Annotated in this window: 47 protein-coding genes (2 of these 47 cut by a window edge); 15 read left to right on the forward strand and 32 right to left on the reverse strand. The window is 63.5% G+C overall.

Translation table 11 applies throughout. The features are described 5' to 3' along the window. Positions 1-656 carry the 5' portion of a helix-turn-helix transcriptional regulator gene (locus AC07OP_RS12245; RefSeq protein WP_141155498.1) on the reverse strand. Its footprint begins 139 nt before the window's first position, so 656 of the gene's 795 nt are visible here — the first part of the coding sequence; its start codon is at positions 654-656; the stop codon falls past the left edge of the window. 489 nt (positions 657-1,145) lie between these two features. Between AC07OP_RS12245 and AC07OP_RS12250 the strand changes: the two genes are divergently transcribed. Next, positions 1,146-7,409, forward strand: coding sequence for an amino acid adenylation domain-containing protein (locus tag AC07OP_RS12250; protein ID WP_495101774.1), 6,264 nt, complete (start codon positions 1,146-1,148; stop codon positions 7,407-7,409). A 25-nt stretch (positions 7,410-7,434) separates the two neighbouring features. Here the strand turns inward: AC07OP_RS12250 and AC07OP_RS12255 are convergent, their stop codons facing one another. The 3 genes from AC07OP_RS12255 to pmrG all read right to left on the reverse strand — a co-directional run bounded on the left by AC07OP_RS12255 (position 7,435) and on the right by pmrG (position 11,472). Then, positions 7,435-8,955 (reverse strand): ArnT family glycosyltransferase, encoded by a 1,521-nt coding sequence (locus AC07OP_RS12255; protein ID WP_495101805.1) that lies wholly within the window; start codon positions 8,953-8,955, stop codon positions 7,435-7,437. After that, entirely contained in the window at positions 8,955-10,610 is a 1,656-nt protein-coding gene (gene arnT / locus AC07OP_RS12260) for a lipid IV(A) 4-amino-4-deoxy-L-arabinosyltransferase (protein WP_495101773.1), read from the reverse strand. The genes AC07OP_RS12255 and arnT overlap by 1 nt, the downstream gene beginning before the upstream one ends. A gap of 187 nt (positions 10,611-10,797) precedes the next feature. Continuing rightward, on the reverse strand, positions 10,798-11,472 hold the full coding sequence (gene pmrG, locus AC07OP_RS12265) for a lipopolysaccharide core heptose(II)-phosphate phosphatase PmrG (protein ID WP_065940225.1): 675 nt from the start codon (positions 11,470-11,472) through the stop codon (positions 10,798-10,800). 274 nt (positions 11,473-11,746) lie between these two features. Between pmrG and AC07OP_RS12270 the strand changes: the two genes are divergently transcribed. From AC07OP_RS12270 to AC07OP_RS12285, 4 genes are all read left to right on the forward strand, one after another. Then, positions 11,747-12,406 carry an ABC transporter ATP-binding protein gene (locus AC07OP_RS12270; protein WP_115487032.1) on the forward strand — a complete coding sequence of 220 codons (660 nt, stop codon included), beginning with the start codon at positions 11,747-11,749 and terminating at the stop codon, positions 12,404-12,406. Next, positions 12,403-14,865, forward strand: coding sequence for an ABC transporter permease (locus tag AC07OP_RS12275; RefSeq protein WP_495101772.1), 2,463 nt, complete (start codon positions 12,403-12,405; stop codon positions 14,863-14,865). Before AC07OP_RS12270 ends, AC07OP_RS12275 begins: the two co-directional genes overlap by 4 nt. Positions 14,866-14,941: 76 nt before the next feature. After that, a complete protein-coding gene (locus AC07OP_RS12280) occupies positions 14,942-16,033 on the forward strand; it encodes a lipocalin-like domain-containing protein (RefSeq protein ID WP_495101771.1) in 1,092 nt (363 codons plus the stop codon). A 113-nt stretch (positions 16,034-16,146) separates the two neighbouring features. After that, the gene (locus AC07OP_RS12285) at positions 16,147-17,658 is read left to right on the forward strand and encodes a hypothetical protein (RefSeq protein ID WP_495101770.1); all 1,512 of its coding nucleotides are present in this window, start codon (positions 16,147-16,149) and stop codon (positions 17,656-17,658) included. Between the two features lie 60 nt (positions 17,659-17,718). Here the strand turns inward: AC07OP_RS12285 and AC07OP_RS12290 are convergent, their stop codons facing one another. The 15 genes from AC07OP_RS12290 to AC07OP_RS12360 all read right to left on the reverse strand — a co-directional run bounded on the left by AC07OP_RS12290 (position 17,719) and on the right by AC07OP_RS12360 (position 34,214). Further along, complete coding sequence (locus tag AC07OP_RS12290) at positions 17,719-18,816, reverse strand: SMP-30/gluconolactonase/LRE family protein (protein WP_065948440.1); 1,098 nt, start codon at positions 18,814-18,816, stop codon at positions 17,719-17,721. After that, positions 18,813-19,490: a sterol desaturase family protein gene (locus tag AC07OP_RS12295; protein WP_495101769.1), complete on the reverse strand. Its 678-nt coding sequence runs from the start codon at positions 19,488-19,490 to the stop codon at positions 18,813-18,815. Before AC07OP_RS12295 ends, AC07OP_RS12290 begins: the two co-directional genes overlap by 4 nt. An 89-nt stretch (positions 19,491-19,579) precedes the next feature. Beyond that, a complete protein-coding gene (locus tag AC07OP_RS12300) occupies positions 19,580-20,443 on the reverse strand; it encodes a LysR family transcriptional regulator (RefSeq protein WP_027606159.1) in 864 nt (287 codons plus the stop codon). Positions 20,444-20,540: 97 nt separating this feature from the next. Continuing rightward, on the reverse strand, positions 20,541-21,947 hold the full coding sequence (locus AC07OP_RS12305) for an amidase (protein ID WP_115487038.1): 1,407 nt from the start codon (positions 21,945-21,947) through the stop codon (positions 20,541-20,543). Then, on the reverse strand, positions 21,944-23,212 hold the full coding sequence (locus AC07OP_RS12310) for a Zn-dependent hydrolase (RefSeq protein WP_495101768.1): 1,269 nt from the start codon (positions 23,210-23,212) through the stop codon (positions 21,944-21,946). The genes AC07OP_RS12305 and AC07OP_RS12310 overlap by 4 nt, the downstream gene beginning before the upstream one ends. A 13-nt stretch (positions 23,213-23,225) precedes the next feature. Beyond that, on the reverse strand, positions 23,226-23,921 hold the full coding sequence (locus tag AC07OP_RS12315; RefSeq protein WP_115487040.1) for an ABC transporter ATP-binding protein: 696 nt from the start codon (positions 23,919-23,921) through the stop codon (positions 23,226-23,228). Next, complete coding sequence (locus AC07OP_RS12320) at positions 23,921-24,670, reverse strand: ABC transporter ATP-binding protein (RefSeq protein ID WP_027606164.1); 750 nt, start codon at positions 24,668-24,670, stop codon at positions 23,921-23,923. Before AC07OP_RS12320 ends, AC07OP_RS12315 begins: the two co-directional genes overlap by 1 nt. Next, a complete protein-coding gene (locus tag AC07OP_RS12325; RefSeq protein WP_495101767.1) occupies positions 24,667-25,677 on the reverse strand; it encodes a branched-chain amino acid ABC transporter permease in 1,011 nt (336 codons plus the stop codon). The genes AC07OP_RS12320 and AC07OP_RS12325 overlap by 4 nt, the downstream gene beginning before the upstream one ends. A 1-nt stretch (position 25,678) precedes the next feature. Beyond that, on the reverse strand, positions 25,679-26,539 hold the full coding sequence (locus tag AC07OP_RS12330) for a branched-chain amino acid ABC transporter permease (protein ID WP_065923782.1): 861 nt from the start codon (positions 26,537-26,539) through the stop codon (positions 25,679-25,681). A gap of 67 nt (positions 26,540-26,606) precedes the next feature. Beyond that, positions 26,607-27,809 (reverse strand): ABC transporter substrate-binding protein, encoded by a 1,203-nt coding sequence (locus AC07OP_RS12335; RefSeq protein WP_115487042.1) that lies wholly within the window; start codon positions 27,807-27,809, stop codon positions 26,607-26,609. A gap of 123 nt (positions 27,810-27,932) precedes the next feature. Next, positions 27,933-28,703 carry a FadR/GntR family transcriptional regulator gene (locus tag AC07OP_RS12340; protein WP_115487043.1) on the reverse strand — a complete coding sequence of 257 codons (771 nt, stop codon included), beginning with the start codon at positions 28,701-28,703 and terminating at the stop codon, positions 27,933-27,935. Positions 28,704-28,810: 107 nt separating this feature from the next. Next, positions 28,811-29,560, reverse strand: a complete 750-nt coding sequence (locus AC07OP_RS12345; protein ID WP_495101766.1) for an alpha/beta fold hydrolase — start codon at positions 29,558-29,560, stop codon at positions 28,811-28,813. Positions 29,561-29,667: 107 nt separating this feature from the next. Beyond that, positions 29,668-31,080, reverse strand: coding sequence for an efflux transporter outer membrane subunit (locus tag AC07OP_RS12350; RefSeq protein ID WP_495101765.1), 1,413 nt, complete (start codon positions 31,078-31,080; stop codon positions 29,668-29,670). Next, complete coding sequence (locus tag AC07OP_RS12355) at positions 31,073-33,043, reverse strand: MacB family efflux pump subunit (protein WP_495101764.1); 1,971 nt, start codon at positions 33,041-33,043, stop codon at positions 31,073-31,075. The genes AC07OP_RS12350 and AC07OP_RS12355 overlap by 8 nt, the downstream gene beginning before the upstream one ends. A 1-nt stretch (position 33,044) precedes the next feature. Next, entirely contained in the window at positions 33,045-34,214 is a 1,170-nt protein-coding gene (locus AC07OP_RS12360; protein WP_495101763.1) for an efflux RND transporter periplasmic adaptor subunit, read from the reverse strand. Between the two features lie 346 nt (positions 34,215-34,560). On the opposite strand from AC07OP_RS12360, the gene AC07OP_RS12365 reads away from it, so the two are divergent. The 4 genes from AC07OP_RS12365 to AC07OP_RS12380 all read left to right on the forward strand — a co-directional run bounded on the left by AC07OP_RS12365 (position 34,561) and on the right by AC07OP_RS12380 (position 38,617). After that, positions 34,561-35,043, forward strand: a complete 483-nt coding sequence (locus AC07OP_RS12365) for a sigma-70 family RNA polymerase sigma factor (protein WP_065923789.1) — start codon at positions 34,561-34,563, stop codon at positions 35,041-35,043. Between the two features lie 119 nt (positions 35,044-35,162). Continuing rightward, positions 35,163-36,500, forward strand: a complete 1,338-nt coding sequence (locus AC07OP_RS12370; protein WP_065940206.1) for a lysine N(6)-hydroxylase/L-ornithine N(5)-oxygenase family protein — start codon at positions 35,163-35,165, stop codon at positions 36,498-36,500. A gap of 66 nt (positions 36,501-36,566) precedes the next feature. Further along, positions 36,567-37,787, forward strand: coding sequence for a putative DNA modification/repair radical SAM protein (locus AC07OP_RS12375; protein WP_065940205.1), 1,221 nt, complete (start codon positions 36,567-36,569; stop codon positions 37,785-37,787). Further along, complete coding sequence (locus AC07OP_RS12380) at positions 37,784-38,617, forward strand: TIGR03915 family putative DNA repair protein (RefSeq protein ID WP_495101762.1); 834 nt, start codon at positions 37,784-37,786, stop codon at positions 38,615-38,617. The genes AC07OP_RS12375 and AC07OP_RS12380 overlap by 4 nt, the downstream gene beginning before the upstream one ends. Before the next feature lie 52 nt (positions 38,618-38,669). Here AC07OP_RS12380 and AC07OP_RS12385 read toward each other — a convergent pair whose 3' ends face one another. The 7 genes from AC07OP_RS12385 to ctlX all read right to left on the reverse strand — a co-directional run bounded on the left by AC07OP_RS12385 (position 38,670) and on the right by ctlX (position 44,577). Beyond that, positions 38,670-39,167 carry an Lrp/AsnC family transcriptional regulator gene (locus tag AC07OP_RS12385; RefSeq protein ID WP_053138651.1) on the reverse strand — a complete coding sequence of 166 codons (498 nt, stop codon included), beginning with the start codon at positions 39,165-39,167 and terminating at the stop codon, positions 38,670-38,672. Between the two features lie 5 nt (positions 39,168-39,172). Further along, positions 39,173-40,003, reverse strand: coding sequence for an ABC transporter ATP-binding protein (locus AC07OP_RS12390; RefSeq protein WP_065940203.1), 831 nt, complete (start codon positions 40,001-40,003; stop codon positions 39,173-39,175). A 3-nt stretch (positions 40,004-40,006) separates the two neighbouring features. Continuing rightward, positions 40,007-40,720, reverse strand: a complete 714-nt coding sequence (locus AC07OP_RS12395; protein ID WP_065923793.1) for an ABC transporter permease — start codon at positions 40,718-40,720, stop codon at positions 40,007-40,009. After that, a complete protein-coding gene (locus AC07OP_RS12400; RefSeq protein WP_495101761.1) occupies positions 40,717-41,418 on the reverse strand; it encodes an ABC transporter permease in 702 nt (233 codons plus the stop codon). The genes AC07OP_RS12395 and AC07OP_RS12400 overlap by 4 nt, the downstream gene beginning before the upstream one ends. A 137-nt stretch (positions 41,419-41,555) precedes the next feature. Further along, positions 41,556-42,335, reverse strand: coding sequence for an ABC transporter substrate-binding protein (locus AC07OP_RS12405; RefSeq protein ID WP_281112570.1), 780 nt, complete (start codon positions 42,333-42,335; stop codon positions 41,556-41,558). Positions 42,336-42,592: 257 nt separating this feature from the next. Next, positions 42,593-43,639 (reverse strand): ornithine cyclodeaminase, encoded by a 1,047-nt coding sequence (gene ocd / locus AC07OP_RS12410; protein WP_495101760.1) that lies wholly within the window; start codon positions 43,637-43,639, stop codon positions 42,593-42,595. 11 nt (positions 43,640-43,650) lie between these two features. Continuing rightward, the gene (gene ctlX / locus AC07OP_RS12415; RefSeq protein WP_027606183.1) at positions 43,651-44,577 is read right to left on the reverse strand and encodes a citrulline utilization hydrolase CtlX; all 927 of its coding nucleotides are present in this window, start codon (positions 44,575-44,577) and stop codon (positions 43,651-43,653) included. Between the two features lie 287 nt (positions 44,578-44,864). On the opposite strand from ctlX, the gene AC07OP_RS12420 reads away from it, so the two are divergent. Beyond that, positions 44,865-45,758 carry a GNAT family acetyltransferase gene (locus AC07OP_RS12420; protein WP_495101759.1) on the forward strand — a complete coding sequence of 298 codons (894 nt, stop codon included), beginning with the start codon at positions 44,865-44,867 and terminating at the stop codon, positions 45,756-45,758. Between the two features lie 65 nt (positions 45,759-45,823). On the opposite strand, the gene AC07OP_RS12425 is transcribed toward AC07OP_RS12420, so the two are convergent. The 5 genes from AC07OP_RS12425 to AC07OP_RS12445 all read right to left on the reverse strand — a co-directional run bounded on the left by AC07OP_RS12425 (position 45,824) and on the right by AC07OP_RS12445 (position 51,883). Then, the gene (locus AC07OP_RS12425) at positions 45,824-46,843 is read right to left on the reverse strand and encodes a branched-chain amino acid aminotransferase (RefSeq protein WP_065940198.1); all 1,020 of its coding nucleotides are present in this window, start codon (positions 46,841-46,843) and stop codon (positions 45,824-45,826) included. Positions 46,844-46,946: 103 nt separating this feature from the next. Next, positions 46,947-48,326, reverse strand: a complete 1,380-nt coding sequence (gene lpdA / locus AC07OP_RS12430) for a dihydrolipoyl dehydrogenase (RefSeq protein WP_495101758.1) — start codon at positions 48,324-48,326, stop codon at positions 46,947-46,949. Between the two features lie 4 nt (positions 48,327-48,330). Continuing rightward, positions 48,331-49,587 carry a dihydrolipoamide acetyltransferase family protein gene (locus tag AC07OP_RS12435; protein ID WP_495101757.1) on the reverse strand — a complete coding sequence of 419 codons (1,257 nt, stop codon included), beginning with the start codon at positions 49,585-49,587 and terminating at the stop codon, positions 48,331-48,333. Continuing rightward, a complete protein-coding gene (locus AC07OP_RS12440; protein ID WP_065884833.1) occupies positions 49,588-50,646 on the reverse strand; it encodes an alpha-ketoacid dehydrogenase subunit beta in 1,059 nt (352 codons plus the stop codon). A gap of 1 nt (position 50,647) precedes the next feature. Continuing rightward, positions 50,648-51,883 (reverse strand): 3-methyl-2-oxobutanoate dehydrogenase (2-methylpropanoyl-transferring) subunit alpha, encoded by a 1,236-nt coding sequence (locus AC07OP_RS12445; protein ID WP_169898991.1) that lies wholly within the window; start codon positions 51,881-51,883, stop codon positions 50,648-50,650. Positions 51,884-52,078: 195 nt separating this feature from the next. On the opposite strand from AC07OP_RS12445, the gene AC07OP_RS12450 reads away from it, so the two are divergent. Continuing rightward, positions 52,079-52,561 (forward strand): Lrp/AsnC family transcriptional regulator, encoded by a 483-nt coding sequence (locus AC07OP_RS12450; RefSeq protein WP_027606189.1) that lies wholly within the window; start codon positions 52,079-52,081, stop codon positions 52,559-52,561. Between the two features lie 183 nt (positions 52,562-52,744). Beyond that, positions 52,745-54,364, forward strand: a complete 1,620-nt coding sequence (locus tag AC07OP_RS12455; RefSeq protein ID WP_495109910.1) for a methyl-accepting chemotaxis protein — start codon at positions 52,745-52,747, stop codon at positions 54,362-54,364. Positions 54,365-54,422: 58 nt separating this feature from the next. Here the strand turns inward: AC07OP_RS12455 and AC07OP_RS12460 are convergent, their stop codons facing one another. Beyond that, positions 54,423-55,286: an MBL fold metallo-hydrolase gene (locus AC07OP_RS12460; protein WP_495101755.1), complete on the reverse strand. Its 864-nt coding sequence runs from the start codon at positions 55,284-55,286 to the stop codon at positions 54,423-54,425. Between the two features lie 94 nt (positions 55,287-55,380). Here AC07OP_RS12460 and AC07OP_RS12465 point away from each other — a divergent pair, with 94 nt between their 5' ends. The 3 genes in view from AC07OP_RS12465 to AC07OP_RS12475 are tightly spaced (at most 51 nt apart) and all read left to right on the forward strand, a layout consistent with a single transcriptional unit that may run on beyond the window. After that, the gene (locus AC07OP_RS12465; RefSeq protein ID WP_017527038.1) at positions 55,381-55,716 is read left to right on the forward strand and encodes an ArsR/SmtB family transcription factor; all 336 of its coding nucleotides are present in this window, start codon (positions 55,381-55,383) and stop codon (positions 55,714-55,716) included. A 51-nt stretch (positions 55,717-55,767) separates the two neighbouring features. Beyond that, positions 55,768-57,012, forward strand: coding sequence for an NAD(P)/FAD-dependent oxidoreductase (locus AC07OP_RS12470; protein WP_495101754.1), 1,245 nt, complete (start codon positions 55,768-55,770; stop codon positions 57,010-57,012). Further along, positions 57,013-57,671, forward strand: the 5' portion of a protein-coding gene (locus AC07OP_RS12475; protein ID WP_495101753.1) for a sulfite exporter TauE/SafE family protein. It continues 148 nt past the right edge of the window; the window shows 659 of its 807 coding nt (coding positions 1-659); it begins with the start codon at positions 57,013-57,015; its stop codon lies beyond the right edge, outside the window.

Below are 57,671 nucleotides of genomic sequence, written 5' to 3' on the forward strand. Positions count from 1 at the left end.
AACAGGCCGAGGCACACTTCCTGTTCGCGGGCCGAAAGGCTGATCTCGCCGAGGGACAGGCGCTTGTGGAACTCGCGCTGCAAGCGTGATTGCTCAAGCAGCGTATGGGCCGGCTCCGCCTGGGCATGTGGCGCATGGCGCAGGACGTGCGCGTGGCGCTCGATCAGCGGCAACAGGGTGTCCGACAGGCACTTGAGAAACGATAACTCGGCCAGGGAAAAACCGCGCTGGGTCGGCGGTCGGTAGCATGAAATCACGCAGCGCCGGTTGCCCTGGCGTGACACCAGATTGCACTGGTGCGAGGTACCCCGAGGATGGGCGCTGTCGGGTTTGGCATTCATCTGGATCAGCAGCGGGTCTTGCATGCCGAGCATTTCCCGCAGCAGCGGGTGGTCATCCGGCGGGCGCAGGGCCAGGGGCGGCGGCAGGTCCTGTTTTTGGCCAGCACTGCCCAGAAGCTTGATATCGAGTACGCGGTCGCGCGGCTCGTCGAGGGTCCATTCACTGAGGTCCACCAGGTGGATCGGCACCCATTTGCAGACCAGATGCAACATGTGGGCGGCGAATTCCTCATGGCCGCTGTGTGCAATCAGCTCGCCCATTTCGGCGTAGAAATTCGGGCTCTGCGTGTTACCCGTGCTGCGTTTCAAACTCATAGCCATCTCATCCTTGATGTCGAAAACCGTCAACGAACTCCCTGGGCCTGTGGGGGGCGATTCGTTCCTCATGAACGAGAGTCGGCACTCTAGATTTCATTTGGCCAGGGGATCTGTCCTACGTATGTAGCGGAAACGAGGGACACAACCTGCCATAAAAACAACGTCATTAATTCGACGTTTCTGAGAGGTGATTCCGCCTACGAAAAGCGATGTAAAATATTTATTAGTTAGTAAGTTATTGATATTTAAAATAAATATTTATTAATGAAGCGGCGTCTGAAAAGCTGGTAGCGAGTAGATGTAGCCAATTTCCTACAGGGCTTTAATCGTTTCAGCAATGAACCTTCAGTCAACCCGGATCCATCCGTTTGGATGTCCGGGTTTAGGGTGACAGACAGCTCGCAACCTCCAATGCTCAAATCCGGCAATTTCGCCGTTGACGGGCTCCCCGCGCGGCCAGTGCCTGATACCCATGAGAAGGATCTTATGCAGCATTTTCCCAGCCTGCCGGCCAGCTTTCCCCTCACCGCGGCCCAACAGGACATCTGGCTCGACCAACTGCGGGCGGGCGATTCGCCGCTGTATAACATCGGCGGTTACGTCGACTTCGAAGGCTCGGTGGACCGTGAATTGATTCAGCGTGCTGTCGAGCAACTGGTGGCCAGGCACGATGCGCTGCGCACCCAGTTGCACAGTGACGCCGACGGCTTGCCTCGACAAACCTTTGCCCCTGGGTTGTCGACGCAAGTGGCACTGCACGATTTCAGCGCGCTGCCCGACCCCGAGGCCGCGAGCCAGGCCTTGATGCACGCGCAGATGGCCCGGCCTTATCAGATGGAAGGTGCGCCGCTGTTCCGTTTCTTCCTGGTCAAACTCGACGACAACCACTACCGCCTCGGCACCCAGGCCCATCATGTGATCCTCGACGGCTGGGGCTTTGGCCAGATGCTGCAATCCCTGGCGCACCTGTACACCGCGCTGGAGCAAGGCCGGCCACCGGAGCCGCCGGCGCCGTCCTATGTCGAATTCATCGACGCCGACCAGCGCTATCACGCCTCGGCACGCTTCGCCCGCGACCGCGCCTATTGGTTGGACAGATACCCGGTATTACCGGAGCCGCTGCTCACGCCCCGGCACAACGCCAAGGCCGGCAGCAACACCCTGGTGCAAGGCTTTCCCATGGCCTTGCTCACCCGCATGGAACAGGTGGGCAGCCGTTACCAGGCCTCGGCGTTTCATGTGCTGCTGGCGGCGCTGTATGTGTATTTCACCCGCACCGCCCAGCGTCAGGATTGGGTGGTGGGCCTGCCGATACTCAACCGCTCCAACGCGCGGTTTCGGGCGACTGTGGGGCTGTTTGCCCAGGTCAGTGCCGTGCAGTTGCAGTTCGATGAACAGTTGCCGTTCGGTGCCTTGGTGCGCGGGGTGCGCGACCGGCTCAAGGAGGATATGCGCCACCAGCGTTTCCCCTTGAGCGAGATGAACCGTGAACTGGGCTTGCATCGTTCGCAGCGCGGCCAACTCTTTGACGTGTCGGTGTCCTTCGAGCAGGACGACCATGAGCTGCGCTATGGCGCCACCCAGGCCCGTGCGATCAAAGTTTCCAACCACCACGAACCGCTGCCGTTGGCCATCCACCTGCGCAGTAACCGTCACCAGGGCACCGCGTGCCTGCATTGCGTGTACAACGAGGCATACTTCCAGCACGACGACGTGCGCGCATTGGTGCAGCGGCTGAGCGGATTGCTGGAGCAGGGGCTGGAGAATAGCGCGTTGCAGATTGGCGCGTTCTCCCTGCTCACGCCTGCCGAACAGGCCCAGTTGCAACAGTGGAACGCCACCGTCCGGCCCAACGCACAGCCACACACCCTGCACGGGCGGATCGAAGCCCAGGCACTACGCACGCCGGATGCGGTCGCTGCGATTTACCAGAATCGCCAGCTGACTTACGCCCAGCTCAACCAGCAGGCCAATGCCCTGGCCCATCAACTGATCGCGCACGGTGTTCGCCCGGATGATCGCGTGGCTGTGCTGGCCCGGCGCGGGTTGGAGACCCTGGCAGGGTTGCTGGGGATTCTCAAGTCCGGCGCCTGCTACGTGCCGATTGACCCGGCCCATCCCGCCGAACGCTTGAACTACCTGCTGCAGGACAGCGCGCCGGTGGCGGTGTTGACCCAGCAGGCGCTGTTGCCACGCCTGCCGGCGTTGGCGATACCGGTGATCGCGCTGGATCGGCCGGTTGTTCGCCCTGGCAACAACCCTGGCGTGAGGGTCGAACCGTCGAACCTCGCCTACGTGATTTACACCTCCGGCTCCACCGGCTTGCCTAAAGGTGTGATGGTCGAGCACCACAGCGTCGTCAACCTGGTGGATTGGCACTGCCAGGCCTTTAACCTGCACGCGGGCAGCCATACCGCCAGCGTTGCCGGATTTGGCTTTGACGCGATGGCCTGGGAGGTCTGGCCGGCGTTATGCGTGGGCGCGACCTTGCACCTGCCACCGGCTCACGACGGCGCGGAAGACATTGATGCGCTGCTCGGTTGGTGGCGCGCGCAGCCGTTGGACGTGTGCTTCCTGCCGACGCCCGTGGCCGAATACGCCTTCAGCCAGGACCTGGTCCACCCCACCCTGCATACCTTGTTGATCGGCGGCGACCGCCTGCGCAGCTTCACCCGTGCGCAACCCTTTGCGGTGATCAACAACTACGGCCCCACCGAAGCCACAGTAGTCGCCACCTCCGGCCGCGTCGACGTGGGCCGGCCGTTGCACATCGGCGCGCCCGTCGCAAATACCACGGTGTACCTGTTGGATGCGCAGCAACGGCCGGTGCCCATCGGCGTTGTGGGGGAGGTGTACGTCGGCGGCAAAGGCGTGGCACGGGGTTACCTGAACCGTCCGGACCTGAGCGCCGAACGCTTTCTCGACAACCCCTTCGCGCCGGGGCGCATGTACCGCACCGGCGACCTGGCGCGCTGGTTGCCCGAGGGCCAGCTTGAGTACCTGGGCCGCAATGATGACCAGGTCAAAATCCGTGGCGTGCGCATCGAACTGGGTGAAATCGAAGCCGCCCTGGCCACCCACCCGGATGTTCAGGAGGCCGTGGTGCTGTCTCGCCAGGGGCAATTGTTCGCCTGGTTCATTCCACGCCAGGCCGTGGCCATCGACACCCTGCGCACCCATCTGCAAGCCTCGTTGCCCGACTACATGCTGCCAGCGGCGTACATGCCACTGCAGGCGTGGCCCCTGACTGCCAACGGCAAGCTCGACCGCAAGGCCCTGCCGGCGCCGACCCAGGCGGCGTTCGTGACGCGCGTGTTCGAAGCGCCGCGAGAGGGGGCGGAAACGCTGCTGGCGCAGATCTGGGCCGAGCTGTTGCAGGTGGAGCAGGTGGGGCGCCACGATCATTTCTTCGAACTGGGCGGGCATTCCTTATTGGCGGTGCACCTGGTGCAGCGCATGCGCCAGGCCGGCTTGCACGCAGATGTGCAGGTGCTGTTCGGCCAGCCGACACTGGCGGCCCTGGCCGCGGTGAGTACCGGCAGCGACATAGACGTGCCGGCCAATCGCATACCGGCGCAGTGCAGCCATATCACCCCGGACCTGCTGGCCCTGGCCGAGCTGGATCAGGCCGGTATTGATCGCATCGTTGCCGACATTCCCGGCGGTGCGGCCAATGTGCAGGAGATCTACCCCCTGGCGCCGTTGCAGGAAGGCTTGCTCTACCACCATCTCACCGACGACCACGACCCGTACCAGCAACAGGCGCTGTTCAGCTTCGAACAGCGCGCTCAACTGGACGCCTTTGCCCATGCCCTGCAACAGGTGATCGACCGCCACGACATCCTGCGCACCAGCCTGGCCTGGGAGGCACTGGAGCAGCCGATGCAGGTGGTGTGGCGCGAGGCGCGCCTGCCCGTGCTTCCCTGGAACGAAGGCGCTGCGCCGCTGGATCTGCGCCAGGCACCGTTGATGGCGCTGGAGTATGCCGAAGAACCCGCGCGATGGGTCGCCCGGCTGCGCTTTCATCACCTGGTGAACGACGCGACGTCGACCACGATTCTGATGCAGGAAATCCGCGCTCATCTGCTCGGCCAACAGGGGCAATTACCGGTGCCGGTGCCTTACCGCAATGCGCTGGCGCAGTCTCGTTCAACGACACGTCAGGCCGCCCACGAGGCGTTCTTTCGCGAGCAGTTGGGGGATCTCGACGAGCCGACCCTGGCCTTCGGCGTGCAGGCGCGCCAGGCCAACCGGGCGGACACCGAAGAAGCGGTCCGCACCCTGAACGCCGCCCTCACGCTGCGCCTGCGTGCCCAGGCGCGTGGTGTGGGCGTCAGCGCCGCCAGCCTGTTTCACCTGGCCTGGGCCCAGGTCCTCAGCCGCGTGGCGGGCCGCGATGACGGGGTGTTCGGCACCGTCCTGCTCGGCCGTTTGCAGGCCGGCGAGGGCGCCGACCGCGCCTTGGGCATGTTCATCAACACGCTGCCCCTGCGCCTGCACCTGGCCGGACGCAACGTGACCGATGCGCTGCGCGACACCCATGCCCGTCTCAGCGAGTTGCTCGCCCATGAGCAGGCGTCGCTGGCTTTGGCGCAGCGCTGCTGCAGCGTGGCGCCGCTGTTCAACAGCCTGTTGAATTACCGGCACACCGACGCCGAGCGTGACTTCAACCTGGTGCCGGGCATTGCTCTGGTCAGCGCCGAAGACGTCCTCAGTTATCCGTTGATGCTCACCGTGGACGACAGCCCCGGCGCTTTTCAGCTCAAGGCCAAGGCCCCGCGCAAGGTAGGCGCCGAGCGCGTGCTGGACTACCTGGAAACCACCCTGGTCAACCTGGCGGATGGGTTGGAAAACGCCCCGCACATGCCGTTGCGTGAGGTGCAGGTGCTGCCCGCCAGCGAACTGCACACCCTGCTGCAGGCTTTCAACGCCACCGCAATTGATTACCCCGCAAGCCTCACCGTCCAGGCGCTCTTTGAGGCCCAGGCGCGGCGCGTTCCCCATGACGTGGCCGTGCAGGCCGGGGCGTTGCAGCTGACTTACCGGGAACTGAACGAGCGCGCCAACCGGCTGGCTTACCACCTGCGCGAACGCGGTGTGCAGCCGGACGCTCGCGTGGCGCTGTGCGTCGAACGCGGCCTGGACCTGGTGGTGGGATTGTTGGCCATCCTCAAGGCGGGCGGCGCCTATGTGCCGTTGGACCCCGGCTACCCCCGCGAACGCCTCGCGTACATGCTTCAGGACAGCCAACCTGTCGCGCTGCTGGTTCACGCGGCCACCCGCGACTTGCCGGGGGAGGTGGCAATTCCGGTGATCGACTTCGACCACTGCGCCTGGCATCACGCGCCGGATGGCAACCCGGCGGTGCCGGGGCTGTCCGTCGCCAACCTGGCTTACGTGATGTACACCTCCGGCTCCACCGGTAGGCCCAAAGGCGTGATGATCGAGCATCGTGGCCTGGGCAACCTCATGCACTGGGGCTCTCGGCTGTGCCCCAACGCCGAGGGCGGTGCGCTGTTGCAACGGGCGCCGTTCAGCTTCGACGGCTCGGTCTGGGAGCTGTTCTGGCCGCTCGCCAGCGGCATGCGCCTGGTCCTTGCGCGGCCTGATGGGCATCGCGAGCCGGCTTACCTGGCGCAAGTGATTCGCGAGCAGCAGATCAGCGTGATCAAATTCGTACCGGCGATGTTGCAGCAGTTCCTCGAACTGCCAGAGTCCGCCCTGTGCACCAGCCTCACCGACGTGCTGTGCGGCGGCGGCGAACTCACCGAGGCCCTGGCCCGTGGCGTACAGGCGCGCTTGCCCAAGGTGCGCCTGCATAACGTCTACGGCCCCACTGAAGCCACGGTGGACAGCAGCGCCTGGACCCTGGAACCGGGCGCACCGGTGCCCGCGTTGCAACTGCCGATCGGCCGGGCGATCAACAACACGCGCCTGTATGTGTTGGACGAATATGATGCGCCGGTGCCCATGGGCGTCAGCGGCCAGCTGCATATCGGCGGTGTCGGCGTGGCCCGGGGTTATCTGGGATTGCCGCAGATGACGGCCGAGCGCTTTATCGACAGCCCGTTCGTGGCCGGCGATCGGCTGTATCGCACGGGGGATCTGGTGCGCTACCTGCCGGACGGCAACCTGGAGTTCCTCGGGCGCAACGACTTCCAGGTCAAATTGCGCGGCGTGCGCCTGGAACTGGGAGAAATTGAATCACGCCTGCTCGCGCATCCGGCCTTGCGTGAGGTGGCGGTGCTGATCCGCGATGAGCGTCTGCTCGCGTACTTCACCCTTCGCGGCCCGGCGCCGAGCCTCGAAGACCTGCGTGTGCACGTGCTGGAGCAGTTGCCGGAATACATGGTGCCGGCAGCCTTCGTGCAGTTGGAGGTGTTGCCCCTCAATCCTGCCGGCAAACTCGACCGCAAGGCATTGCCGGAGCCGGGGCTGGCGGCGGTGCTTAGCCGTGGCTACGAAGCGCCGGTCGGCGAAGTGGAAACATTGATGGCCGGTATTTGGGCGGAGGTCTTGAGGCTGGAACGGGTAGGACGCCACGACCACTTCTTCGAATTGGGTGGGCATTCCCTGCTGGCGGTGAACCTGGTGGCGCGAATGCGCAAGGCCGGGCTGGAGGTGGACGCGCGCAGCGTGTTCAGCCACCCGACGTTGGCCCAGCTTGCGGTGCGTACAGTGACGCAGGTGAAGCGGGTGGACGTGCCGCAGACGGCCATTCCGCAGCTTGGTCGTCGGCGTCGGATCTGAAAAAAACGCGTGCCCATGCTGATCCTTAGTCAGGCCCAGGGATAAACGCCACACTGCCCTCTTCACGCGGGTGAAACAGCCGCTCGCCATTGTCCGGCTGGGTGGTGATCCACTGATGGTCGGCACCCAGATACGCCAGCGGCGTCGGGTCATCCTTGGAAAACTGCGCGACGATGATCGTACGTTGCGGGTCGAAGGCCTGGCCGCTGGTTTTTTCCAGCCAGGCCATGAAGGCGGCGGTGTCACCCTGGCGGGGAAAGTCCTGGGTCTCGGCGATGTAGTAGAACGGCTTGCCGCCATTTTGCAGGTACATCGGGACCTTGTTGTCGACTTCCACCAGCACCATTTGCCATTGGTTCCAGGGTGCGCTTTTCACGGCCTCGGCTTTCACATCCTCGGCGAAGCGGGTCACGCCGCCATTGCTGTTGGACCAGGGATAGGCCACGCCCAGGATCAACAGCATGAGTGCGGCCGCGATACCCAAACCCTTCTGCCAGCGCGGCCAACTGGCGGGCTTTTTCAACACGCGTTCACTCAGCCACCACGCCGCCAGCAACTGGGCAAACGGCACCAGCGGCAGTACGTAGTAGCTGCGCCGGCTGCCGCTGGCGGTAAAGAACACAAACAGCAGGCCCAGGCCCCACACCAGCCAGCGCACGTTCGGCGGGGTGTGACGCCAGTGCCGCACGGCCAGCCACAGGCCGAGCAGCCAGCACGGGGTCCAGGGCAGGGTGTAGGCGGGCAGGTAGATCAGGTAGGTGTAGATCGGCCCCATATGGTCGAAGGGGTCGAAGAAACGCACCACGTTTTCCCGGAATACCAAGGCCAGGCCGCTCGCGCCATAGGCCGGTGCGCCGTAGACGTGCGACAGCACGAACGGCACGGCGTACACCGCGGCGGCGATCAGTACGGCCAAAAGCAGGCGCAGGTTGAGGTGGCGCTTGTAGCGCTGTTCGCCGAGCAGGTGCGGCAACAGCACCAGACCGGGCAGCACGAAGCCGATCAGGCCCTTGAACAACGACGTCAGGGCCAGCAACAGGAAAAACACCGTGTAGCGCCACAGCCGTGTGTCGTCGGGGCCGCGCCAATACCAGGCGACGGCTGCCAGCACGCCGCACACGGTGAGCACATCCGCCGTGGCCACGCGGGCCCAGAACAGGAAGTAGAACGTGGTGGCGAGCATCCAGCCGGCGATCAGTCCGGTGCCCTTGCGGAACAGGCGTTCGCCGATCAGGTACACCAGCCACACACTCAACCACGCGCCGATCACCGATGGCAGGCGCAACGACCAGGGGCCGAGGCCCCCCACCAGGTGGGCCGCGCCGGTGATCAGCCAGTAGGAGGGCAGGGGTTTGTCGTAATAGGGCATGCCCTTGAGGTACGGGTCGAAATAATCGCCGCTTTGCAGCATCTGCAAGGCGATATTCGCCCAGCGGGTTTCCGGGCCCCACAGGTCACGCGCGCCCAGGCCGGTGAGCAGCAGCAGGGCCGAGACGCCGAGCAACAGCAGCAGGGCGCCGCGTTCGGTCTTGAAATAACCCGGCATCATGGCGCCTGCGGGTAGAGGATAAGTTCCAGGTAGCCCTTGTAGTAGCGCTTGCCTCCGGGCGGCAATTGCCCGGCCTCGCGCATTTCACTGGTGCTGTTGACCCGCAGCAGCACGCCGACCGAGCCGTGCTGGCGCGCCTCTTTGAGCCAGCCCTGAACCTGTTCCAACTCCACTTTGCGTGTGACCGCACCGGCGTACTGCAAGCCGTAGCGCAACTCGCCTTCGGTGTCATACAGCGCCACGTCGGGTCGTTGCAGGCGCCAGGCCAAGGCGCTGGCGCTCTCCAGTTCATTGCTCAGCAGCGCGTGGGTGTGCTGCAACTCATCCAGATGCTCCAGCACAAATTGGTCGGGCATTTCGTTATCGGCGATGTAGGCCGGCATGCTTGACGGCAGCAGCACTACCAGCAGGCCGATGCCCAAGGCCGGCATCGCCCATAGCGTCAGCGGCCGCACGCTTTGCAGCAGGTTGGCAAGGATCCAGCCCAGCAGCACGATAAACGCCAGGGACAGGCTGAACATCTCGGCGTGGCTGTTGCTGTACAGCGGCCGGGCGATTTGCAGGTAGATCAGCCCGACCATGGCGGCCATGCCGATCACGAAGTTGAGCAGGCCATTGAGGCGCAGGGTGCGGGTTTTGCCCTGGCTGACCAGCTCGCTCAGGGTATGCCCCATCAGCAATGCGAGGGGCAGCAGGCACGGCATGATGTAGGTCGGCAGCTTGCCGTTGCTCAGGCTGAACAAGCCCAGGGGCAGCAGCAGCCACAGGGCCAGGAAGGCGATCGCCGGTTGGCGCTTTTCTTTCCAGGCCTGGTACAGGGTGTCGGGCAGCAGCCCGGCCCACGGCAGGCAAGCCACCGCCATGATCGGCAGGAAGAACCACCAGGGCCGCACGTGCTGCGCGTTATCGGCGCTGAAGCGGCGGATGTGTTCATTCCAGAAAAAGAAGCGCCAGAAATCCGGTTCCTGAGTGTGGATCGCCAGCACCCAGGGCAAACACACCAGCACAGCCACACCGACGGCCAGCGGGCCATACCGCAGCAACTCGCCCAGGCGGCGCTGCCAGAGCATATAGGGCACGGCAATCAGCACCGGCAGCGCCCACGCCAGGAAACCCTTGGTCATGAACCCCATGGCACAGGCAAAACCCAACACGGCCCAAGCGCCCAGGCGGTTGCGCAGGGTGCTGCTGTCGAGGGCAAACCACAGCGCCACCAGGCTCAGGTTGACCCACAAGGTGAATTGCGGATCGAGGTTGGAATACCCCGCTTGCCCGGCCACCAGGCCAAAGCTCAGGTAGAGCAGGGCGCAGGCGAAACTTTTGCGCGGGTCGTTCCACAGGCGACGGGCGATCAGGTAAGCGAGCAGCACACTCAAGCCGGTGGTCAAGGCCGAGGCGATGCGCACGCCGAACAGGTTCTGGCCAAACACGGCCTGGCCCAGGGCGATCAGCCAGTAACCGGCGGCCGGTTTTTCGAAATAGCGGATGCCCATGAAATGCGGTGCCACCCAGTTGCCGCTCAGGAGCATCTCCTGGCTGATCTGGGCGTAGCGGGTTTCATCCGGTATCCACAAACCGTGCAGGCCCAGTGGCAACAGATAAAACGCGACGAAGGCCAGCAAGAGTACCGGCAGGGGTTTCAGGCGAGTCATGAAAACGTCGCTCCTTGACGTCTGATGGTGGTTTTTTCAACTAATGAAGTAATGGCGAAAGTCGTCACAGCGGTCACTAAATAACAGGGAATAGTCATAACGACCTTAATTAAGGACGCAACTAAACATGCCAGAACAGGGCTGTCTTTTTGCTGAACATAAGCCGTAGCGGCGGGAAGGGAATGACTTAGATTTGTTTAAGCGCGGCAGGCCAGTCCTGGTTTTTCATGATACCCAGGGCCTTGAACTTGCCGTTGGCCAGCACCTGCACGAACAGCGCGCTGCCGTACTCGGAAAACGTGGCGTGGGGGAAGCCCAGGGCGGTTTCAAAGTCGGCGATGCAACCGCTGTGGGTGACGAATACGAGGTTGCGTCCAGCTTGTTTGTGGCTGAGCAGTTCTTCGCCCATGGCCTTGCCGCAGACGGCTTGTTCGCTGGAGGTCATGTCGGTTTTGCCGAACATGAAACGCGAGGTCTGGGCCGTGCGAATGGCGGGGCTTGAGAGTACGTCGGTGCCGTCCATGCCCAGGGATTTAAAGGCTTTTCCCAGGTTTTCGGCGTGTTGGCTGCCGTTGATCGTCACGCCTTCCACCGGGCCCAGGCACGGGTTGCTCGAACGGTCGCAGCGCTCTTCATGACGCACCAGTACGATCAGGTCGCCGTCGCGCCACAGCGGCAGCACCTGGGAGGTCAGCAGGCGGTTGCCGACGCCAAGGTCCCGCGGGGAAGTCGGCCAGAACAGCGCGCAAGTGAGCAGCACGGCGAGCACGGCAAGTCCGAGCCAAAGCGGTTTGAGGCGCTTGAAAAAGGCTCGGCGCGAGCGTGGTTTAATCAGGGTAAGGTCAACCACTACATTCACCATGGTCACTATCGGCTGTGTTGTATTAATTAGGCGCAACTTGTCGGCAAGTGCCCGAAGTGAAGCGCGAGGCTGTCACAGGGTGGCTGTCTTTTCGCTGAACATGCTGCGGTTAGAAGTTGCCAGGCGTGACAACTAAAAAGTTGCCGACGAGTGACGCATGCCCGGCAATTTAAAGTGCGGTGGGTGGGCGGCCGGTGAAAAGCATGTGAAAAATTTGCGTGGCCTTGATCCTCAGCCGTTATTCTCGATTGCCAGCCATCCGATGAGTGTTCCCATGTTGCAGGTGCAAGGTGTCTTCAAAAGCTACGCCACCCCCCAAGGCCCGTTGGCGGTGTTGGCGGGGGTCGACTTGCACCTGGGCGCGCGCAGCAGCCTGGCGTTGATGGGTGAGTCCGGCAGCGGCAAGAGCACGCTGCTGCACTTGGTTGCCGGGCTTGATCGGGTGGACGGCGGCAGCATCCTGGTAGGTGAGCAGCGCCTTGACCGCATGAGCGAGGCGCGACTGGCCCACTGGCGGCGTACCGAAATCGGCCTGGTGTTCCAGCAGTTCAACCTGATCGGCAGCTTGCGCGTCGACGACAACCTGGCGTTCCAGGCCCGCCTGGCGGGGCGTTTTGACCCGCAGTGGCAGGCGCAATTGGTCGAACGCCTGGGCCTGGGGGACTTGCTCAAGCGTTACCCGGAACAACTCTCGGGCGGCCAGCAGCAACGGGTGGCGGTGGGGCGGGCGTTGGCCTCGCGCCCGGGGTTGCTGTTGGCCGACGAGCCCACCGGCAACCTCGACGAAGCCACCAGCGACGAGGTCCTGCAACTGCTGCTGGACCTGCTGCGCGACAGTCCCACCAGCCTGTTGATGGTCACCCACAGCCCACGCATCGCCGCCCGCCTGGACCGGCAAGTGGTGCTGCATCACGGACAGGTCATGCCGACGTGAGGGTGTTCTACTGGACCTTGCGTGCCTTGCTCAGCCATTGGCGACGCCATCCGGTGCAGTTCTTCAGCGTGCTCACCGGCCTGTGGCTGGCGACCGCGCTGCTGACCGGGGTGCAGGCCCTTAACAGCCAGGCCCGCGACAGTTACGCGCGTGCCAGCCAATTGATCGGCGGCGAACCCCAGGCCAGCCTCAGTGCGCCGGACGCCGCCAGTTTCGCGCAAACGCTGTTTGCCCAACTGCGCCGCGCCGGGTGGCCGGTGTCGCCGGTGGTACAGGGGCGGCTGCAACTCAAGGGGCATGAGGACGTGCGCCTGCAATTGATGGGCATTGAGCCGCTGTCGTTGCCCGGCAGCGGCGCGGTGGCGGGGCAGCGCCTGAGCCAGGCGCAGATGCTGGCCTTCTTTGAACCGCCGGGGCGTACCTGGATTGCACCGCACACCTTGCAGACCCTGGGACTGCGCGAGGGCCAGCAACCGCTCACGCTGACTGGGCAGCGCCTGCCGCCATTGCAAGTCCAGGCGGATATGGCGCCCGGCCTGTTGCTCACCGATATCGGGTTTGCCCAGGCGCTGCTGGAGATGCCCGGCCAGCTCTCACGGCTGCTGGTGGACAAGGCCTTCGCCGCTCGCCATCCCACACCGCCCGCCGGGCTGCAGCTCAAGCAGGGCGAGGAGAATAACCTCGCGCGGCTGACCGAGAGCTTTCACCTGAACCTTGATGCGCTGGGCTTCCTGTCCTTTGTGGTGGGGCTGTTTATCGTCCACGCGGCCATCGGCCTGGCCCTGGAGCAGCGGCGCGGGTTGTTGCGCACCTTGCGCGCCTGCGGGGTGAGTGCGCGGATGTTGATCCTCGGCCTGGGGGTGGAGCTGGGGGCGTTGTCGCTGTTGGGGGGCGTGCTCGGCGTCGCCAGTGGTTACCTGCTGGCCAGCCTGTTGCTGCCGGATGTGGCCGCCAGCCTGCGTGGCTTGTATGGCGCCGAGGTGCCGGGCCAATTGAGCTTGAGTCCCTGGTGGTGGGCGGCAGGGTTGGGCTTGAGCCTGCTCGGCGCCTTGCTTGCCGGCGCCAGCAGCCTATGGCGCGCGGCGCGTTTGCCGTTGCTGGCGCTGGCCAACGCCCAGGCCTGGCACGAGGCCCATGGGCGCTGGTTGCGGCGCCAGGGCTGGGTCGCGGCTACGGCCTTACTGATTGCGTTGTTGGCGTTATGGCTGGGCGACAGTCTGGCGGCGGGCTTTGTGTTGATGGCGGCCTTGCTGCTCGGCGCCGCCCTGGGGTTGCCGGTCGTGCTCAATGGGCTGTTGAAGGCCGTATGGGGGCGCAGCCGTTCGGTCCTCGGCCAATGGTTCCTGGCTGACTGCCGCCAACAATTGCCGGCCCTGAGCCTGGCATTGATGGCGCTGCTGTTGGCCCTGGCCGCGAATATCGGCGCGGGCTCCATGACCTCGGGCTTTCGCCACACCTTCAATAACTGGCTGGAGCAACGCCTTACCGCCGAGCTGTACCTCAACCCGCAAACCCCGGCCCAGGCAGAGCAACTCAGCGCCTGGCTGGCGCAGCAACCGTTGGTGCAAACCGTGTTGCCCACCTGGCAGGTCGCGGTGCAATTGCAGGGCTGGCCGGCGGATCTGTTTGGCGTGGTCGACGACCCGACCTATCGCCAGCACTGGCCGTTGCTGGAAGCGGCGAGGGCGCCGTGGGACCAGTTGCAGCAAGGCGAGACCCTGATGCTCAGCGAACAGCTGGCGCGGCGGCTCGGGGTGACGCTGGGTGATACGGTGAGCATTCCCACGCCCCAGGGTGTGTGGTCGCCCACCGTAGTGGGGGTGTACGCCGATTACGGCAACCCCAAGGGCCACGTGCTGGTCAATTCCCGGCACCTGCTGGCCCACTGGCCGACACTGACGCCGGCGCGATTCAACCTGCGGGTGTTGCCGGAAAACGTGGCGCCGCTGGTGGCTGAAGTGCAGCGCGCCTTTGCCCTGGAAGACAGCCGTATCGTCGATCAACAGCAACTCAAGGGCTGGTCGAGCCAGGTGTTCGAGCGCACCTTCGCCGCCACCGCTGCGCTCAACAGCCTGACCTTGGGCGTGGCCGGCGTAGCGCTGTTTATCAGCCTGCTGACCCAGAGCCAGAGCCGCCTCGGCCAACTCGCCCCGCTGTGGGCATTGGGGGTGACGCGCAGGCAATTGATGCTGCTGAACCTGGGGCAAACCTGGCTGCTGGCGGTGCTCACGCTGCTGCTGGCCTTGCCCCTGGGGCTGTTGCTGGCGTGGTGCCTGGATGCGGTGATCAACGTGCAGGCCTTTGGCTGGCGCCTGCCGTTGCAAGTGTTCCCGTGGCAGCTCGCACAATTGCTGGGGCTGGCGATGTTGGCCACGTTGTTGGCGTCGGCTTGGCCCCTATGGCAGCTGTACCGCAGCCGTCCGGCGGATTTGTTGAGGACGTTTGCCCATGAAGATTAAGCCTCTGTTCCTGGCTGTCCTCTCTGTAGGAGCGAGCTTGCTCGCGAAAAAACCGAGAGCGCCGTGTGCAGCCGGAATGCCCGCGTTATCGTTGACGTTTTTCGCGAGCAAGCTCGCTCCTACAGGGCTTCTTCTGTTGCTGTTAGGCGCGTGCGACCAACAACCTGCGCCGCCGGAAAGCTTCGCCGGCCTGGGCAGTGACGCGGCCGACTTTGCCCAGGTGCTGCCCGGCAAGGTCTTCAGCTTTCCCGAGGACCATGGCCCCCACGATGGCTTTCGGATCGAGTGGTGGTACGTCACCGCCAACCTCAAGGATGCCCAGGGCAATGTGTTCGGCGTGCAATGGACGCTGTTTCGCAACGCCCTCAAGGCCGGGCCGACGCAAGCGGGCTGGCACGACTCGACCGTATGGCTCGGCCACGCCGCCGTCACCTCCGCCACCCGCCACTACGCTGCCGAACGCTTCGCCCGCGGCGGCGTTGGCCAGGCCGGGGCGCAGGCAGCGCCGTTCAACGCCTGGATCGACGACTGGAATTTCGCCAGCCAGCCCGGTGCCGCGAGCGCCTTGGCGGACATGCAACTCAAGGCCAGCGGTGCGCAATTTGCCTACGACCTGCGCCTGACTTCCAGCCGGCCATTGGTGTTGCAAGGCGACAACGGCTACAGCCGCAAATCCGATCAGGGCCAGGCGTCGTACTACTACAGCCAGCCGTTTTTTACCGCCGAGGGCAATGTCAGCATCGACGGTAAGACGTACCAGGTCAGCGGCCCCGCGTGGCTCGACCGCGAATGGAGCAGCCAACCGCTGACCGCCAGCCAGACCGGCTGGGACTGGTTCTCCCTGCACCTGGACCGAGGCGAGCAACTGATGCTGTTTCGGGTGCGGCAAACCGACGGCGCGTCCTACCTGACCGGCACCTGGATCGACCGCGAAGGCCACACCCAGACCCTGCACAACGCCGACATCCAACTGGCACCGCTGGACACCACGGCGATCGACGGTCGCCAGATTCCCACACGCTGGTCGCTGAAGATTCCCGGCAAGCAGCTGGATATCACCACCCAGGCTGTCAACCCCAAGGCCTGGATGAACCTGAGTATTCCGTACTGGGAAGGGCCGGTACGGTTTGAGGGTGGGGTGGGGTACCTGGAGATGACCGGGTATTAGATGAAGAAATTTCCTACAAAAATACTGGACATGCATACAGTTGTTGGCTAGATTCCATCCCAGGTGACCGGATGTCACCTGACCTTCAGTTTTTAACTATGGATGGATAAAAAATGAAATCGAAAAAAGCCTTTATGCTCGGCGCGGCCATGGCGGCCACCTGCTTTGTCTCGGCCTTTGCCCTCGCTGAACAATACCCTCACCTGGCTGCGCAAGCGGCGCCTCCTGCGGTCAAGCAAGGCTTGAAAAGCGCTGCGAAGATCAAGGCCAACAAGGCGACGGCTGCGCTCAAGCAGCAATTGCTGGCGGGTGCCCAGCCGAAGAAAACCCTGTTTGCCCCCAAGGCGAAGGCTGACTCGGTGGTGGAAGACAGCACTGCGCCGGCCAGGGTGACCAAGCTGCAGAAAACCACGGCCCCGTCGGCGCCTGCCGTACAGGCTGCGCTGGTCCAGGGCTGTGAGCAGACGCTGGACATCAACTCGCTCTACACGATCGATGGGGTGCAAACCGGCGACCTGCTGTGCTACCACTTCAACCTGCCGCAGAAGGCGCGGATCAATGTTCTGCTGGTCAACCAGACCGCAGGCACCGACATGTCGTTGTCGCTGTTCCAGGACGATGGCCAGGGCAATCCGCTGCCCCTGGGCACCTCCAATAACCCCGGCACGGGCGATGAAAGCCTTGGCGGCGTGGTGCCGGCCGGTGATTACTACTGGTTCATGGAAGCCAACGCTGCGGTCCAGGGCTCGAGCTTTCAGTTCGGTGTGGCGGTCGATACCAACCTTGATGCGTTCGAACCCAATGACACCCCGGACACGGCTTTCCAACTGCCGGACACCCTCAACTACATCAACGGCAACGCCGACAGCCTGGATGATGTCGATTACTTCGATTTCACCGCCGTCCGTGGCCAGAGTGTGGGTATTGCGCTGACGGCCGATGCGACCAGTGGCAGCACGCGCAACAAGTGGATCCTCGAGCGTTTCGATGGCGCCCAGTGGGTCACCGTGGGGGCCAACGTCGTGTCGACCTCGATCCCGAGCCCGGGTGTCGGTGGCGTGGTCAAGGTGCGTGTGCGGCCGAACCAGCACCCGAACGAGCCGTGGAGCGCGACCGGCAAGTACAACTTGTCGTTCGGTTCCAACCCGCGGGTCAACAGCCCGGATGTGAAGGGCGAGGCGAACGTGTTGCGCATTCCGTATTCGGCTTCCGGCGTGGGCTACGGCTACATGACCACCCAAGCCTATCGCGACCTGACCTGGACCATGGGCCTGTCGGACAGCACCGGTGCACCGTTGGTGGGCCTGCACCCGATCGTCTATCTCGACCAGCGGATCGACCCGGCCAACGGCGATATCGTCTACAAGGCGTATTCGGCGGCGACCGACAGTGCGGGCCAAGCGGCGGGCACGATCAACGTGGGCACCTGCTTCGGTGATTTCCAGACCACCTTTGTCGATTACGCCCAGGGCTACAACAACACCTGGCGTACCGACTTCAACTACGGCGTGTGGCGCATGGAAGTACTGGAATACCCGGGTATCGGCGTCGGTGGTGACAACACCGAGTTCGTCAGCTTCGGCCACCTGTGCAAACAGACCTTGCTGAGCAGCACCAAGAGCTGAACATGAGTGACCCGTAGTACCCAGGGCATACAGGCCAGGCGCCTGTATGCCCTGTTTGCGTTATTGCGCCAACGCCAGCTTCAACGGCAAGCGCGCCATGCTCGTATTCTTCAATGAGCCCAGGTACAGCCAGTCGCCATATTCCCGGGCCGTGGTGATGGGCGAGTAATTGCCGGCGCTGCCATCCTGCAAATTGGCGATGACCTTGCCATCGGTATCCAGCCCCAGCACGAAGGCTTTGCGCTCAATGGGCTTGGGCACCACCATCAGCGCACGCACCATCACCTTGCGCAGCAAGGGGTAGCCGGCAAAGCTGTCCAGCAGCGGGTTGCGTGGTGAGTACAGCGCCACCCAGAAACGGTCCTGGCCGTTGAAACTGAGGTTGTCCGGCAGGCCGGGCAGGTTGTCGATAAACAAGTCGTGGTTGCCCGCACGTTCGCCCTTGAGCCAGTAGCGGCTGATGCGATACGCCCCGGTTTCATTGACCAACAGGTAATTTTCATCGGGGCCGAGGGCCACGCCGTTGGCGAATTGCAGTTGGTCCAGCAACACCTCGGTGGTGCCGTTGCGAAAGTCATAGCGCAGCAGGCGACCATCGCCGCCATGCTCGATCACCGCCTCGCCATCCTGGCCATAACCCCAGCGGCTCGAAGCATCGCTGAAGTACGCATAGCGCCCGCCGGCATCGATGGTCACGTCATTGGTAAAGCCAAAGGGGACGCCATTGGCGCTGGCGCTCAGGACGGTCAGTTGGCGCTGGGGATCCAGCGCGAGCAAGCCCTTGACCCCGTCGGCAATGATCAAGCGCCCGTCCGGGTGCAGTGCCATGCCCAGCGGCCGACCACCGGTGTTGGCCAGCACTTCCAGGGTGGGGCTGTCGGGCGACGTGCGGATGATGCGGCCGTCATGCAGCCCGCTGATCAGAAGCCCCTGGGCATCGAGCAGCAAGGCCTCGGGGCCGGCGATGCCCTGGGCGCCGATTTTCTGCACAGCCTTGAGGCGTTGGTTGTCGGCATAGGCGCCTTCCTTCATCGATGGCGCCTTGGGTGGAGCCCAGTTCACCGGTTGCACTTTGGTCGGCATCAACAGCAGGAAAGCGATCACCGCCAGCAGCAGCACAAACAGCAGATGACGCATTTTCTTTCGACGGGTACTCATGACGATTCCTGGTTGTCGTTGGGGTTCGGTTCCCAGTACAGGGTGCCGAACAGGTAATCCATCAGCGGGAGGACGATATTGAAATTGCGCCCCTGCATCAGCTCGCGGCGGTGATGCAGGGCGTGCAGTCGGTGCATCTGGCGAATCCACGGCAGGCGCGCCACCGGGTGGTCGGCGGGCAAGTGCTCGCAGGCGTGGAACACTTCGTAGAGCAGGTAACCGAGGATCATGCTCCCGGCGAACAGCCCGGCGACATTGGCGTTCAGGTGCTGGAGCAAGCACCAGGCGGGGAGGGTGATGACCAGGCTGTGCAGCACGATCAGCCACGCCGGAAAGAGAATGACCCGCCAGTCTCGCGGGCTGTCGTAGGTCATGTGGCCGGGGGTAAAGAAGCTGTGGTGATCACCGGTGTGGCGCGCATAGAACAGGCGGGCCAAGGCGTGTTTGTGATGGCCGAGGTGGCGGTGCACCAGGTAGATACAGAGGTTGAAGAACACCAGGGTCAGCGGCACGGTCAGCCACTCGAACGGCGTAACTCGGTGGGTGGAGGCCCCGGCCAGGCCGATGCAGCACACGCCATAGCCGAGCACAAAGCCGGCGTGCAGCCAGGGGTTGTAATGGGGGCTGACCTCGGCGCGGTAGCGGCTGCGAAACGTCTCGGTGGGGTGGACCATGGCGGGCTGCTCAGGTTTTTTTGTTGGAGACTGAGCTTAGTTGGTACACGGGAATCTGCGAGTTTTGCGCACTGCACCGGTGAAGGGATTCAGATCAACGGGTCCCAGCGCTGCGACCAGTCACTCTCGGCCTTGACCACTTCACGCAGCAGCCCCAGGGCCTGTTGCAACACCGCCGAATCCCGTGCCCGCGAGTACACCAGGAACGTCGGGAAGCTGAACTCCGGGGCCTTGGGCACGCGCTGCATCACGCCGCTGTCCAGGTAGCTCTGTACCACCCGCGTGCGGAAATAGCCGGCGCCGCCGTTCTCGAGGATGTACTGCAATGCCAGCGGTCCGAGGTTGAAACTCACCGCCGCGCGAGCCCTGTCGGGCAGGGCAGCGTCGTGCTGCTGGCGGAAACCCGGGCCCCAATCGATGTAGACGTACGGGGCCGGTTTGCTCGTCAATTGCACCAGGATCAGTTTTTCTTCCAGCACCTGCTCCACCTGCAACCCCGGCCAGTATTGCGGCTGGAACACCAGCGCCGCATCGAGTACGCCGAGCTCCAGCTGCCGCAGCAGGTATTCACCTTCACGCACTTCGGTGCGCAGGGCATGCCCGGGGATCTGTTCGCGCAGGGCCCGGGCCCAACCGAGCATCAGCGGGTTGCACAGGCTGACTTCACCGCCGATATGCAGCACATTGCGATAGCCATCGGGCAGAGGCAGGTCGCGCCGCGCGGCTTCCCAGGTTTGCAGCAACTGGTTGGCGTACACCACAAACGCCTCGCCGTCGGCGGTCAGGCGTGCACCGGCGCGGTTGCGCACGAACAGCGTACTGCCCAGTTGGCTTTCCAGGTTTTTAACGCGTGCGGTGATGGCGGTCTGGGTGACGTGCAGTTTCTCGGCGGCGGCGGCCAGGCTGCCGCAGCGGGTGATTTCCAGGAAAGTGCGTGCCAGTTCGATGTCCATGAAGCCCCCAGGGATGAATGGGGGACATTGTAGAGGCAGGGGATTGGAGTGCGGTCAGAAAATGTGGGAGGGGGCAAGCTCCTTCCCACATTTGGATCTACAGTGTTGGGGTGATCGGTGTCTGTAAGTGCCGGGTCGGAAACGCTTTGGCATACACCCGGCACACTCGCAACACCTGCTCATCGGCAAACCGCGCGCCCACCACATGCAACCCCACCGGCAAGCCATTCGCCGCCAAGCCGCACGGCACCGACGCCGCCGGCTGCTGGGTGAGGTTGAAGGGGTAGGTGAACGGCGTCCACTCGGTCCATTCCTGCATCCCGGAACCGGGCGGTACGTTGTGCCCGGCCTCGAACGCGGTGATCGGCATCATCGGCGAAACCAGCACGTCGTAGTGCTCGTGGAACGCTGCCATCCGGGCCACCAGCGCGGCGCGGGCTTCGAGGGCTGCGTTGAAGTCATCCAGGCTCAGTTGCTCGCCACGCTGGGCAATGCGCAGCAGCCCAGGGTCCAGCAGCTGTTTCTGCGCGTCGCTCATGGCCCCGGTCAGGCGTGCCGCGCCCGCCGCCCACAAGGTGCTGAACACTTCCAGTGGGTCGCTGAAGCCAGGGTCGATCTGCTCGACATGGGCACCCAGCTGCACCAGGCCCTCGACCGCCCGGGCGACCACCTTGGCGACTTGCGGGTCGACATCCACGTAGCCAAACGTGGGGCTGTAGGCCACGCGCAGGCCTTTCAAATCCGTGTGCGGCGTGAGCCATGGCGTGGTCCTCGGCGCACCGATCAGGCCATCCCGCGCATCCGGTTGTGCGACGGCTTGCAGCATCAACACGCTATCTTCCACGGTGCGGGTCATCGGCCCCAGGTGCGAGAGGATGGTCATCGAACTGGCCGGCCATTGCGGCACATAGCCGAACGTCGGCTTGATCCCGAAGGTGCCGGTAAACGCGCAGGGGATGCGAATCGAGCCGCCGGCATCGCTGCCTTGGTGCAGCACGCCCAGGTTCAGCGCCGCTGCCGCCCCGGCGCCACCGGACGAACCGCCCGCCGTGGTGCGGGTGTCCCACGGGTTCCGCGTGATGCCGTACAGCGGGTTATCGGTGACGCCTTTCCAGCCGAACTCCGGGGTGGTGGTCTTGCCCAGCAGCACCGCGCCGGCCTTGCGCATAAAGGCCGGGAAGGGCGCGTCGACGTCCCACGGCCCCTCGGCCGACGAGGTGCGTGAGCCCTTGCGGGTGGGCATGCCGAGGGTCAGCGTGAGGTCCTTGATCGACGCCGGTACGCCGTCCAGCGCGCCGCAGGGCGCGCCCTTGAACCAGCGTGCTTCCGACGCCCGCGCCGCGTGCAGCGCGCCCTCGGGGTCGACATGGCAGTAGGCGTTCACCACCGGGTTGTAGCGCTCGATACGCAGCAGCGCATCTTCGGTGACGTCCACCGGCGATAAGGTCTTGTTACGGAAATGCTCCAGCAGTTGCACCGCTGTCAGTTGGCCCATCTCACTCATGCCCTGTCTCCCTGCGCCGCGTTGACCATGGCGCGCAGCAATACCGCGCAACCGGCCGCCAGGTCATCCGGCGCGGCGTTTTCGATTTCGTTATGGCTGATGCCGCCTTCGCACGGCACAAAGATCATCCCGGCCGGGCCCAGTTCTGCGACGAAAATCGCGTCATGCCCGGCGCCGCTGACGATGTCCATATGGCTCAAGCCCAAGGCGCCCGCCGCATCGCGCACGGCGTTGACGCAGGCCGGGTGGAAGTCCAGCGGTGGGAAATCGGCGGTGGGCGTCAGTTCGAAGGTCAACCCGTGCCGGGCTGCTGTGGCTTCGATCACGCCGCGCACTTCATCGACCATGGCCTGCAGCTTGTCGGCATGCAGGTGGCGCAGGTCGAGGGTCATGTGCACCTGGCCGGGAATCACATTGCGCGAACCCGGATGCAGGCTCAGGCAGCCGACCGTGCCGCAGGCGTGAGGTTGCTGCTGATGGGCGATACGGTTGACCGCGCTGACCACCTCGGCGGCGCCGACCAGGGCGTCCTTGCGCAGGTGCATCGGCGTCGGCCCGGCGTGAGCTTCGACGCCGGTGAGGGTCAGGTCGAACCACTTCTGGCCCAGGCAGCCCATGACCACGCCAATGGTGGTGGCCTGGTCTTCCAGCACCGGGCCTTGCTCGATATGTGCTTCGAAATACGCGCCGACCGGGTGGCCCAACACCGCACGCGAACCGGCATAGCCGATGCGCTGCAATTCAGCGCCCACCGACAGGCCTTGCTCGTCCTGCTTGTCGAGGGTGTCCTGCAGGTCGAACTTACCGGCAAATACCCCGGAGCCCATCATGCACGGCGGGAAGCGCGAGCCTTCTTCATTGGTCCATACCACCACTTCGATCGGCGCCTGGGTCTCGATGTTCAAATCGTTGAGCGTGCGGATCACTTCCAGCCCGGCCATCACCCCGTAGCAGCCGTCGAACTTGCCGCCGGTGGGTTGGGTGTCGATGTGGCTGCCGGTCATCACCGGGGGCAGGGCGGGATTACGCCCAGGGCGACGGGCGAAGATATTGCCGATGGCATCGACACTGACGCTGCACCCGGCGGCCTCGCACCACTGCACAAACAGGTCACGGGCCTGGCGGTCCAGGTCGGTGAGGGCCAGGCGGCACACGCCACCCTTGACCGTGGCGCCCAGTTGCGCCAGGTCCATCAGTGATTGCCACAGGCGGTCGCGGTTGATCAGCGGGGCGTTGCCCTGGAGTGGTTGCGCAAAACTGTTCATCTGCAATCTCCCGTCAGGCGCTCAGCGCCAGGTAGCGGTTCTTGATGGTCGGGTCGGCGCGGAAGGCGGCGGCGCTGCCCTCGTAGACCACGCGGCCCTGTTCGAGGACGTAATGGCGGTCGGCGAGTTTGTCGCAGACCATCAGGTTCTGTTCCACCAGCAGCACCGGCAGGCCGTCGTCCTTGACCTTGCGCAGGATCTTCACCAGTTCGTCGACGATCACCGGGGCCAGGCCTTCGGTGGGTTCGTCGAGGATCAGCAGCTGCGGATCGTTGAGCAGGGCGCGGGCGATCGCGAGCATCTGTTGCTCGCCGCCGGAGAGCGCATGGCCGGCGTTCCTGCGCCGCTCCTTGAGGCGCGGGAACATGCCGTACACGTCTTCAAGCTGCCAGCGGCTGGTCTTGCGCACGGCGATGCGCAGGTTTTCCTCGACGGTCAGCAGGCGGAAGATCCCGCGATTCTCCGGCACCAGTGCCAGGCCCTGGCGCGCGATTTCAAAGATTTTCTGCCCCACCAGCGCCTGGCCGTTGAAGTGGATCTGGCCCTGGCGCGGGCAGATGATGCCGAGGATGCTGCGTAGGGTGGTGGTCTTGCCGGCACCGTTGCGCCCGAGCAGGGTCACCAGTTCGCCGGGGTTGACCCTCAGCGACACGCCTTCGAGCACGTGGCTCTTGTCGTAGTAGGAATGGATATTCTCGACGATCAGCATCAGGCAGCCTCCCCAAGATAAGCACTGCGCACGCGTTCATCGGCACGCACGAACTCCGGCGTGCCTTCCACCAGGATCTGCCCGTGGCTCATCACCGTGATGCGTTGGCTGATGGACATGACGATACTCATGTTGTGTTCGATCAACAGCACCGTGTGGTCGCGGCCGAGGTCGCTGATCAACTGGGTCATGATCGGGATGTCATCGATGCCCATGCCCGAGGTGGGTTCGTCGAGCATCAACAGTTTGGGCTTGGAGCAGATCGACATGCCCACCTCCAGCACCCGTTGCTGGCCGTGGGACAACTCGCCGGCCAGGGTCTCGGCGCGGGCGCTGAGTTGCAGGCGTTCGAGCACCTGGTCGGCCATCTCCAGGTGTTCGCGCTTGCTGTCCACGCGGCGCCAGAAATTCAGCGCACGTGCGCCGTCGCGGCCCTGGGCGGCGAGGCGCAGGTTTTCGCGTACGCTGAGGTTCTGGAACAGGCTGGTGAGCTGGAACGAGCGCGCCATGCCCAGGCCGACGCGGCCGTGGGCCGGCTTGCGCATCAGGTTCCTGCCGTCGAAATGAATCGCCCCGGCCGTGGCCTGGCGTTCACCGGTCAGGCAGTGGAACAGGCTGGTCTTGCCCGCGCCGTTGGGGCCGATGATGGTGTGGATGGTGCCGGCTTCGACCTTGAGGTTCACGCCGTTCACTGCACGGAACGCGCCATAGGCCAGTTCCAGGTCCTGGGTTTCCAACAGGATGCTCATAGCCCTTCCTCCTTGGCGACGACGGCGGCCTTGCGACGGCCGCGCACGCGCTCGAACAACGCGGCCAGGCCGCCCCACAAACCGCCGCGCATGAAGATCACCACCAGGATCAGGATCACCCCCAGCAGCATCAGCCAACGGGGCCACAGGTCGGAGAGAAAATCCCCCAGCAGCACGATGGACCCGGCGCCCAGCAACGAACCGAACAGCGAACCGGTGCCGCCGATAATGGTCATGATCAGGATGTTCTCGGACATCGCCAGGTCGATATTCGACAGCGGCACAAAGTGCAGCAGCATGGCGTACAGCGCCCCGGCAATCCCGGTGACCGCGCCGGACAGCACGAACACCAGGATCTTGAAGTGCCGCGTGTCGTAGCCGATGGCCGAGGCGCGGGTTTCGTTTTCGCGGATCGCCATCAACGTGCTGCCGAACGGCGAGGCGATCACCCGGCGTGCGCCGATAAAGATCAACAGGAACAGCACCGCGACAAAGCCATAGAACGCACGGGTGTCGGCCAGGGACAGCAGCACGGTGTCACCCAGGCGAATCTCGGGGCGCGGCACGCTGAGCAGGCCGTTGTCGCCACCGGTCCAGTCGCTTAAGGTGTAGGCGACAAAGTAAGCCATCTGGCTGAAGGCCAACGTAAGCATCACGAAGTAGATGCCGGTGCGCCGGATCGCCAGGGCGCCCACCAGCAAGGCCAGGAAGCCACCGGCGATGGCGGCGCCCAGCAGCGCGGTGAACAGGCCCAGTTGCAGGTGGATCATCAGCAGCGCCGCGCAGTAGGCGCCGGCACCAAAGAAGATGCCTTGGCCGAATGATAGCAGCCCGGTGTAGCCCAGCAACAGGTTGCAGGCGAGGGCCGCCATGGCAAAGATCAGGATCTCGCTGGCCAGGGTCGCCGAGGGCAATAGCACGGGCAGGCCGATCAGCACCGCCACGACCCACAGCAACATGGCGCGTGATTGGGTTTTGGCAAACGGCAGGGGATTTTTCTCGCTCATGTCAGGCTCTCCCAAACAGGCCGTAAGGACGCACCAGAATCACCACGGCCATGGCGCCGTAGATCATCAGGCTCGCGCCTTGGGGCCAGAGTGTGGTCATCAGGCTTTGCACCACGCCCACCAGCAAACCGCCGACCAGCGCACCGCTGAACGAACCCATGCCGCCGATCACCACCACCACGAAGGCGATGCCGAGAATCTCCGGGCCAACGAACGGCTGCGCACCGCGCAACGGCGCGAACAGCACCCCGGCCATGCCGGCCAGGCCCACGCCGAGGGCGAAGGTCATGGAAAACAGGCGGAAGATATTCGTGCCGAGCAGCGACACGGTCTCGGTGCTTTCACTGCCGGCGCGCACCAGGGCACCGAAGCGCGTGCGTTCCAGCAGCAGCCACAGGCCCAGGCCCACCAGCCCGGAAAACACGATGAGGAACAGGCGGTAGTAGGGGTAGACGAAATCACCCACCACCAGCACGCCGCGCAGCAGTTCCGGCACGGCGACGCTTTTGCCCACCGGGCCCCAGATCATCACGCTGGCTTCCTGGATGATCAGCGCGATGCCCAGGGTGACCAGGATCTGGAACATGTGCGGCAAGTGATAGATCCGCTGGATCAACAGCCGCTCGATCACCCAGGCCAACGCGGCCACCACCAGCGGCGCAATCAACAGCGCCAGCCAGAAGTTGCCGGTGAGGCTCACGGCGGTGTAGCAGATGTAGGCGCCCAGCAGGAAGAACGCGCCGTGGGCGAAGTTGACGAAGTTGAGCAGGCCGAAAATGATCGTCAGCCCGACCGCGATCAGGAAGTAGATCATTCCCAACCCAAGGCCGTTGAGTATCTGGAACAGGTAAAGATTAAGCATGCAGAAACCCTCGAACAGGTAGCCGCCCGGGCGGCCCTGCCGTGTACAACGGTGGTGTTTTAGCGGATCAGGCGAGCGTGCAGCCCGTGGCTTCCACCGGCGGGAAGGACTGGCCGGCGCTGAGCACCTTGGCCAGGTCATCCTTGTCGGCCATCTCGCTGGCGGCCTTGCCGATCAGCAGGTAGTAGTCCTTGATCACCTGGTGGTCGCCTGCGCGGATCGACTCCTTGCCGGTGGGGCCTTCGAAACTCAGGCCCTGCATGGCCTTGGCCACGGTCGGCCCGTCGAAGCTGCCGGTGGCGATGATGGTGTCGAGCATGACTTTGGTGCTGATGTAGTCGGCGGCCAACGGGTAGGTGGGGTTGATGCCGTACTTGGCCTGGGTCAGCTTGACCAGTTCGCGGTTGAGCGGGGTGTCGACCTGATGCCAGTACTGCGCGCCGAGGTACACACCGTCGAGGATATCGCTGCCCAGTTCCTGGAACTGGTCGAGGCCGGCGGACCACACCAGCAGCACTTTCATGCGCTCCTTGATGCCGAAGTTCACCGCCTGGCGCAGGGTGTTGGACGACTGGCTGCCAAAGTTGAGCAATACCAACACATCCGGCTTGGTGGAAATGGCATTGGTCAGGTAGCCGGAAAATTCCTGCTCCTGCAGCGAGTGGTAGCTGTTGCCGACATGCTCCAGGCCATGTTCCTTGAGCACGTTTCTGGCGCCTTCGAGCAGCGCTTCGCCGAACACATATTGCGGAGTGATGGTGTACCAGCGCTTGGCATCCGGCAGCAGCTTGATCAGCGGCACCATGGTTTCGCGGATCGCGCCGTAGGTGGGCACCGACCAGCGGAACGTGGCGTGGTTGCAGTCTTTGCCGGTGACTTCATCGGCACCCACCGGGGTCATGAACACGCCGCCGACTTTGTCGACTTCCTTGGCCACCGCGAGTGCCGACGACGACAGCGTGCAGCCCTGGAAGAACCGCGCGCCGTCCTGCTGGATCGCTTCCTGCACCTTGCGCACGGCCTTGCCGGCGTTGCCCTCGGTGTCGATGACCTTGTAGTTCAAGGGCCGGCCCAGCAGCTCGGTGTGTTGTGCCACCGCCAGGCGCGAACCCATGTCGGCAAACTTGCCATAGCTGGCAAAGGCGCCGGACATGGACTTGAGGCCGTAAAAGGTAAAGGGCTCGGCGGCGAATGCCGAACGCACGCTCAGCGGAAGACTGAGGGCGGCGGCTGCGGTAAGACTGGCTTTCAATAACGTACGACGCTGCATGGGGTGACTCCCTGGTTTAGTTATTGGCAGGAGTAGCAAGGGCGATACGGTGGAGCAGGGCCTGTGGGCAGGCCTGTTATTGGGGTAACGCAGTGAATGCAGTCAACTGTGGGCGGGGTGTTTTCAGTGGTTGTGGTCGAACTCCAGTAGAAAGTGCGGGCTGACCTGGCCTTCCAGCGCGGTCATATGGTGTTCGGCATCGCACATGTGTTCATGCATCAGGCTGCGTACCGCGCCTTCATCCCCGGCGCGAAAGGCGCTCAGCAGTTGCTTGTGATAGTCGAGGTTGGCCGCGTCGAACTGCTTGCGCTTGGGCTTGTAGGCTTTTTTCAGTACCACCAGGTCGCGCAGCAGGTCGTTGAGAAATTGCGCCATAAAGCTCAGCAACGGGTTGGGGCAGGCCTTGGCCAGCAGGTTGTGGAACTCCAGTTCCGCCAGGCGTTGCTCGCGCTGGCCGGCTTCGCTGTCTTCGGGGGCGCTGCAGAAATCCACGTTGTCCTGCAATGCCCGGTAGTCGTCCTCACTCAGGCGCCCGAGCACCGACACCGCCAGTTCCACTTCGATGACCTTGCGCAACTGGTACACCTGCTCGCCGTCCAGGTGCTGGAAGTGCAGGTAATTGCGCAACGCGCGGCTGGCGGGTTCGGTGCCGGCCTGGTTCAGGTAGGCACCGCCGCTGGGGCCGGTGCGCGTACTCACCAGCCCCTCGACCTCCAGGGCCTTGAGCGCTTCACGGGCCGAACCCTTGGAGCACTGGAAGCTTTCCATCAGCTCACGCTCGGTGGGCAGGCGGTCGCCGGGCTTCAAGGCGTCGGTGACGATGGAGCGCTTGACCGACTCGACAATCACGTCGGACAGCTTCTGGCGTTTGCGGCGTAGCGGGCGAGTCAGCATGGGTTCGATTTATCGTATTAATGCGGATAAATAGCACTTAATAACGATTGCGACGGAGCGTCAACGCAGGGTGTCGTTTTCGGCGGCAACAGGTCGTAAACGACGCGCTACTCCCAATTGCCCGAATCCAGGCAGCGTGTGGACGGGGGCGGTTGCCTGCCATAGGCCAGGAAGTCGCCGACCCATCGGTTGATGCAGCCGCTGGCCGCCGTCTGAGCGGGCTCCTTGAGGCGCAGCTGCTCGACCAGGGGCGCAGCCTTTTCTCCGTATGGAGCATTGACCAGCACCATGCGCGCGACGCGTTCCGGATACAGCGCCCCGTAGTGGTTGCCCAGCCGCGTGGCGTCAGCATTGCCCAGGTAAAGCAGTTGTGCATCGCCCAGCTGGGCACGTACGAATTCCATGTCCCGAGCGGCGTGTTCGACGCTTTTGTCGTGCTTGAGGTCGCGGTGGCTGAGTTCGATGACGTCATAGTAATTGAGCAGCCTGCGGTAAGCCTGAGTGGAGTAGTCGCCCCAGCGGCTGGCCAACTGAATGGCGAAGGTGCCGCCGGTGTTGCTTCTCGAGGCGTTGCCGGCCTGGGCAAAGACCAGGCCGGCGCGGTTCAGCGGCTCGCGGGCGCCCACACGGGTCAGGTAGAGACGGATGCTGCCTTGACGCGGCGCAGCGTAATTGCGCGGTATGGTCACGATGCCGCACTGGGTGCGCGCGAGCACCTCGGGGTCCAGGCCCTCAACGTGGGGCAGCGGGCAGTCCAGCAACCAGTCGATGGCGGTGGGCTTGATCAGGGGCTCGGCATGGCCAAGGCTCGCCAGCAGCCAGAGACAGGCGCACGCCAATGAGTTTGCAGCAGTCATCGAGAGGTCCTGGTCAGCCGCGGGATGGCGGCTGTTTTACCAAGGACCTGGGGTCGAAGAATGTAGGTTGAGAAAACGGATTGCGTACGAAATCAGAGTTTTGTTTATCAGATATCAGTCTTCCAGCCGCCACCCAATGCTTTGTACAAGGCGATGCTGGCCTGCAGGCGTGACAGTCGCAATTGCACGTTCAAGTCCTGGGCGGCATACAGGGTGCGCTGGGTTTCCAGTACCGTCAGCAAGTCTTCGGCACCCGCCTGGTAGCGGCTTTCGGCGATCCGGAAGGCGGTTTGGGCCTGTTGCAGTTCTTGGGTTTGCCAGTGGCGTTGCTGGTCCAGGCGCGTGATGCTGCTGAGGGCTTTTTCCACATCGGCAAAGCCGTTGATGATCGCGCCGCGGTAGGTTTGTAACAGCTCATCCTGGCGGGCGCGGGCCTTGTCGCGCTCGGCGCTTAAACGGCCGTTGTTGAAGATCGGCCCGACCAGGCCGGCCGTCAGCGTGTAGTAGGGGCTGCGCAGGACGTCCACGGCCTTGTAGGCATCGGAGCCGAGCGTGGCGCCGAGGGTCAGGGCCGGCAGCATGGCGGCGCGGGCCACGGTGACGTCCGCCTGGGCGGCTGCCAGTTCGGCCTCGGCCTTGGCAATGTCCGGCCGGCGGCTGAGCAACTGGCTGGGCAGGCCGGCGCCGATGGTTGGCCAGGTCAGGTCCTGGAAGGGTTCGGCGCCCAGGTCCAGGGCCTGGACCGGCTGGCCGAGGAGGGCGGCCAGGGTGATCTGGGATTCTTCGGCCAGTTGTTGAATCAACGGCAGCTGGCGTTGCTGGCTGGCCACCAGGCTGTTCTGCTGGGCCAGTTCCAGGGCCGTGGCGGAGCCTGCGTCGTAACGGGTCTGCACCAAGTCGAGGACGTTACGCGCATTGGCCAGGTTCAACTCGGCGATCTGCTGGCGTTGGCGGGCCGCGAGGGTTTGCGCATAACGGTCGGCGACGCTGCTGAGCAAGGTCAGCTCCACGGTCGCCTGGTCGAACTCGCTGGCGCGCAGGCTGTGCAAGGCACTGTCACGGGCGGCGGCGCGGCCACCCCAGAAATCCACTTCGTAGCTGGCGGTGAGGTTGGCGCCGAAATTGTTCACGGCGTCATCGCTTTGTGAGGCGTCAAGGTCCGGCCCGCCCGTGCCGTGCAACAACTTCTGGTGGCTGGCGGCAAGGTTGAATTTCACCTCGGGCAGCAGTGGCGCCCCGGCAATCACCGCTGTGGCCTGGGCCTGGCGCACGCGGGCCATGGCGGCGGCCACGTCGAAGCTGTCACGCCGGGCCTGGTTGACCAGGCGGTCCAACTGGGGGCTGCCGAACTGCGTCCACCAGCGCTGGTTGGTGGCCTGGGCGGCGTCGCGTTCGGCGAACTGCCAGGCGGCTGGCGGCGCAATAGCGCTGTCCACGCTGGGCGGGTCACCGGCGCAGGCCGTGAGCAGCAGGCACAGGCCAAGTGCGGGCAGGTACGGGGGAATGGATCGTTTATTCACTGGTCAACGCCTTAACCGGATCGAGCCGGGCAGCTTTACGGGCCGGCATGAAGCCGAATACGACGCCGGTGACCAGTGCGCAACCGAATGCGCCAAGCACCGCCACCAGGGAAAACTGCACCGCCACCTTGACCAGCACCAGCACGCCCCCCACCAGCAGGGCCAGGGCAATGCCGCACAGGCCACCGACCACCGACAGCATCACCGCTTCGGTCAGGAACTGGCGCAGGATGTCGCGCTGGCGCGCGCCGGTGGCCATGCGAATGCCGATCTCGCGGGTGCGTTCGCGCACGGTCATCAGCATGATGTTCATCACGCCAATGCCGCCCACCAGCAGGGAAATCGCGGCAATCGAGCCGAGCATCAGCGACAGGGTGTTCTGGGTGCGCGCCTCGGCCTGGATCATCGCCGCGTTGTTGGTCAGCTCGTAGTCGCGCTTGCCGTTGTGCAGCTTTTGCATCAACTGGTCGATGGCCACTTCGGCCTCGTGGACCTTGCGCGCATCGGCGGCGGCAATCACCACGTATTCGGGGTTGTAGCTGCCGAACAGGCGCACGCTGGCGGCGGTGTAGGGGATGGCGATACGGTCATCACTGTCTTTGTTGCCGGAGCTGGCGCCTTTCTCCGCCAGCACGCCGATCACCTGGAACGGTACGTTTTCGATCAGGATGTACTGGCCGATCGGGTCGACCTCACCCTTGAACAGCTTTTCCCGCACGCGATGGCCGATCACGGCCACGGTGGCGGCCGCACGCTCGTCGGCCGCCGTGAAGTAACTGCCCTCGACCACCGGCCAATTGAAAATATCCGGGAAATTGGTGTCATTGCCGCCCACATAGGCCATGTAGTCGACGTTGCCATAGCGCACGCCGGCTTCGGTGCCGTTGACCGGCATGATGCGCTTGATCTGGGGCAGCGCCGCCAGCGCCGCGACGTCGTTGAGGGTGACGATACCCAGCGGCGTGCGCGGGTTGGGCGATGAGCCGCTGAGGTAGAGGATGTTGGAGCCGAACGCGCCCATCTGCGCCATGACCTGGCGTTTGCTGCCTTCGCCCACGGCCAGCATCACCACCACCGAGGCCACGCCGATGATGATCCCCAGCAGGGTCAGCGCGGTGCGAAAACGGTTGATCCACATCACCCGCCAGGCGGCCTGGACCGCGTCCAGCAATTCGGCTTTCCAGGCGCCATTGTGTTCGGCGCCGTCGGCCAGGCGCTGGCGCAGGTCCACGGCTTGCAACGCGCCGCTGTTGGCCGGTAGGGGAGCGGCGCCGTCATCGGCCGAGTCGCTGATGATCAGGCCATCGCGAATCTCGATGATGCGATTGGCCCGCGCCGCCACTTCGCGGTCGTGGGTGATCAGGATCACCACATGGCCCTGGCTGGCCAGTTCGTCCAGCAAGGCCATCACCTCGGCGCCGCTGTGGCTGTCGAGGGCGCCGGTGGGTTCATCGGCAAGGATGATGTGGCCGCCGTTCATCAGCGCCCGAGCGATCGAGACACGCTGTTGCTGGCCGCCGGACAGCTGGTGCGGACGGTTGCCGGTGCGCTCGGCCAGGCCCAGGCGCGCAAGCAGGGCGTGGGCGCGGGCATGGCGTTCGGCGGCGCTGATGCCGGCGTAGATCGCCGGCATCTCGACGTTCTCCTGGGCCGAGCCCGAGGGGATCAAATGGTAGCCCTGGAACACGAAGCCAAAGGCCTCGCGGCGCAGCCAGGCCAATTCGTCGCTGTCCAGGTGGGCGACGTTTTCCCCCGCGAACAGGTACTCGCCCAGGCTTGGGCGGTCGAGGCAACCGAGGATATTCATCAGCGTGGACTTGCCGGAACCGGAAGCCCCGACGATGGCGACGAATTCACCGGCATGGATCGACAGGTCGATGCCGCGCAACACGTCGACCTGCGGGCTGTCGCCACCGCCGTAGGATTTGCGGATGTTCTTGAGTTCGATCAGGGGCGTGGTCACCTCAACCCCCGTTGCCGTCGGCCGGGCCGATCAGCAGGTGATCGCCTTCGTGCAGGCCGTCGAGCACTTCGACCCGCAGGCGATCGCTGATACCCAGGCGGACTTCACGTTCTTCAATGCGGCCGTTGGTGGCGACCACGCGGGCGATCTGCTTGTCGGTACTTGAGGTGCCCAGCAGTGCGGCCACCGGTGCGGTGAGGACATCCTTGACCTGGCTGGCGACGAAAAATACCTGGGCGGTCATTTCGGCCATCAACGCGTTGTCGCTGTTGTCCACATCCAGCAGCACGGTGTACAGCACCACGCGCCCGCTGCCGCTCTTGCTGGAACTGTTGGGGCTGCCGCTGCCCTGGGTTTCATTCAGCGGCTTGGGCGGGATCGGCAGGATCTGCCGCACGGTACTGGTCCAGCGCCGGCTGCCGCCGCTGAGGGTGGTGAAGTAGGCGGTCATGCCCGGTTTGACGTGGCCGATGTCGGCTTCCGAGACTTCCGCCCACACGGTCATCGGCGACAACTTGGCGATCCGCAGGATCAGCGGCGTCTGCTGCTGGGCATTGAGGGTCTGGCCGACGCGCGCGTCCACCGCGACCACGGTGCCGGTCATCGGTGCGTAGATGCGCGTATAGCCCAGCTCCGCTTCATCGCTGCGCAGGCTGGCCTGGGCCTGGAGAATCTGCGCCTGGAACATGTCCATCCGGGCCTGGGTGGCGCTCAGTTCGGCCTTGGCGGTTTGCACGTCTTCCTCGCGGGTGGCGTTGCCGGCGGCCAGGCGCTGCTGGCGCTGGTACTTCTGGCGGGCGAGGGCGTGCTGGGCCTTTTGCTCCTGCAACTGGGCCTTGAGGTTTTCGATGGCGTAGCGGCTGGCATCGAGCTTGGCTTTTTGCGTCGAGGGGTCGATCTCCACCAGCAATTGGCCCTCCTGCACCTGGTCGCCCGCTTCAACGTGGATCTTGCGAATCTGCCCGGATGCCTGGGCGCCCACGTCGACATACCGGCGCGGTTGCAGGGTGCCCAGGGCCGTGACGCTGTTTTCGATAGTGCCGCGGGTGACGGTGACGGTGGTCAGGTTGTCCCGCCCCGGCGGCAACACCTGCCAGGCGGCGACGGCGATTATGGGAATCAGGCACGCGATAGCGAGCAAGGCGCGTCGGGCAGGTCGAGGGCGTTTCATGCTTAGGTTCCAGCCGGGAAAGTTCGGAGCGCAGTTGCGCAGAGCTGACAGTTAAACGAGAGAATTGCCCGAGGATTTAGGCTGTTACATAAGTGGTTACAGGTCTTGTGGAGAAAAAAAACGGCCTGTAGGTGCAAGTCTTGTTTAAAAGTAGATGAGAATTACTATAAATTGCACCTACCCAAACTGCCATTACTGAATGGCCTGTATTTGTGTAGGAGCGAGCTTGCTCGCGAAGAGGTCAAGGACGCCGCGTTCACTCTGGTTTCCCGCGTTATCGTTGACGTACTTCGCGAGCAAGCTCGCTCCTACAGGACCTAATGCCGCCACCCGGCGGCCGGGAGTCATGTTGGAAAACTACTATCGCGAGCTGGTGTGTTTCCTCAACGCCAAGCTGGGCAACCGTCAGGTGGCCGAGGATGTGGTGCATGACGCTTATGTCCGGGTGCTGGAACGTTCCAGCGAGACGCCCATCGAACAGCCGCGTGCCTTTTTGTATCGCACCGCGCTGAACCTGGTGATCGACGGCCACCGGCGCAACGCCCTGCGCCAGGTCGAACCCCTGGAGGTACTCGACAGCGAGGAGCGCTTTGCCGCGTGTTCGCCCCATGCCACTCATGACTACGGCCAACGCCTGGCCTTGCTCGAGCGCGCCCTGGCCGAGCTGCCGGCGGCTTGTCGCGACAGCTTCCTGCTGCGCAAACTCGAGGGCCTGAGCCACCTGCAAATCGCCGAGCGCCTGGGTATTTCCCGTACCCTGGTGGAAAAACACATCGTCAACGCCATGAAGCACTGCCGGGTGCGGATGCGCGAGTGGGACGCGCACTGATCACCGATCGGTTAAATTTTTTTTCACTGTCCTCGTTTCCTATCAACACATGACCTGTTGTGCAGGTCTCGAAGGTATTCCCGCCCCACCGCCAAGGGGCTTATCCAGAGGACACTGGAATGACACAGGCAATTGCTTCGCCCGCGGTTCACGACCTGATCGGTATCGGTTTTGGCCCTTCGAACCTGGCGCTGGCCATCGCCCTGCAGGAGCGCGAAAAGGCCCAGGGCAAACTGGACGTACTGTTTCTCGACAAACAGGCCGATTACCGCTGGCACGGCAATACCCTGGTGACCCAGAGCGAATTGCAGATTTCGTTCCTCAAGGACCTGGTGACCCTGCGCAACCCCACCAGCCCGTACTCCTTCGTCAATTACCTGAAAACCCACGGCCGGCTGGTGGACTTCATCAACCTGGGCACCTTCTACCCGTGCCGCATGGAGTTCAACGATTACCTGCGCTGGGTCGCGGGGCAGTTCCAGGCCCAGGCCCGCTACGGCGAGGAAGTACTGGCCATCGAGCCGATCCTGCACCAGCAACAGGTCGAGGCATTGCGCGTGATCTCCCGCGATACCCTGGGCGAGCAGCATGTGCGCACCACCCGTTCGGTGGTGGTCAGCGCCGGCGGCACACCGCGCATTCCCGAAACCTTCAAGGCCCTCAAGGGCGACAGCCGGGTGTTCCACCATTCCCAGTACCTGGAGCGCATGGCCGCCCAGCCTTGCGTGGACGGCAAGGCGATGCGCATCGCCATCATCGGCGGTGGCCAGAGTGCGGCCGAAGCCTTTATCGACCTGAATGACAGCTTCCCATCGGTACAGGTCGACATGATCCTGCGCGGTTCGGCGCTCAAGCCCGCCGATGACAGCCCATTCGTCAACGAAGTGTTCTCGCCGGCCTTCACCGACCTGGTGTTCCAGCAAGTCGGTGCCGAGCGCGAGCGCCTGGTCGCCGAGTACCAGAACACCAACTATTCGGTGGTCGACCTCGACCTGATCGAGCGCATCTACGGGATTTTCTACCGCCAGAAAGTTTCCGGCATCGCCCGCCAGGCCTTCCGCACCATGACCGTGGTCGAGAAGGCCACCCCCGGCCCCCTGGGCATCGAACTGGCCCTGCGCAACAACGCCAGCGGCGAAACCAGCGTCAACCATTACGACGCGGTGATCCTCGCCACCGGCTACGAGCGCGAGACCCACCGCGCATTGCTGGCGCCGCTGGAGGAGTACCTGGGTGATTTTGAAGTGGCGCGCGACTACCGCATCGTCACCGACGAGCGCTGCAAGGCCGGCATCTACATCCAGGGTTTCAGCCAGGCCAGCCATGGCTTGAGCGATACGTTGCTGTCGGTACTGCCGATTCGCGCGGATGAGATCGCGGCGTCGCTGTTTGAAAATGACCGTAGCCGTGGCAAGGGGCGTTCGGTACAGGATCTGCTCCTGGCCACCGCCAGCTGACAGGCTGCACTTGTGACACGGGGGGCTGGCTGATACTGTACAAAAAACCAGTATCGGTAAGCCTCCATGCAGTTGATCGAAAAACTCAGCATCCTCGCCGATGCCGCCAAGTACGACGCCTCCTGCGCCAGCAGCGGCGCGCCCAAGCGCAGCTCGGAAGGCAAGGCGGGGCTGGGCTCCACCGATGGCATGGGCATCTGCCACAGCTACACGCCGGACGGTCGCTGCGTATCCTTGCTCAAGGTGTTGCTCACCAACTTCTGTCTCTACGACTGCCAATACTGCGTCAACCGCCGCTCCAGCGACGTGCCCCGTGCACGCTTCAGCCCGGAGGAGGTGGTCACCCTGACCCTGGATTTCTACAAGCGCAACTGCGTCAGCGGGCTGTTCCTCAGTTCCGGCATCATTCGTTCGGCCGACTACACCATGGAGCAATTGGTGCGGGTGGCCAAACTGCTGCGCGAAGAGCATGACTTTCGCGGTTACATCCACCTCAAGACCATCCCCGAGGCCGACCCGGCGCTGATTGCCGAGGCCGGGCGCTACGCCGATCGCCTCAGCGTGAATATCGAACTGCCCACCGATGCCAGCCTGCAAACCCTGGCGCCGGAAAAGCAGATCGTCTCGATCAAGCAGGCCATGCAGACCATCTACACCGGCGAGCAGACGGTCTTCAACGAACCCCGTGCACCGCGTTTCGCCCCGGCCGGGCAGAGTACCCAGATGATCGTCGGCGCCGACGAGACCGACGACAGCACCATCCTCCACAGTGCCGAGGCGCTGTATGGCAACTTCAAGCTGCGCCGCGTGTATTACTCGGCCTTCAGCCCCATCCCCAACAGCCCGAAAAGCGTGCCCCTGGCCGCGCCGCCATTGATGCGCGAGCATCGCTTGTACCAGGCGGATTTCCTGCTGCGCAGCTACGGCTTCAGTGCCAACGAATTGTTCGAAGGCCCCGGCCACCTGGCCCTGGATATCGACCCCAAGCTGGCCTGGGCCCTGGAGCACCGCGAGGTATTCCCCCTGGACCTGAATCGTGCCGAGCCGACCTTGATCGCCCGCATCCCGGGCATCGGCCTGCGCACCACCCAGCGCCTGGTGGACCTGCGCCGCGAACGCAAGATCCGCTTTGAAGACCTGGCACGCATGCGCTGTGTACTGGCCAAGGCCAAGCCGTTTTTCATCACCAGTGACTACCACCCGCAACAGGCGGACAGCACCAGCGTGCTGCTGCGCGAACAACTGCGTGACCGCCCGCAGCCGCAGCAGATGGGGTTGTGGGGATGATCAGCCTGGAATGCGACAACCTTTTCAGCACCTGGCGCGAACAGGCGCGCTGGCTGCTCAGTCATCAGGTCGACCCCAGCCAGGTCAGTTGGGGCGAGGTACAGGCGGCGGACCTGTTTGCCACCGATGAGCCGATCCCCGAAGGCTTGGGTCCGTTCCAGGCGCGAATTCCCAAGGCGCTGCTGGAGCTGTTGGCGTCAGCCGCCTGTTACCACGGCGACCAGCGTTGGAGCCTGTTGTACGAAGTGCTCTGGCGCGTCAGCCATGGCGACCGCACCGCGATGCTGGCGGGGGATAAACTCGGCACTGAGCTGCAGCGGCGCATCAAGCAGGTGAGTCGCGAGGCCCATCACCTGCATGCGTTTGTGCGCTTTATCGCCTTGCCGGCAGGGGCAGGGCCCGAGTTGCCGGAGTACGTGGCCTGGCATGAGCCGGCCCATGACATCCTCAAATCGGCCAGCCAGCATTTTGTCGGGCGCATGGGGCGCCATCGCTGGATGATCGCCACGCCGTTGGATGGGGTTTATTACGATGGCGAACAGCTGATTCATCAACGCCAATGCCCTGAGGCCTGGCAGCAGCTGGCGCAGAACGTCGAGGATCCCCACAGTGCGATGTGGCTGACGTACTACAGCCATATCTTCAACCCGGCGCGGTTGAACCCCAAGGTGATGGAAGGGCACTTGCCGAGTCGGTTCTGGAGGAATCTGCCGGAGGGCAGGTTGATCCCGGGGTTGATCAGCGAGGCGCGTACGGGGAAGCAGAAGGATGGGCAGGCGAAGATGATTGGCACCAAGCTCGGCAAGCGTATTTCAAGCGGGCGCGGTTAAAAATCTGGGAGGGGCAAACCCCTCCCACATTGGATTTCCAGTGTTTGAGGATCTAGGCCAGTTCGATGGCGGTATTTTTCACCACCGCCAACTCCGGATGCGCCACCAACTTATCGATGTGCAGCTCATCATTGTTCAGCCAGATCTCCGATACCACCCGGTAGTGCTCCATATCCCGGCAGCGCATGCGCAGGCTGTAGTCGAACGGCCCGCTGATCAACTGGCATTCGAACACCTGGGGGCACGCCTTCATACAGGCTTCGAAAGCCTTTTGCGCCGAGCGCCCGCTCTGGTTGGACAAGGCCACCAGCACCAGCAGCGACAGCCCGGGCGAGACCATCTGCACATCGATGATCGCGCCGTACCCGCGAATCACCCCGCGTCGCTCCAGCTTGCGCACCCGCTCCAGGCAGGGCCTGGGGGTGAGGTGCACCAATGACGAGAGCTTTTCATAGGTGATACGCCCCTGGTGGCGCAGCACTTCGATGATCGCCTCATCGATGCGATCCAGCGCAGGGGAGGTATGGGGTCCGTTGGCCTTGGTATCCATGGGTTTCACTTCAAACGGTTGGAAAGAAATTGCTGCAAGCGCTCGCTGTTGGGGTGGTCGAGGATCTCGGCGCCGCCTTGTTCCTCGACTCGGCCTTGATGCAGGAACAGCACTTGGCTGGACACCTGGCGGGCAAAGCCCATTTCGTGGGTGACCATCAGCATGGTACGACCTTCCTCAGCTAACGTCTGTATGACTTTGAGGACTTCTCCTACAAGTTCGGGGTCGAGGGCGGAGGTGGGTTCATCGAACAGAATGATTTCCGGCTCCATCGCCAGGGCCCGCGCGATGGCCACGCGCTGTTGCTGGCCGCCGGACAGGAACGCCGGGTACTGATCGGCCACGCGGCCCGGCAGGCCGACCTTGTCGAGGTACATGCGCGCGCGTTTTTCGGCTTCGGCGGCACTTACCCCCAGCACCCGGCGCGGGGCCATGGTGATGTTTTCCAGCACGGTCATGTGGCTCCACAGGTTGAAGTGCTGGAACACCATGGCCAGGCGCGTGCGCAGGTTCTGCAATTGTTCCTGGTGCGGCGCACGGGCGCCGGCGCGGCCCTGGCGCATTTCGATGCTGATGCCGTCCAGGGTGATGACGCCGGCGTCCGGCTGTTCGAGAAAGTTGATGCAGCGCAGCATGGTGCTTTTGCCCGAGCCGCTGGCGCCGATCAGGCTGATTACGTCGCCATTGCGGGCGTTGAGGGACACGCCCTTGAGCACTTCGTGTTCGCCGTAGCGTTTATGGATGCCTTCGACCTGCAGCTTGACGGCAGCAGTTGCCGCCTGGGTAACGGGTACATCGACAGGATAAGTGGCTAGGGCCTGCGCGGACTGATTCATGGGTTAGCCTCGGGTAGGAACAAGAAAACGCATCCAGCGACGTTCGGCCAGTCGGAACAGGCCCACCAGTGCAAAGGACAGCAGCATGTAGAGCAGGGCGGCGATGCCGAAGGCCTGGAACGTCAGGAACGTCTCGGCATTGGCATCGCGCGCCACCTTGAGGATGTCGGCGACGGTGGCGGTAAACGCCAGCGACGTGGCGTGCAGCATCAGGATCATTTCATTGCTGTAGGCCGGCAGCGCGCGGCGCAGTGCGGCAGGCACCACCACAAACAGGTTGAGGCGCCAGCCGTGCAGGCCATAGGCGCGGGCCGCTTCGAGTTCGCCATGGGGAATGTTGCGGATCGCCCCGGCGAAGATTTCCACGGTGTAGGCGCAGGTGTTGAGCACAAAGGCCAGCAGGGTGCAGTTGAGGGCATTGCGGAAAAACTGGTTGAGCAGGGCGTTGTCCTGCACCACCTCCAGGCTGTACAGCCCGGTGTAGCAGATCAACAGTTGGATATACAACGGCGTGCCGCGAAACAGGTAGGTGTAGACCTCCACCGGCCAGCGCAGCCAGAAGTGTTCCGACACGCGGGCCAGCGCCAGCGGGATCGAGAGGAAAAACCCCAGCACCACCGAGATAATGAACAGCCACAAGGTCATGGCAACGCCGGACAACCCGGTGCCATCGCTGAACAGGTAGGCCAGGCCGTATTGCTGGAACAGTTCGATCATCGCGCCATCCCCTTGATGCCGAGGTTATAGCGCCGTTCGAGGCGCTTGAAGATGCGGTTGGAGAGGGTGGTGATCACCAGGTACACCAGGCCTGCGAGGATCAGGAAGTACAACGGCTCGTTGGTGGTCTTGCCGGCGTTCTGCGCAGCCTTGACCAGGTCCGACAGGCCGATGATCGACACCAGCGCCGTGGACTTGAGCAGCACCAGCCAGTTATTGCCCAGGCCCGGCAGGGCAAAGCGCATCAACTGCGGGAACAGCACCAGGTGAAAACGCTGCCAGCGGCTCAGGCCGTAGGCGGTGGCGGCTTCGAGTTGCCCGACCGGCACACTGAGGATCGCGCCACGGAAGTTCTCGGTGAAATACGCGCCGTAGATAAACCCCAGGGTGATGACCCCAGCGGTAAACGGGTCGATTTCAAAGTAGTCCCAGCCGAACACGTCGCTCAGGTCGTTGAGCCACAGTTGCAGGCTGTAGAAAATCAGCAGGATCAGCACCAGGTCCGGCACGCTGCGGATCAGCGTGGTGTACAGCGTGGCCGGCACCCGCAGCCATTGGGCGCTGGACAGTTTGGCGCCGGCGGCGATCAGGCCCAGGGCGAGGCTCAGGGCCAGCGCCAGGAGCGCCAGCTTGACTGTCATCCAGGCACCCTGGGCGAGCATCGGGCCGTAGCCTTGCAAGTTGAGGAGTTCGTTCATGGGGAGATCTCTAAAGGGCGCAGACATACCCCTGTGGGAGAGGGCTTGCTCCCGATGAGGGCGTGCCAGTCGACACCTGTATTGACTGACCCACCGCTATCGGGAGCAAGCCCCTTCCCACAAGGGATTGTGTTGGCTTATTCGTTGTAGATGTCTTGATCGCCGAAGTATTTCTTCTGGATCTGTGCGTAGGTGCCATCGGCCTGGACGGCGGCGATGCCTTTGTTGATCAGCGCACGCAAGTCCTGGTCGTTCTTGCGCAGGCCCATGGCGATGTCCAGGGGCAGGGTCGGGTCCTTGAAGGCCGGGCCGGTCTTGAAGTCGGCGCCTTCAGGCTTGGACAGGAAGTTGAGCTGGGCTTCGAGCTTGTCGGTCAGGGTAGCGTCGAGACGGCCGTTCTGCAGGTCGGCGTAGTTCTGCTCCTGGGACTGGTACGCCTTGATCTGCGCGCCCAGTTTGGCCAGGTGCGCACGGGCATAGGCTTCCTGCAACGAACCTTGCAGCACGCCGACCTGTTTGCCTTTCAACGATTCCGGGGTGTCGCCGAAGTCGGCGTTTTTGCGCGTGATCACCGACGTGGGGCTGAGGAACAGGCGGTCGGTGAAGTCGATGACTTTCTCGCGCGCCGGGGTTACGGCCATGGACGACATGATCGCGTCGAACTTGCGCGCGCGCAGGGCCGGGATCATGCCGTCGAATTCGTTGTGCACCCAGGTGCATTTGACCTCGAGCTTGGCGCAGATGGCGTTGCCCAACTCGATATCGAAGCCTTGCAGGCTACCGTCGGCGGCCACGGATTCAAACGGGGGGTACTCTGGGAATACGCCGAAGCGGATTTCTTTCCAATCCTGGGCGTGGGCGGCGCTGGCGCACAGTGGCAACAGCAACGCAGCGAAGAGTGATCGCAGTGGAGTCATGTGTCAGTCCCTATATTTTGTAATTGATGTCAGGGCAGTAGAAAGGGTGCAGCGTGCATGCATTCGGTGACTCTTTGGTCGGGCTCAGAATGCTTCATGATGGTGCGTTTTTTGTGTCGTTTACCCGGTGCTCAAAGCGCAAATTGCGCTGTTAAAACACGCAATGCAGCGGAATCGGCTGTTGCACCCGCTGAATCGGCTTTTCAGCCCTGGAAATCCGACCTGCCCATGGCGCAAAGGGGCAGGCCAGAGCGGTCTCAGGCGCGCTTTTTATGCTGTGCTCGAGGCTGTTGGGCCAGGCGCGCGAACAAGTCCTTGGGGTCGGCCAGGTCCGGCACCAATTCCAGTTCGCTGCCGACATCCAGGGCCTTGGCCACGTCCAGCACATAGCGCAGGGCCGAGTAGTCTTCGATGGCAAAGCCTACCGAGTCGAACAGGGTGACCTGGCGCTCATTCTCGCGGCCGGCGACCTGGCCGTTGATGACCTGCCACAACTCGGTCACCGGCGAGTCTTCCGGCATGTGCTGGATTTCACCTTCGATGCGGCTTTGCGGTTCGTACTCGACGATCACACGGGCGCGCTCGACAATGCGGCGGTCCAGCTCGGTCTTGCCCGGGCAGTCGCCGCCCACGGCGTTGAGGTGCATGCCGGGCTCGATCATGTCGTCGGTGAGGATGGTCGCGTAGGCCTTGTCGGCGGTGACGGTGGTGACGATGTCCGCGCCCTTGACCGCTTCGGCCACGCTGCCGGCCAGGATCACCTTGATTGCCGGGAACGCCTTGAGGTTGGCTGCCAGCTTGGCGGTGGCCTTGGCGTCGATGTCGAACAGGCGGATCTCGTTGATGCCGAGCATGGCGTGGAAGGCCAGGGCCTGGAATTCGCTCTGGGAGCCGTTGCCGATCAACGCCATGCTGCGGCTGTTGGCGCGGGCCAGGTAGCGGGCCACCAGCGCCGACGTGGCGGCGGTACGAATGGCAGTGGTCAGGGTCATTTCCGCCAGCAGCACCGGTTTGCCGGTGTCGACGTCGCCCAGTGCACCAAAGGCCATTACGGTGAGCATGCCGGCCAAGGTGTTCTTCGGGTGGCCGTTGACGTACTTGAAGGCGTACAGCGAGGCGTCGGACACCGGCATCAACTCGATCACGCCATCCGGCGAGTGGTTGGCCAGGCGTGCGCATTTTTCAAAATCCTGCCAGCGCAGGTAGTCGGCGCGGATGTACTCGGCCATCTCAGTGATGCAGGTGTGCAGGCCCTTTTGCGAAACCAGATAGCTGAGGTCGTTGACGTCGATATAGCGGGTCATGGCAAGACTCCTTATTGAAATGAGGGACGGGCGGGCAGGTGCACTTCTGCCAGCATGCAGCGGGCACTGCCGCCGCCGATGCGTTCGATGTTGTCGATGTTCACCACCACCGGCCGGGTGTGGCGCTCCACATGCCGGCGCTGGGCCGGTTGCAGCGCGCCCCAGGCACTGGCAGACATCACCAGCAGCGGCTGGCCGTCGCGGTCGTGGACTTCGAGCATGTTGCCGGCGAAGGCTTCGAGCTGGTCGAAGTCGAGGCCGAGGATGTCTTTGCCGGTGTCGCGCAGCGAGCGTTCCAGGGCCTGGCGTTCGTCGGCGTCGGGCAACGCTTGCAGGCACACCACCGAAAGGTCGCGGCCGACGCTCATCATCACGTTGCTGTGGTAGATCGGTGCGTGGTGGCGGTCGACGGCGTGGAAGACGCAGAGCTGGTAGTCGAGGCGTTCGGCAAACTGGCGCAGCGCGTCGTGGTGGGTGCGCCCGGAGTGGCAGGCGTAGCTGATGCGGTGCTGGCGGTCGAGGACCATGCTGCCGGTGCCTTCGAGGAAAATGTTCTGTTGTTCGAGGTGGCTGAGGTCGATGGTGTCCTTGATCGCAAAGCGCTGCTCCAGCACCTGCAGCACGCCCTTGTTGCGCTCCAGTCGGCGGTTCTGGCCTTCCATCGGGTACAGCACCAGGCTGCCGTCGGCGTGGCTGCTCCACCAGTTGTTGGGGAAGATCGAGTCAGGTGTGTGGGGCGCCGGAGTGTCTTGCACCACCAGCACTTCCACGCCGTGCCGGCGCAGGGTGTCGACATAGCCGTCGAACTCTTCCAGCGCTTTCTGCTGTGCACTGAGCGGGTCGAGGGGCGGGCGTTGGAAACGGTTGTTGATCGCGGTATCCGGGTTGAAGGCAAAGCGCGCCGGGCGAATCATCAGGACGGTGTTGGTGGTTTGCATGGGTGCACGAATCCATGGGGTTGAGCAGTGGGGCTATTTTGTTCGCTGTGGCAGGGGAATCCCGGCTGAAACCAAGGGGCGGCCCAGCCGGGAAAGCTGAAAAGGGGGGTGAGGCGGCCGAATCGGCTGTTGGAGCTGGAGTGCGGTCAAAATGTGAGAGGGGGCTTGCCCCCGATTGCGGTATATCAGTCACTCAATCCATCAACTGGCACACCGCCATCGGGAGCAAGCCCCCTCCCACATTGGTACAGTGGCGACTGAAATAACGCCGTCAGCCAGGAGGAATCATGTCTACCGTCGTACGTCTTGCCCAATCCGAGGATGCCGAAGGGATCAGCCAGGTCATCCTGGCGGCCTTGCACAGCAGCAATGCGCGGGACTATCCGGCGGATGTGATTGCCCGGGTGGCCAGCAACTTCACCCCGGACGCGGTGCTCGACCTGCTCAAGCGCCGTGTGGTGCTGGTGGCGGTCCAGGACCGGGTGATCGTCGCCACGGCGGCCCTGGATGCCAATGTGGTGCGCTCGGTGTTCGTCAATCCGGCGTTGCAAGGGCAGGGCGTTGGCCGGTTGCTGATGATTGAAATCGAACTGCGCGCGCGGGAAGCGGGCGTGACGACGCTGAGTGTGCCGTCTTCGCTGACCGCCGAGCCGTTCTACACCAAGCTGGGTTTTCACACGGTACGCGACGTCTACCACGGCAATGAGCGCACGTTGGTGATGGAAAAGGCGCTGTTGTCGCGCCATCCCATCGGACCGTACCGTGACCGCCAGCACCGTGGGCACGTGGTGGCGTTATGGCAGGAGGCGTTTGGGTATGACACGGCGCATAACCTGCCGACCCTGGCGATCGATAAGAAACTGGCGGTCAATGACGGGCTGTTTTTTGTGGCGACGGACAAAAAGACTGTTATCGGGACGGTGCTTGCCGGCTACGACGGTCATCGCGGCTGGTTGTACTCGGTGGCCGTGCACCCTGGCTATCGGCGTCATGGCCTCGGTTCCTCGCTGGTGCGGCATGCGGAACAGGCCCTGACGGCCCTGGGCTGCATGAAGATCAACCTGCAGATCACCGGTGGCAATGAGGCGGTGGTGGGGTTCTATGAGGCGCTGGGGTATGGGGTGGAGCCGAGGATCAGCATGGGCAAGAAGATTGCCGAGAATATCCCGAAGGATTCTTGAATACACTGGAGAGCAAATGTGGGAGGGAGCAAGCCACCTCCCACATGGGTTATGCGTTGAGCCTGTTAGACCTTAACGATCCAACCCGCTGGCGCTTCGACGTCGCCGGTCTGCACGCCGGTCAGCTCTTTGTAGAGCTTCTGGGTGATCGGGCCGACTTCGGTCTCGCTGTGGAACACATGCAACTGGCCGTTGTACTGGATACCGCCGATCGGCGAGATCACTGCCGCAGTGCCGCAGGCACCGGCTTCCTTGAACTGATCCAGCTTGTCGATGAATACCTCGCCTTCGACCACTTCCAGGCCCAGGCGGGTCTGGGCCAGTTCGATCAGCGACAGGCGGGTGATGCCTGGCAGCACCGAAGGTGACTTCGGTGTGATGAACTGGTTGTCGTGGGTGATCCCGAAGAAGTTGGCCGAGCCGACTTCTTCGATTTTCGAGTGGGTCATCGGGTCCAGGTAGATCGCATCGGCGAAACCGGATTTCTTCGCTTCCGAGCCCGGCATCAGGCTGGCGGCGTAGTTGCCACCGACCTTGGCGGCACCGGTGCCCTGTGGCGCGGCGCGGTCGAAGGTGGAGATCTGGAAGTTGTGGGGCACCAGGCCGCCCTTGAAGTAGGCGCCGACCGGGATGCAGAACACCGAGAAGATGAATTCCGGCGCGGTACGCACGCCGATGTTGTCACCGGTGCCGATCACGAACGGGCGCAGGTACAGCGCGCCGCCGCTGCCGTACGGCGGAATGAACCGCTCGTTGGCCTTGACCACTTGCTTGCACGCGTCGATGAACGCGTCGGTCGGGACGTGCGGCATCAGCAGGCGGGCGCAGCTGCGCTGCATGCGCGCGGCGTTCTGGTCCGGGCGGAACAGGTTGATCGAGCCGTCCTTGCAGCGGTAGGCCTTGAGGCCTTCGAAGCACTGCTGGCCGTAGTGCAGGGCGGTAGAGCCCTCGCTGATGTGCAGCACGTTGTCGTCGGTCAGGGTGCCGGTTTGCCATTCGCCGTTTTTCCAGACCTGGAGAAACCGCTTGTCGGTCTTGATGTAGTCAAAACCCAGCTTGTCCCAATTGATGCTTTCGTTACCCATGACACCCTCTATCTTTGGTCAAGTCGGTTTTTTTCTGAATGGGCGCAACAATACTTCATTCCCGGGCCCGTTCGCATCCCCTGTAGCGCCCTCGCCACAAACGCTATAGGTGCAAGGCGTGGCCCAGGGCCCGCAGCGCAGCTTCCTGCACCGCCTCGCCGAGCGTCGGATGGGCGTGGATAGTGCCGGCCACGTCTTCCAGGCGTGCGCCCATTTCCAGGCTCAGGCCGAAGGCGGTGGACAGCTCGGACACGCCGGCGCCGACCGCTTGCCAGCCGACAATCAGGTGATTGTCGCGGCGTGCCACCACCCGTACGAAGCCGGTTTTCGACTCCAGGGTCATCGCACGGCCGTTGGCGGCAAACGGGAAACTCGACACGATGCAGTCCAGGCCGGCGGCCTTGGCTTCATCGGGCGTCTTGCCGACCACCACCAGTTCCGGGTCGGTGAAGCACACCGCCGGGATCGCCGCCGGGTTGAATTCGCGGGATTGACCGCTGATCAGTTCGGCGACCATTTCGCCCTGGGCCATCGCTCGGTGCGCCAGCATCGGCTCGCCGCTCAGGTCGCCGATGGCATACACGTTGCGCATGCTGGTCTGGCAGCGGCCGTCGATCTTGATCGCCGCGCCGTTCATCTCCAGGTTCAGCGCCTCAAGGTTCCAACCCTGGGTGTTGGGTTTGCGACCAACGGCAACCAGCACCTGATCGGTTGTCAGCGCCAGGATGTCGCCATTCGGGTCGCATACTTGCAGGCTGCCATCGGCAAAACCCGTGACGCTGTGCTTGAGGTACAGCTTCACGCCCAGTTGCTTGAGGGATTCGTTCACCGGTTGCGTCAGCTCGGCGTCGTAGGCCGGCAGGATGCGATCCTGAGCTTCGACCACACTCACGTCGGCACCGAGCTTGCGATAGGCGATCCCCAGCTCCAGGCCGATGTAGCCGCCGCCCACCACAATCAGGCGCTTGGGCACGCGGGTCGGCGCCAGGGCTTCGGTGGACGAGATGATCGGCCCGCCGATCGGCAGCATCGGCAGGTTGACGCTTGTTGAACCGGTGGCCAGCAGCAGGTGTTCGCACTGGATGCGCTGGTCGCCGACGTCGACGGTCTTGCCGTCCACCACCTTGGCCCAGCCGTGGATCACCTGCACTTTGTGCTTTTTAAGCAGTGCGGCGACACCGGTGGTCAAGCGGTCGACAATGCCGTCTTTCCATTCCACGCTTTTGCGGATGTCCAGGGTCGGCACGTCCACCTCGATTCCCAACCGGGAACCCTGGCTGTGGTGCACGGTTTGCTGGAACTGCTCGGCCACGTGAATCAAGGCCTTGGACGGAATGCAGCCGATATTCAGGCAGGTGCCGCCCAACGCCTGGCCTTCCACCAGGATCGTCGGGATGCCCAGCTGGCCGGCACGAATGGCGGCCACATAACCGCCAGGGCCGCCGCCGATAATCAGCAGCGTGGTATGCAATGTCTGGGTCATGCCCTTACTCCAGGAACAGGCTGGCGGGTTGTTCGAGCAGGCCGCGAATGGCCTGGATGAATTGCGCCGCGTCCATGCCATCGACCACGCGGTGATCGAAGGAGCTGGAGAGGTTCATCATCTTGCGGATCACGATCTGGCCCTTGATCACCATCGGCCGCTCGACGATACGGTTGACGCCGACGATGGCCACCTCCGGCAGGTTCAGCACCGGGGTGCTGACGATGCCGCCCAGGGCGCCCAGGCTGGTCAGGGTAATGCTCGAACCGGACAGTTCATCGCGACTGGCCTTGCCATTGCGTGCAGCAGTGGCCAAGCGCGCGATTTCCTCGGCGTTGCCCCACAGGCTGCGCGCTTCGGCGTGACGCACCACCGGCACCATCAGGCCCACGTCGCTCTGGGTGGCGACGCCCACATGCACCGCGCCGAGGCGGGTGATGACCTGGGCTTCGTCGTCGTAGCGCGCGTTGATCTGCGGGAAATCCCGCAGCGCCACGACCATGGCGCGCACGATAAACGGCAGCAACGTCAGCTTGCCGCGCGTGGTGCCGTGCTTCTCGTTGAGGTGCACGCGCAGCTCGTCGAGGGCGGTGACGTCGATCTCTTCCACATAGCTGAAATGCGCGGCACGCCGGGTGGCGTCCTGCATGCGCTGGGCGATCTTGCGGCGCATGCCGATCACGGGGATCTGTTCTTCGTCGTTGCGTTCGGCGTAAGGGTTGGCGGCCGTCGAAGGCTTTGAAGCCCCTTGTTGCAGGTAGGCCTCGAGGTCTTCGTGCAGGATTCTCCCGGCCGGGCCGGAGCCCTGTACCAGACGCAGTTGAATCCCGGCATCCAGCGCATGCTTGCGCACGGCGGGGGAGGCCAGGGGGCGTTCGTCGGCATCGCGGGCCACGGGGGCCTGTGCGGTCACGACGGGCGCGGGCTTGTTTTCAACCACCGGTGCAGGTTTGGCCTCGACAACGGGCGCAGCCTTGGGCGCTTCTTTCGCCACCTGCACGTCTTTGGCGTTACCCGCACCTTCCACTTCAATGCTGATCAGGATACTGCCTACCGCCATGACTTCACCCGGCTCGCCGCCGAGGGCAATCACCTTGCCATGGACCGGCGAGGGAATGTCCACCATCGCCTTGTCGGTCATCACATCCGCCAGCACCTGGTCTTCGACGACCATGTCGCCGACCTTCACATGCCAGACCGACAGTTCAACTTCCGCGATGCCTTCGCCAATGTCCGGCATCTTGATAACGTGCGTGCCCATTCAGACCTCCATGACCCGTTTCAACGCCGCGCCCACTCGGGACGGGCCTGGGAAATACGCCCACTCCTGCGCGTGCGGGTAGGGGGTGTCCCAACCGGTGACGCGTTCGATCGGCGCTTCCAGGTGGTGGAAGCAATGCTCCTGCACCAGCGCCACCAACTCGGCACCAAAGCCGCAGGTACGGGTGGCTTCGTGCACCACCACGCAACGGCCGGTCTTCTTCACGGATTTGACGATGGTGTCCAGGTCCAGCGGCCACAGGCTGCGCAGGTCGATGACTTCGGCGTCGATGCCGGTTTCTTCGGCGGCGACCTGCGACACATACACCGTGGTGCCGTAGGTCAGCACAGTGACGGCCGAGCCCGGGCGCACGATGGCGGCCACGTCCAGCGGCACCGTGTAGTAACCGTCCGGCACCTGGGCTTGCGGGTGTTTCGACCACGGCGTTACGGGGCGGTCGTGGTGGCCGTCGAACGGGCCGTTGTACAGGCGCTTGGGCTCGAGGAAGATCACCGGGTCATCGTTTTCGATGGAGGCAATCAGCAGGCCCTTGGCGTCATAGGGGTTGGACGGCATCACCGTACGCAGGCCGCAGACCTGGGTGAACACCGCTTCGATGCTCTGGCTGTGGGTCTGGCCGCCGTAGATGCCGCCGCCGCAGGGCATGCGCATGGTCAAGGGCGCGGTGAACTGGCCGGCCGAGCGATAACGCAGGCGCGCCGCTTCGGAGATGATCTGGTCGGTGGCGGGGTAGACGTAGTCGGCGAACTGGATCTCGGCCACCGGGCGCAGGCCGTAGGCACCCATGCCCACGGCCACGCCGATAATGCCGCTTTCGGAGATCGGTGCGTCGAACACCCGCGAGCTGCCGTATTTGGTCTGCAAGCCTTCGGTGCAGCGGAACACGCCGCCGAAATAGCCGACGTCCTGGCCGAACACCACCACGTTGTCATCACGTTCAAGCATCACATCCATGGCCGAGCGCAGGGCCTGGATCATGGTCATGGTGGTGGTGGTCATGGCGGTTTCCAATTCGATGCTGTTGTTGTGATCGTTCATGTCAGATCCCCAACTCCTGACGCTGGCGCTTCAAGTGCTCCGGCATCTCTTTATAGACGTCTTCGAACATGGTCGCGGCGCTTGGGATCTGGCCACCGGCCAGGGTGCCGTACTGTTCGGCCTGTTTCTGCGCGGCGATCACCTCGGCTTCCAGTTCGGCACTGACCGCCGCGTGCTCCTCTTCGGACCACTGGCCAATCCTGATCAGGTGCTGCTTGAGGCGGGCAATCGGGTCGCCCAGCGGGAAGTGGCTCCAGTCGTCGGCGGGGCGGTATTTGGACGGATCGTCCGAGGTGGAGTGCGGGCCGGCGCGGTAGGTGACCCATTCGATCAGGCTCGGTCCGAGGTTGCGGCGCGCACGCTCGGCGGCCCAGGCGGAGGCGGCGTACACCGCGATAAAGTCGTTGCCGTCCACGCGCAGGGAGGCGATGCCGCAGCCGACGCCGCGTCCGGCGAAGGTGGTGGCTTCACCACCGGCGATGGCCTGGAAGGTGGAGATGGCCCACTGGTTGTTGACCACGTTGAGAATCACCGGCGCGCGGTACACGTGGGCAAAGGTGAGGGCGGTGTGGAAGTCGGATTCGGCGGTGGCGCCGTCACCGATCCAGGCCGAGGCGATCTTGGTATCGCCCTTGATCGCCGAGGCCATGCCCCAGCCCACACCCTGTACGAATTGGGTGGCGAGGTTGCCGGAAATGGTGAAGAAGCCTGCGTCCTTGACCGAATACATGATCGGCAACTGGCGGCCTTTGAGCGGGTCGCGCTCGTTGGACAGCAGTTGGCAGATCAGGTCCACCAGCGGCACGTCGCGGGCCATCAGGATGCTTTGCTGGCGGTAGGTGGGGAAGCACATGTCGTCGATGTTCAAGGCCAGGGCCTGGGCGCTGCCGATGGCTTCTTCGCCAAGGCTCTGCATGTAGAACGACATTTTTTTCTGACGCTGGGCGACCACCATGCGGTTGTCGAAGATCCGCGTCTTGAGCATGGCACGCATGCCTTTGCGCAGGATCTCCACGGGAACCCCTTCGGCCCACGGGCCCAGGGCCTGGCCCTGGTCGTCGAGCACGCGGATCAGGCCCTTGGCCAGGTCGGCGGTGTCGGCGGGTTCTACGTCGATGGCGGGTTTGCGCACCAGGCCGGCGTCGGTCAGGCGCAGGTAGGTAAAGTCGGTCTTGCAGCCTGGGCGGCCCGAGGGTTCGGGAACGTGCAGGCGCAGTGGGGCATACGGCTGATTCATGGCTTTCTACGCTCGATCTTGTGAATTTCTTGTAGTGGGCGCGCTAGCTGACAGTCAGTCTCCGGGTAAGAGAAATCTTGTCCTACAACAATCATAGGCGTGGCGTAGAAGAATATTTATCTGTGTTTCATTGCGCCCGCGATCATTTGCGGATAAAAAACCTGCATAAACATAATAAACAGGTGATTTTGTCTCATGCGCAAACTGGACCGTACCGATATCGGCATTCTCAACGCCCTGCAGGAGAATGCGCGGATTACCAACGCCGACCTGGCCCGCTCGGTCAACCTGTCGCCCACACCCTGTTTCAACCGGGTCAAGGCGATGGAGGAACTGGGCCTGATTCGCGAGCAAGTCACGCTGCTCGACGCCGATCTGCTGGGGCTGCACGTCAACGTGTTTATCCATGTGAGCCTGGAAAAGCAGAACGAGCTGGCGTTGCAGCAGTTCGAAGGCGCGATTTCCGACCGGCCCGAGGTGATGGAGTGCTACTTGATGGCCGGCGACCCGGACTATTTGATCCGGGTGTTGGTGCCGACGATCCAGTCGCTGGAGCGTTTCATGATGGACTTCCTGACCAAGGTGCCGGGTGTCGCCAACATCCGCTCGAGCTTTGCCCTCAAGCAAGTGCGCTACAAGACGGCGCTGCCATTGCCGCCGGGTGGGTTAATGGTTTGATTTCAATAGGGGCTGCACCGCTGATCCTGATAGTTAGCCAAGTAATAATCAGGGCGGGCTTTTTATTTTTAGTTAATGAAAAATTGCATCAGCGGTCACGTATTTTTCACACGTATTTCAACACATTGGCCCCCATCAGGCCGTGAAGTTCGCGGCCCAGGAAAGGGGTAAGCCGCGATGTCCATGAGAGCCTTGAAGTTGAACTTCCGTACCACACTGTGTTTTGGCCTGGTGTGCCTTTTGCTGCTGATACAAGGAGCAATGACCCTGATCAAAGTCGATAAGGTCTATTCGTCGACGGTTGAAATCGAAACTAACTGGCTCCCCAGTATTCGTTTGGCGGGTGAAATAGATTCGGCCTTTTATAAGCTTCGTCTTGATTTGCGTCGTTATGCCATGGAAATCACCCGCCAGGAGCCGGCCTCCCTGGAAAAGCTCAAGGCGACTCGTAAGGAAGCGCTCGACGTGGCCGAGCGTTATGGGCCGTTAGTCTCGAGCCCCGAAGAGCAAGCCAAGTACAACGAAGCATTAGCCAGCATCAAGAACTACAGTCAGAAGATGGACGAATTTCTTGCGCAAGCCTCCACCCTGTCCGCTGAACAGATGTCGACCTACCTGCGCGAAGTCAACGGGCCGATTGCCCTGGATGTGCAGCGTTCCATCAGCGAGTTGATCGCGTTGAATGAACGGGGCTCCAAGGCGGCGGTGCAGGTGGCTTCCAGCGAATATGACGCGGCGCGTCTGTTCACCTGGATATTGATGGCCGCCTCCTTGCTGATCACCGTCGTGGTAGCAAGCCTGTTTACCCGCAGCATCATTACTCCGGTGCGTGAATTGCTGGTATCGACCGGCAAGATTGCCGACGGCGATCTGCGCGTGGCGATTGCCATCAATGGCAATGACGAGTTGACCGCGTTGCAACGGTCCACCGCGTCCATGCAAATGAACCTGAAAAGTACCTTGCAGCACATCTCCGAGGCGTCCGGGCAATTGGCGGCGGCGGCGGAGGAGATGAGCGCCATCACCCGCGAGTCCAGTGCCGGTATTGAACGCCAAAGCATGGAAACCGATCAGGCCGCCACGGCGGTTAACCAAATGACGGCAGCAGTTGAAGAAGTGGCGCGCAATGCGGTGTCGGCTTCCCAGTCCACCCAGGACTCCCAACGCTCGGCCAAAGTCGGCCAGGAGCGTGTGACGCAAACCATCGCCTCCATCGAGAAACTCAGCGCCACGGTGCAGCAGACCGGCGTCGAAGTCGAAGGGCTGGCCAGGCAGGCCCAGGATATTGCGCGGGTGGTTGAAGTGATCCGCTCGATTGCCGAGCAAACCAACCTGCTGGCCTTGAACGCGGCCATTGAAGCCGCCAGGGCAGGGGAGCAGGGCCGGGGCTTTGCGGTGGTGGCCGACGAGGTGCGGGCCCTGGCCCACAGAACGCAGACCTCGACCCAGGAAATCGAGCAGATGATCGCGAAAATCCAGACGTGCTCCAGTGAGGCGGTGTCTTCCATGGCCCTCAACCGCAACGAAGCGGTGGACTCCTTGAAGATTGCCCATGAAGCGGGCCTGGCAATTACTCAGATCACCGAAGCCATTACCGATATCAATGACCGCAACCTGTTGATCGCCACGGCCTCCGAGGAACAGGCCCACGTGGCACGTTCGGTGGACCAGAACCTGATCAGCATCCGTGATCTTTCCATCCAGAGTTCTTCGGCGGCCGGCCAGACCTCGATTGCCAGCCAGGAACTGTCGAGGCTGGCGGTGGACCTCAAGCAGATCGTGTCGAAATTTGCCGTAGCCTGATCACACCTGCGCAGCACTCCCGGAGCATGGAATGGCATGGACGCCAGGCAGGACGGCTTTAGAGCTGGTTCAACGGAATCTTCAAGTACACCACCCCGTTCTCCTCCGCTGGCGGCATATGACCGGCCCGCACATTCACCTGGATCGCCGGCAACAACAGCGTGGGCATCCCCAGCCCGGCATCGCGTTGGGTGCGCATCGCCACGAACGCCGCTTCATCCACTCCGTCATGCACATGGATATTGCCCGCGCGCTGCTCCGCCACGCTGGTCAGGCATTTGGCCTCGCGGCCTTCGGGCGGGTAGTCATGGCATACATACAGCTGGGTGTCGGGGGCAAAGGCCAGCAGTTTGCGCATCGACGCATACAGCTGGCGCGCATCGCCGCCGGGGAAGTCGCAGCGGGCGGTGCCGACATCGGGCATGAACAGGGTGTCGCCCACCAGGATCAAGCGGTCGTCGATCAGGTAGGCCATGTCCGCCGGGGTATGCCCGGGTACGTGCAGGGCCTGGGCCTTGATGTTGCCGATGCGGAAGATTTCATCCGGCGCGAACAGGTGGTCGAACTGCGAGCCATCGACGCGAAATTCCGGCTCCAGGTTGAAAAGATGCTTGAACACGTCCTGCACCTTGCTGATGCTCTGGCCGATGGCGATCTTGCCGCCCAGGGTCCGGCGCAGGTACGGCGCGGCCGACAGGTGGTCGGCATGGGCGTGGGTTTCCAGCAGCCATTGCACCTGCAAGCCGTGCTCACGCACAAAGGCGATGACCTTGTTGGCCTGGGCGGTGTCGGTGCGCCCGGAGGCCGGGTCGTAGTTGAGCACCGAATCGACGATGGCACAGGGGCCGCCGTCCGCTTCATAGACGACGTAGGTGTAGGTCGACGACGCCTCGTCCAGAAAGGAATGAATCAACGCTGACATGACGGCTGCCCCTGATGTTGAAAAAAATGATTACAATCACTTTACATTTACACATAATGTTTTGAGCTTAAGTGACGCAAAGGACCCGAGGCAAATGGAATCTACTCTGAGTGAAGGCGAAGTCGCCCAGCTGCGCGCGTCGGCATCCAAGGCCTGTGCCTTGCTCAAGGCCCTGGCCAATGAGGATCGCCTGTTGATCCTGTGCCAGCTGACCCAGGGCGAACGCAACGTCGGCGAGCTGGAAACCATGACCGGCGTACGCCAGCCCACGCTGTCACAGCAGTTGGGCATCCTGCGTGACGAAGGGCTGGTCGCCACCCGTCGCGAAGGCAAGTACATCTTCTACGGGCTGGCCAGCCACGAAGTGATCCAAGTGATGAAGACACTGTCCGGCCTTTACTGCGGCGCGGTGATAAAAAGCTGGGCGTGACGCCATACGGCAGCGACCCTTGTGTGCATTGACGATAAAAGGCAATAGACCATGACCGACCAACACTGGGGGCCAACCATCAGTGGCGATATCGTCGTCATCGGCGGCGGTTCGGCAGGCATCGGCCTGCTGGCCAGCCTGCTCAAGCGCGACCCCGACCTCAACATCACCCTGATCGAACCCAGCGACCAGCACTGCTACCAGCCGGCCTGGACCCTGGTCGGCGGCGGCGCCTACGACCTGGAAAAGACCCGACGCCCCCTGGCCGACGTGCTGCCCAATGGCGTCACCTGGGTGCAGGCCGCCGTCACCGAACTGTTGCCGGACGAGCGCGCCCTGGTGCTCGACAGCGGCCAACGCGTCACCTGGAACCACCTGATCGTCTGCCCCGGCCTGCGCCTGGCCTGGGAGAAAGTCGAGGGCCTGGAAGACACGTTGGGCCGCAACGGCGTCACGTCCAACTACAGCTATGAGCACGCGGCGTATACCTGGCAGCTGGTGCAGCAGTTGAAGCACGGCAAGGCGATCTTTACCCAGCCGGCCATGCCGATCAAATGCGCGGGGGCGCCGCAAAAGGCCATGTACCTGTCCTGCGATCACTGGCTCAGGCACGGTGACCTCAAGCACATCGACGTCGAATTCAACCTGGCCGGCGCGGCGCTGTTCGGCGTGGCGACCTTTGTGCCGCCGTTGATGAAGTACGTGGAGAAATACCACGCGCGCCTGGCGTTCAACGCCAACCTGGTCAAGGTCGACGGCCCGGCGCGCAAGGCCTGGTTCGAGGTGAAGGACGCCGAGGGCGACGTCACGCTCGAGGAAAAATCCTTCGACCTGCTGCATGTGGTACCGCCGCAAGTCGCGCCGGATTTCATCCGCCACAGCCCGTTGGCCGACGCCGCCGGCTGGTGCGAGGTGAACCCCCACAGCCTGCAACACCTGCGCTACCCGCACATCTTCGGCCTGGGCGATGTGTGCGGCACCAGCAATGCCAAGACCGCCGCCGCCGTGCGCAAGCAAATCGTGGTGGTCGCCGAAAACCTGCTGGCCCTGCGCAAACAGGCACCGCTGCCGCTCAAGTACGACGGCTATGGCTCGTGCCCACTGACGGTGGAGAAGGGCAAGGTGGTGCTGGCCGAGTTCGGCTACGGCGGCAAGCTGCTGCCGACCTTTCCCCTCGACCCGACCCGGGCACGCCGTTCGATGTGGTTCCTCAAGGCGACCTGGCTGCCGTGGTTCTACTGGAACGGCATGCTCAAGGGCCGCGAGTGGCTGACCCGTCTGAGCAAGGTGGACTGAATGCTGCTGGCGAGCGTTTTAGGCGTGTTGATGGGCCTGGTCATGGGCCTGACCGGCGCGGGCGGCGGCATCCTCGGGGTGCCGGCGCTGGTGCTGGGGCTGGGCTTGACCATGACCCAGGCCGCACCGGTGTCGTTGCTGGCCGTGGGCGCGGCTGCGGCCGTTGGTGCGATCGAGGGCTTGCGCCACGGCCTGGTGCGTTACCGCGCCGCGCTGTTGATCGCGTTGCTTGGCGCGCTGTTTTCGCCGGTCGGGGTGTTTTTCGCCCACCAAATGCCGGAGCCCATATTGATGGGGCTGTTCAGCGCCTTGATGGTGCTGGTGGCCTGGCGCATGTTGCAGCGCGAAAAGCTCGAGGCCGGGCCGAGCGATCATGGCGCGGCGTCCTGGGGCCAGAAGAACTGCATGCTCAACCAGCAGACCGGGCGCCTGGCCTGGACCGCCAAATGCAGCGCCACCCTGGCCGCACTGGGCGCGGTGACCGGGGCAGTCTCGGGGTTGCTCGGGGTGGGCGGCGGCTTTTTGATCGTCCCGGCGTTCAAGCAACTCACCGACGTGCAGATGCGTGGCATCGTCGCCACGTCGCTGATGGTGATCAGCCTGATTTCGCTGATCGGCGTGGCCGGCGCGTTCCATGCCGGCGTGCGTATCGAACCCGT

This window comes from Pseudomonas sp. GW821-FHT09D08 (assembly GCF_059416305.1).

Bases quoted from the DNA above. Each gene is read 5' to 3' on its own strand.
- AC07OP_RS12250 (WP_495101774.1), top strand. From the start codon at position 1,146: ATGCAGCATTTTCCCAGCCTGCCGGCCAGCTTTCCCCTCACCGCGGCC.
- AC07OP_RS12255 (WP_495101805.1), bottom strand. From the start codon at position 8,955: ATGCCGGGTTATTTCAAGACCGAACGCGGCGCCCTGCTGCTGTTGCTC.
- arnT (WP_495101773.1), bottom strand. From the start codon at position 10,610: ATGACTCGCCTGAAACCCCTGCCGGTACTCTTGCTGGCCTTCGTCGCG.
- pmrG (WP_065940225.1), bottom strand. From the start codon at position 11,472: ATGGTGAATGTAGTGGTTGACCTTACCCTGATTAAACCACGCTCGCGC.
- AC07OP_RS12270 (WP_115487032.1), top strand. From the start codon at position 11,747: ATGTTGCAGGTGCAAGGTGTCTTCAAAAGCTACGCCACCCCCCAAGGC.
- AC07OP_RS12280 (WP_495101771.1), top strand. From the start codon at position 14,942: ATGCCCGCGTTATCGTTGACGTTTTTCGCGAGCAAGCTCGCTCCTACA.
- AC07OP_RS12285 (WP_495101770.1), top strand. From the start codon at position 16,147: ATGAAATCGAAAAAAGCCTTTATGCTCGGCGCGGCCATGGCGGCCACC.
- AC07OP_RS12290 (WP_065948440.1), bottom strand. From the start codon at position 18,816: ATGAGTACCCGTCGAAAGAAAATGCGTCATCTGCTGTTTGTGCTGCTG.
- AC07OP_RS12295 (WP_495101769.1), bottom strand. From the start codon at position 19,490: ATGGTCCACCCCACCGAGACGTTTCGCAGCCGCTACCGCGCCGAGGTC.
- AC07OP_RS12300 (WP_027606159.1), bottom strand. From the start codon at position 20,443: ATGGACATCGAACTGGCACGCACTTTCCTGGAAATCACCCGCTGCGGC.
- AC07OP_RS12305 (WP_115487038.1), bottom strand. From the start codon at position 21,947: ATGAGTGAGATGGGCCAACTGACAGCGGTGCAACTGCTGGAGCATTTC.
- AC07OP_RS12310 (WP_495101768.1), bottom strand. From the start codon at position 23,212: ATGAACAGTTTTGCGCAACCACTCCAGGGCAACGCCCCGCTGATCAAC.
- AC07OP_RS12315 (WP_115487040.1), bottom strand. From the start codon at position 23,921: ATGCTGATCGTCGAGAATATCCATTCCTACTACGACAAGAGCCACGTG.
- AC07OP_RS12320 (WP_027606164.1), bottom strand. From the start codon at position 24,670: ATGAGCATCCTGTTGGAAACCCAGGACCTGGAACTGGCCTATGGCGCG.
- AC07OP_RS12325 (WP_495101767.1), bottom strand. From the start codon at position 25,677: ATGAGCGAGAAAAATCCCCTGCCGTTTGCCAAAACCCAATCACGCGCC.
- AC07OP_RS12330 (WP_065923782.1), bottom strand. From the start codon at position 26,539: ATGCTTAATCTTTACCTGTTCCAGATACTCAACGGCCTTGGGTTGGGA.
- AC07OP_RS12335 (WP_115487042.1), bottom strand. From the start codon at position 27,809: ATGCAGCGTCGTACGTTATTGAAAGCCAGTCTTACCGCAGCCGCCGCC.
- AC07OP_RS12340 (WP_115487043.1), bottom strand. From the start codon at position 28,703: ATGCTGACTCGCCCGCTACGCCGCAAACGCCAGAAGCTGTCCGACGTG.
- AC07OP_RS12345 (WP_495101766.1), bottom strand. From the start codon at position 29,560: ATGACTGCTGCAAACTCATTGGCGTGCGCCTGTCTCTGGCTGCTGGCG.
- AC07OP_RS12360 (WP_495101763.1), bottom strand. From the start codon at position 34,214: ATGAAACGCCCTCGACCTGCCCGACGCGCCTTGCTCGCTATCGCGTGC.
- AC07OP_RS12365 (WP_065923789.1), top strand. From the start codon at position 34,561: ATGTTGGAAAACTACTATCGCGAGCTGGTGTGTTTCCTCAACGCCAAG.
- AC07OP_RS12370 (WP_065940206.1), top strand. From the start codon at position 35,163: ATGACACAGGCAATTGCTTCGCCCGCGGTTCACGACCTGATCGGTATC.
- AC07OP_RS12375 (WP_065940205.1), top strand. From the start codon at position 36,567: ATGCAGTTGATCGAAAAACTCAGCATCCTCGCCGATGCCGCCAAGTAC.
- AC07OP_RS12380 (WP_495101762.1), top strand. From the start codon at position 37,784: ATGATCAGCCTGGAATGCGACAACCTTTTCAGCACCTGGCGCGAACAG.
- AC07OP_RS12385 (WP_053138651.1), bottom strand. From the start codon at position 39,167: ATGGATACCAAGGCCAACGGACCCCATACCTCCCCTGCGCTGGATCGC.
- AC07OP_RS12390 (WP_065940203.1), bottom strand. From the start codon at position 40,003: ATGAATCAGTCCGCGCAGGCCCTAGCCACTTATCCTGTCGATGTACCC.
- AC07OP_RS12395 (WP_065923793.1), bottom strand. From the start codon at position 40,720: ATGATCGAACTGTTCCAGCAATACGGCCTGGCCTACCTGTTCAGCGAT.
- AC07OP_RS12400 (WP_495101761.1), bottom strand. From the start codon at position 41,418: ATGAACGAACTCCTCAACTTGCAAGGCTACGGCCCGATGCTCGCCCAG.
- AC07OP_RS12405 (WP_281112570.1), bottom strand. From the start codon at position 42,335: ATGACTCCACTGCGATCACTCTTCGCTGCGTTGCTGTTGCCACTGTGC.
- ocd (WP_495101760.1), bottom strand. From the start codon at position 43,639: ATGACCCGCTATATCGACGTCAACGACCTCAGCTATCTGGTTTCGCAA.
- ctlX (WP_027606183.1), bottom strand. From the start codon at position 44,577: ATGCAAACCACCAACACCGTCCTGATGATTCGCCCGGCGCGCTTTGCC.
- AC07OP_RS12420 (WP_495101759.1), top strand. From the start codon at position 44,865: ATGTCTACCGTCGTACGTCTTGCCCAATCCGAGGATGCCGAAGGGATC.
- AC07OP_RS12425 (WP_065940198.1), bottom strand. From the start codon at position 46,843: ATGGGTAACGAAAGCATCAATTGGGACAAGCTGGGTTTTGACTACATC.
- lpdA (WP_495101758.1), bottom strand. From the start codon at position 48,326: ATGACCCAGACATTGCATACCACGCTGCTGATTATCGGCGGCGGCCCT.
- AC07OP_RS12435 (WP_495101757.1), bottom strand. From the start codon at position 49,587: ATGGGCACGCACGTTATCAAGATGCCGGACATTGGCGAAGGCATCGCG.
- AC07OP_RS12440 (WP_065884833.1), bottom strand. From the start codon at position 50,646: ATGAACGATCACAACAACAGCATCGAATTGGAAACCGCCATGACCACC.
- AC07OP_RS12445 (WP_169898991.1), bottom strand. From the start codon at position 51,883: ATGAATCAGCCGTATGCCCCACTGCGCCTGCACGTTCCCGAACCCTCG.
- AC07OP_RS12450 (WP_027606189.1), top strand. From the start codon at position 52,079: ATGCGCAAACTGGACCGTACCGATATCGGCATTCTCAACGCCCTGCAG.
- AC07OP_RS12455 (WP_495109910.1), top strand. From the start codon at position 52,745: ATGAGAGCCTTGAAGTTGAACTTCCGTACCACACTGTGTTTTGGCCTG.
- AC07OP_RS12460 (WP_495101755.1), bottom strand. From the start codon at position 55,286: ATGTCAGCGTTGATTCATTCCTTTCTGGACGAGGCGTCGTCGACCTAC.
- AC07OP_RS12465 (WP_017527038.1), top strand. From the start codon at position 55,381: ATGGAATCTACTCTGAGTGAAGGCGAAGTCGCCCAGCTGCGCGCGTCG.
- AC07OP_RS12470 (WP_495101754.1), top strand. From the start codon at position 55,768: ATGACCGACCAACACTGGGGGCCAACCATCAGTGGCGATATCGTCGTC.